Raw genomic sequence first — 40,960 nt, forward strand, 5'->3', positions numbered from 1 at the left:
GCGCAATCGCCCGCCCCGGCCCGGTCCCAGGCCCTGCGCTCGGGTCAGATACCGAGCCGGTCCAACAGCCGCTCGTGATACACGGCCGGCCCGCCGAAGAGCAGCTGCGAGGACTTGGCCCGCCGGAAGTACAGGTGGGCCGGATGCTCCCAGGTGAAGCCGATGCCGCCGTGGACCTGGATGTTCTCCATGGCCGCGAACATGTACGCCCGTGAGCAGCACGCGTGCGCCACGGCCGCCGCGACCGGGAAGTCCGCGGGGTCCTCGGCGGCCAGCCGGGCCGCCTCCCGGGAAGAGGCCTCGGCCAGTTCCACCTGGACGAGCATGTCCGCGCACTTGTGCTTGACGGCTTGGAAGGAGCCGATCGGCCGGCCGAACTGATGCCGGGTACGGGCGTATTCGGCGCTCATCTCCAGGCACCTGCGCGCCCCGCCCGCCTGCTCGGCGGCCAGCGCGACCGTGGCGATGTCCAGGACCTTGGCCATGATGCGGCCGCCCGCCCCGTCCGCGCCGATGCGCGTCGCGGGCATGGCGTCGAAGGTCAGCCGGGCCATCGACCGGGTGGCGTCCAGGGTCTCCATCGGCTCGACCGCCAACCCCGTCGCCTGCAGGTCGACGGCGAAGAGCGAGGGGCCGGCGACGGTACGGGCGACGACGAGCAGCAGATCGGCCGTCGTACCGTCGATGACGAAGCACTTGCGGCCGCTCAGCTTCCAGCCGCCGTCTCCGTCCGGCACGGCGCGCGCGGAGATCAGGGCGGCGTCCCAGAAGCCGCTGTCCTCGGCGACGGCGAGGGTGGCCGTGGTGCGACCGGCGGCGATGCCGGGGAGGTGGCGTGCACAGGCTTCCCGGTCCCCGGAGGCGAGCAGTGCCTGGGCCGCGAGTACGACCGTGGCGAAGAAGGGGGCGCACAGCAGGGCGCGGCCCATCTCCTCCAGTACGACGCCGAGTTCGACCATTCCGAAGCCGTCGCCGCCGTATTCCTCGGGGATGGCCAGGCCCGGCAGCCGTAGCTGGTCGACCGCCTGCGCCCATACCGCGGGATCGAAGCGCGGTTCGCTCTCCATGAGCTTGCGCACGGCTTCCTCAGGCGACTTGGCCTCCAGGAACTGCCGTACGGAGGCCCGCAGTTCCCGCAGTTCGCTCTCTTCGGCGGTCACGACCGCACCTCCTTGGCAGCGGTGGCCACCGGTTCCTTGGGCAGCCCGAGGACACGTTCCGCGAGGATGTTCTTCATGATCTCCTCGGTCCCGCCGAGGATGCGCAACGCCGGGGTGGCGAGGAGCAGTTCGGTCCAGGCGTACGTGCCCCACTGTCCGGTGTCGGCGATCGCGCGCGGGCCGAGGGCGTCCGCGATGAAGTGGGCGGCCCGGGTGAGGTTCTGACCGTACATCAGCTTCGAGACGGACATCTCGGGTCCCGGTGCGACCCCGCTGCGGAGCTTGCGCAGGGCCCGGGTGTTGAGGTGTTCGGTGGCCATCGTGTCCACCAGGAGTTCGGCGAGGCGGGCGCGCAGGGCGCGGTCGTCCCAGGTCCAGGTGGCGCGCATCAGCGCGGAGAGCCGGTCCGGGGACAGGGCTGCGGCCACCGGGCCGGCGCCCTCGCTGCCGACCGTCGCGCGCTCGTTCATCAGGGTGGTCAGGGCGACGGTCCAGCCGCCGTCGACCTCGCCGAGGCGGTGGTCGTCGGGGATGCGTACGTCGGTGAGGAAGACCTCGTTGAAGTCGGCGCCGCCGGTCATCTGCCGCAGCGGCCGTACCTCGACGCCGAGGGCGTCCATGGGGACCAGGAAGGCCGTGATGCCACGGTGCTTGGGGGCGTCCGGGTTCGTGCGGGTGAGGGCGAGGCCGATCTGGCTGTGCTGGGCGACCGAGGTCCACACTTTTTGCCCGTTCAGCACCCAGTCCCCGCCCGCGCGGACGGCTCGGGTCGCCACGCTCGCCAGGTCGGATCCCGCGCCGGGCTCGCTGAACAGCTGGCAGGCGATGGCGTCCCCGCGGTACATCGCGGGCAGCCAGCGGTCCTTGATGTGCGGTTGGGCGTGGGCGAGGATCGTCGGTCCGATCATGCCCAGGCCGATCACGCCGAGCACGCCGGTGTCGGCGACGTCGTACTCGGACTCGATGGCGTCGTAGAGCAGGTCGTGGACGGGCGTCAGGCCCCGGCCGCCGTACTCCACCGGTCCGGTGATCCAGCCGAAGCCGTTCTCGTGGCGGATCCGCTGCCACTCCCGCGCCCGCTGTACGTGCTCCCGATCCTCCTCGGGCGGGAGGCTGCTGAAGTACGCCATCGAGTCGTTGCCCTCGCCCCAGGTGAAGGCGGCGCGGTCGGGGGCCTTCGCCACATGCGCGTCGAGGAAGCGGCGCACATCGGCGGCGAAGTCCTGCATGTCCTGTTCCATCGCGTGTTCGCTCCGCTGTCAGGTGGAGAGGATCGTCACCGCCGACGCGCCGGGCGCGCCGTACAGGTGGGTGAAGCCGACGCGCGGCGTACCGGGGATCTGGCGCATGCCCGCCGTACCGCGCAGTTGGAGGACGATCTCGTGGATCTGGCGCAGCCCGGACGCCCCGATCGGTTCCCCGTTGCCGAGCAGTCCGCCGTCGGTGTTGACCGGGAGCCGGCCACCGATCTCGGTGGCGCCCTCGGCGATGAGGCGTTCCTGCTCGCCGTCCTTGCAGAGGCCGTTCTCCGCCATGTGGATGATCTCCGAGCCGGCGTCGGTGTCCTGGAGCTGGGCAACGTCCACGTCCTCGGGGCCGATGCCCGCGAGCTCGTACGCCGCCCGGGAGGCGTCCACGGTCGGGCTCTCGACGGACTCTCCGACGGGGAACGACGGGCTCTGCACCTCGAAGGCGCCGAGCCTGCGGCTGCGCAGGGCGGTGGCTCGGACCCGCACGGGGGTGGACGTGTACTTGTGGGCCTGGTCGGCCCGGCACATCACGACGGCCGCGGCGCCCTCGTTCGGGCCGCAGTACATGAACTGGCGCAGGGGGTAGTTGAGGACCGGAGAGGCGAGGACCTCCTCGGGCGACAGGGGCGTACGGCGCCAGGCCTTCTCGTTTCCGGCCGCGTTGCGGAAGTTCTTGGAGGCCACGCGCGCGAGCGTCTCGTGGGAGATGCCGTGCTCGTGCATATAGCGGTTGATCTTCATGCCGAAGAAGTGGGTGGTGAGGAAGAGCCCGGTCTGCCCGTACCAGGAGGGGATGCCGGCCACGGACGGGTCGGCGGCGAACGCGCCGCGCGGGTGCTTGTCGAGGCCGATCGCGATGGCCAGGTCGTGCTCGCCGGTCTCGATCGCGCGGGCGGCCAGCGCCACCGCCGTACCGGCCGTGGCGCAGCCGTTGAACACCCCGCGCAGCGGCACTCCGGTCAGGCCGAGCCGACCGACGATCGCGTCCGGGTTGGCGACCTCGTAGCTGCCGATGTACCCGCCCTGGATCTGCGGCCAGGTCACGCCCGCGTCGGCGAGCGCCAGCCGTACGGCGTGCGCGCCCATGTCCAGCGCGGGTTTTCCGGAGAACCGGCCGAAGGGGTGGAGCCCCACGCCGATGATGACGGCCTCGGTCACGGTGTCTCCTCCTCGGACGGGGCGGACTCTTCGGCGGGGGCGAACGCGAACGTCATGACCTCGGTGCCGTCGTCCTGCACGGTGTAGGGCACCAGCGTCAGCCGCATGTCCTGCCCGATCCGCAGCTTCTCCGGGTCGGGTTCGGTGAGGCGGGCCTCGACCAGCAGCTCGCCGGGGAGTTCGATGTACCCGACGGCGTAGGGCTCGAAGGCCTCCGGGCCGTCGTACGGCGGGGACGGCGGGCGGAAGTCCTGGGTCGTGTAAGTCCACAGCGTGCCGCGGTCCGCCAGCAGGCGTTCCTTCGACTCCGTGCTCGCGCACCGGACGCAGTCCGAGGCCGCCGGGAAACTCACCAGGCCGCACACCGTGCACTCGGAACCGATCAACCGAAGAGGTGCGGCGGCGGGCGGCCAGGTGAACAGGCCCTCGGCGACCGGCCGTTGTTGTGTCGTCGTCATCTCAGGCCCCGTTCCGGTTGCCGAGGGCGTCGGCGTTCGGAGCCGCCTTGGCCACCAGGTTGGGGACGACGGAGGACAGCTCTTCCGGCGTCCAGCGAGTGTCGGCGCTCGCGCCGGGGCCGTTGACCCAGCCCTCCAGGACTGTGATGCGGTTGCCGACGACGCCGAACACCCGGCCGGTGACCTCGCGCGACGCCGCCGAGCCCAGCCACACCACCAGCGGCGAGATCGCCTCAGGGGTCAGGTCCTGACTCTCGGCGGCCTGCTTCATCATCTCGATGTCCTCGGTCAGCCGGGTCAGCGCGGTGGGCGCGATGGCGTTCACCGTCACGCCGTAGCGGGCGAGTTCGGCGGCGGCGATGAGGGTGAGGCTGGCGATGCCGGCCTTGGCGGAGCCGTAGTTCGACTGGCCGGGGTTGCCGAAGATGCCGGACGGTGAGGTCGTGTTGATCAGGCGGGCGTCGTTGTCCTGGCCGGACTTGGCGCGCTCGCGCCAGTACGCGGCCGCGTGGTGCAGGGTGGCGAAGCTGCCCTTGAGATGGACGGCGAGCACGCTGTCCCAGTCCCGCTCGGTCATCGACACGATCATCCGATCGCGCAGGATGCCGGCGTTGTTGACCAGAACATCCAGACCGCCGTAGGTGTCCACTGCCTGCCGGACGAGGTGGCCCGCGCCCTCCCAGGTGGAGATGTCGTCCGTGTTGGCCACCGCTTCGCCGCCGGCCGCGACGATCTCGTCGACCACGGTCTGGGCGGGCCCGGCCGAGGAACCGGCCCCGTCACGTGAGCCGCCCAAGTCGTTGACCACGACCTTCGCGCCCTGCGCGGCGAACGCCAGGGCGTGCGCCCTGCCGATCCCGTTGCCGGCGCCGGTGACGACCACGACCCGGCCGTCGACCACTCCTTCAGACATGCTCAACTCCTCTATGGGGAAAGTCAGTTGGCCTCGGCGAGCAGGACCCGCGGGTTCTCGCTGCCGCAGCCGCACCGGCCGGTGACGACACGGCCCGCGATGCCGAGCGGTGTCTCGGGCAGCGGCGACGCGCGCCCCTCCCCCGCCGCCACGGTCAGCTGTCCGTCCCGCTCGCCGAACCGCCATTCGGCGGCGTTGACGTGCGCACCGCTCCGCTCCGGGCACTCCAGCGCGAGAGCCGGTCCCACGGCCGAGATCACGGAGGCGGTCACCCCCACTCCGCGCAGCAGCGGCACGGCGGCCGGCCGCGCCAGCACGACGGGCGTGGACCGGAACATCTCGCCGATGTCGGCCATGCCGGCGAGCCCCTCCAGGGTCTCCGCCGACAGGCCGATCACCGCGTGCGGGGTCAGCTCGCGGTGGAAGACCGCGGTGCGGCGGTGGTCCCAGCCCATCGCCTCGGCGATGCCGTACGGCACCTTCAATGTGCGCAGGGCGCCGATCACCGCGTGGCCCCAGAAGCCCTCGAAGCCGGAGGCGGTCAGCAGGGCCCGCTGCCCGGCGGCGAGGCCGTGTTCCCGCAGCCGTTCGGCGGCCCAGTCGGTGTCGCGGGCGAGTTCCGCCCAGGTCAGCCCCAAGTCCTGCATGCCGTCGGCGGTGGGGAAACGCATGAGGTAGGCGAGTTCGGGGCGGTCGAGTTTCCTGGCCCGGGCCAGGGTGTCGGCGCGGGCCATCAGTGCTTCACCACCCGGGGGAACTTGGCGACGCTGGTCATGGTCTTCAACAGGTCCTCCTCGGTGCGCATGTCGAGCACCGGCTTGACTCCGGTCCGCTCGCGCACGGCCTCGCTCAGGCGCCCGGCCAGGGCGTCGACGTCGCCGGTGAGATGGGGGTCGTAGCCGACGCGCAGCCGAAGTTCGTCGACCTCGCGCCGGTCCCGGACGATCTGGAAGACCCCCGCGACGGTCTCCGGCTGGTCCTCCACCGCCTGCCAGACATCCCGCAGGACCACGGAGCGCCCCTGTACCACCGTCTCGTCGCCGCGCCGCCCGGCCACCCACATGCGCGCGTGGGTGCGGCCGCAGCCGCAGGTGTCGCGGGAGAGGCGGACGAGGTCCTCGCTGCGGTAACGGATCAGCGGCGCGGCCCGGTTGTCCAGGTCGGTGGCGACCAGTTCGCCGAGATCGCTCTCCGCCACGTCGCGCCATCCTTGGCCCTCGACCTCGACGCACTCCGCGAAGACGGTGTCCTCCCAGAGGTGGAAGCCGTCGTGCTCGCCGCACTCCCAGGCGGTGCCTGTGTCGGCCGCGCTGGTGTACTCGTAGACGTCGATGCCCCAGTCGTCACGGATCCGCTCGCGCATCTTCCGGCTGAGGGGCTGCCCGGCGCAGGAGGCCCCCTTGAGGGAGGAGAAAGCCTCCTTCAGATCCGTCTTCTCGGCCAGGTGCTCCAGCTCCACCATCTGCGGATACATCATCTGCAGATAGGCGGGGCGGTAGGTGCGCAGGGCCTCGACGACCTCGGGCATGTTCCCCATCCAGGTGTCCACCTCGATGACCACCGCGCCCAGCGCCTGGAAGCCGGCGTCCATGAAGTTGCGGAAGGTGCCGGGCGGGCTCAGCACCCGGTCTCCGGGCCGAAGGCCCAGCTCCCACAGGTCACGTACCTGCGCGGTCACCAGGGGCGGCGCGTCCTGCCAGATCTCGGCGAAGAACTCCGGGTCACCGGTGGTGCCCGAACTGGAGGAGACCGAGGTCAGCTCCTCGACCGGGACGCAGAGCAGGCCGGCGAAGGGATCGCCGGTGCGGGTCCGGTAGGAGCGAATCATGTCCTTGGTGATGAACGGAATCCGTGCCCGGAAGTCCTCCAGGGACCGGATGTCGCGCGGGTGCACCCCGTGCTCGTCCCAGAGCTCGCGGTAGAAGTCCGAGTTGCCATAGGCGTACTGGACGAGCTCCAGAACCCGTTCCTCCTGCCCCGCGCGCAGCTCCTCGCGGGGCATGGTCTCCACCCGGGGCTCGAAGTACCTGTCAGCGGTGTCCCTGTCACCGACCATGGCGCCTCCTCGCGGCTAGTGCCCAGATCTTCCAGCTATCAGCGCAATCAGTCAACCAATTCGACGGATTCGAAGCGAGGCCTCGCATTCCGTCGATCGATATAGTTAACTATTAGCACTCATTCAACCTACAAGAGGGTCGCCGTGAAGATCGTTGTCTGCGTGAAGCACGTCCCCGACGCCAGGGCGGACCGCACCTTCACCGAGGCCGGCACCACCGACCGCGCGTCGGTCGACTCACTGCTGTCCGAACTCGACGAGTACGCCGTCGAGCAGGCCCTGCGGATCGCCGAGTCGGACGTCGAGGCCGAAATCAGCTATCTCACCGTCGGACCCGACGACGCGCGCGACGCCCTGCGCAAGGCGCTGGCCATGGGCGGCGACTCGGCTGTCCACGTGAGTGACGAGGACATCGAGGGCAGCGACGCCTTCGGTACGTCACTCGTCCTGGCCAGGGCGATCGAGCGGCACGGCTTCGATCTCGTCCTGTGCGGGATGGCCTCGACGGACGGCACCATGGGCGTCGTACCGGCGCTGCTGGCGGAGCGGCTCGGCGTTCCGGCCGTCACCCACCTCGAAGAACTGGCGGTCGAGGATGGCACGGTGACGGGCCGCCGCGACGGCGACGGCGCGACACTACGTATCCAGGGCACCCTGCCGGCCGTCGTCTCGGTGACCGACCACTCCGGCGACGCCCGCTACCCCTCCTTCAAGGGGATCATGGCCGCGAAGAAGAAGCCGCTGGAGACCCTCGACCTCGCCGACCTCGGGGTCGAGCCCGCGCAGGTCGGCCCGGTCGGCGCGCGATCGGCCGTGGACACCGCGACCAGGCGCCCGCCGCGCACCAAGGGGGAGATCGTCGCCGACGAGGGGACGGGCGGCGCCGGACTGGCCTCGTTCCTCACCACCAAGAAGTTCATCTGACCGCCGTGCCGAAGGAGTTGCATCACCGTGGCCGAGATCCTCGTCCTCGTCGACCACGTCGACGGTGTCGTACGCAAGCCGACCCTCGAACTGCTCACCCTGGCCCGCCGGTTGGGCGAGCCCTCGGCCGTCTTCCTTGGGCCGGGCGCGGACGCCGCGACCGAGGCCCTCGGCCGGTACGGCGCACAGAAGATCTACGTCGTGGACTCCCCCGAGATCGACGAGTACCTCGTCACCCCGGCCGTCGACGCCCTTACGCAGATCGCCGAGGGTGCCGGCCCGGCGGCGATCCTTCTGCCGTCCGGGGCGGACGGCAAGGAGACCGCCGCACGAGTCGCGCTCCGGCTCGGCTCCGGGCTCATCACCGATGCCGTCGACATCACCGCGGGGCCGGACGGCCCGGTCACCGAGCAGTCGGTGTTCGCGGCGACATACCAGGTCACGGCGCATGTCACCCAGGGCGTTCCGGTGATCACGGTCAAGCCGAACGCCACCGCACCCGAGCCCGCCCCCGCCGACCCCGTCATCGAGAAGCAGGACATCACCTTCGGCCCGGCTTCCGCCGCCGTCAGGGTCCTGTCCCGCACATCCCGGGAGCGCGGCGACCGGCCCGAGCTGACGGAGGCCGACATCGTGGTCTCCGGCGGTCGCGGCGTGAACGGTGCCGAGAACTTCACCCTCATCGAGCGGGTCGCCGACGCGCTCGGCGCGGCCGTCGGGGCGTCCCGTGCGGCCGTGGACGCGGGCTGGTACCCGCACAGTCATCAGGTCGGCCAGACAGGGACCCAGGTCTCCCCGCAGCTCTACCTCGCCGCCGGCATTTCCGGCGCGATCCAGCACCGGGCGGGCATGCAGACGTCGAAAACCATCGTCGCCGTCAACAAGGACGCCGACGCCCCGATCTTCGAGCTCGCCGACCACGGCGTCGTCGGGGATCTCTTCGAGGTGCTGCCGCAGCTGGTGGACGAGATCGAGCGGCGCCGGAGCTGATCTCGCACCGTCCGGCCTTCCCTTCCGTCGCCCAATACAACTAAAATCGCTAACTGATTACATCCATTGATCCGAAGGAGTGTCATGACGAAGATCTGGGTCAACTCCGGGGACTCCCATGTGATGGAACCCGCCGACGTGTGGACCGAGAGGCTGCCCGCGCGGCTCGGCGCCAGGGCGCCGCGCAGCGAGCGTGGCGACAAGTACGAGATGCTCTACATCGACGGCGAACGCATCGACCGCCAGCTCGGCGACTTCATGGACGCCATGCGCCCGCCGGGCGCCTGGGATCTGAAGGTCCGGCTCAAGGATCTCGACCAGGAAGGTGTGTGGGGCCAACTGGCCTTCCCCTCCATGGGGTTCTGGCTCGTTTCGATCACCGATCGCGAGCTCGCCCGGGAGACCGTACGGGCGTGGAACGACTGGGCACACGACGAGATCCTCCGCAAGAACAAGCGCGTCATCACCACCGCCTGCGTCTCGACGGCCGACATCGAGGACGCGGTCGCCGAGGTCGAGCGGGTGGCGGAGCTGGGCTTCCAGGCGGTCTTCCTGCCGTGCTCGACACGACCGGGTGAGGAGTACGCCCTCGAACGCTGGGAGCCGCTGTGGACGGCGGTCGAGCGGGCAGGTCTGGTGGTCGGCTTCCACATCGGCACGGGCGCGCAGAACGTCGTCTTCCGCGGGCCCGGCGGCGCGGTCGTCAACTACATGGAGACGACCTACCCGGGCATGCGGGTGGTGTCCCACATGGTCGCGGGCGGCGCCCTGGACCGCCATCCCGACCTGAAGATCCTCATCGCGGAGGGCGGCGCCGGCTGGGTGCCGATCATCGGCGACCGGATGGACGAGGCGTACCGCCAGCACGGCATATTCGTCCGGCCCAAGCTGAGCCGGCTGCCCAGCGAGATCGTCAGGCAGCAGGTGTACGCCTCTTTCCAGCACGACAGGAGCTCGGTGGAGATCGTCGAGTCGACCGGCTACCGCAATGTGATGTGGGGCGACGACTACCCCCACCTGGAAGGCACCTACGGTCACACCCAGTCCACGCTCCACGAGCTGTTCGACGGCGTGCCGGACGACGTCCGTGAGCGCGTCACGCGCGGCACCTTCAACGAGCTCTTCCGCCTGCCGGAGCAGACTCCCCAGGAGGCGGCCGTCTGAGCGGCGCCGACGGCGGAACACCGGTGACCACTCCCCCGTACCCCGAGGACCTGGAACGGCCCGGACTCGTCAGGACCGGGCGGTCGACCTTCGTCCGCCCCATCCGGCCACAGGACGCCGACCGTCTGGTCGCCTTCGTCGGCAGCCTGTCCCGGGCCACCCTGGCCTACCGCTCCCTCGGCCCGGTGGTCCGCGCCCGCGACGACGTCATCCGGCGCGGCGCCCACGTGGACTACCTCAACGAGCTGGCGCTCGTCGCCCTGGCCGGCGACGAGATCGCCGGCTTGGTGCGCTACGTCCGCGACCCCGAGGAACCGGAACACGCCGAGGTCACGTTCACCATCCGGGACGACCACCAGAGCGAGGGGTTCGGCAGGCTGCTCCTGGAGCACATCGCCGCCGCCGCACGCGCGCGGGGTATCCGGGTGCTGAAGGCCGACGTCCTCGCGGACAACACCCGGATGATCAACGTGTTCCTCGGCTCCGGCTACCGGATCGAGGCCGGTCCGCCGGGCCAGATCATCCACTTCGAGATCGCCATCGACCCGCAGGCCCAGGCCGTGGCCCGGGCCGAGCGCCGCGAGCACACGGCCGTACGACGCTCCCTGCGGCCGCTGCTAGAACCGCGGTCGGTCGCCGTCATCGGCGCCAATCGCACCCCCCTGACGATCGGTCACGAGATCGTCGCCAACCTGCTGCGAGGCGGCTTCGGCGGCAGCGTGTTCCCCATCAACCCGCGGGCCGAGCAGATCGCGGGGGCGCGGGCGTACCCCAGTGTCCGGGACCTTCCCGAGCCGCCGGATCTGGCGCTGGTCGCCGTGCGGGCCGAGGCTGTGCCCGATGTCGTACGGGAGTGTGCGGACGTCGGCGTCAAGGCGGTGGTCGTCGTCTCGACCGGTTTCGGTGAGACAGGAGTCGAAGGGCGTGCGGCCGAGCTGGAGCTGGCCCGTTTCGCCCGTGCCTCCGGCATGCGGCTGGTGGGCCCGAACTGCATGGGCGTGGTCAACACGACGCCCGCGGCGCGGCTGGCCGCGACCTTCTCGCCCGCTCTGCCGACGCCCGGCCGGGTGGCGATGTCCAGCCAGTCCGGGCCGCTCGGGCTGGCGGTGCTCGACTTCGCCCGGCGGCTGCGGCTCGGCTTCTCCGGCTTCGTGTCGGTGGGCCACGCCGTGGACGTGTCGACCAACGACCTGCTCCAGTGGTGGGAGGAGGACCCGGGGACCTCGGTGATCCTGCTGCACGTCGAGACCTTCGGCAATCCACGCCGGTTCGCCCGCGTCGCCCGCCGCATCGCGCCGCGCAAACCGATCGTCGCGGTCCACCCGGGTCATGCGGACTCGGCCGTGAGCTCGCTGTTCGCCCAGTCCGGCGTGATCCGCACCCGCAGTCTCCAAGAGCTGTTCGACGTCGCCCTGCTGCTCGCCCACCAGCCTCCCCCGCCCGGCAACCGGGTCGCCGTGATCACCAACGCGGGCGGCCCTGCGGCACTGACGGTCGGAGCGTGCGCGGCGAGCGGCCTGTGCGTGCCCGCGCTCGGTGAGCGCACCCGGCAGACGCTCCGTTCAGCCCTCGCGTCCCATGCGGACGTCTCCAACCCGATCGACCTGACGCCCACCGCCACGGCCGCCCACTACCGGCAGGCGCTGGACGCCGTCCTGGCGGACGATGACATCGACGCGGCCGTCGTCCTGTTCATGCCGCCGCTGGCGGACAAGCCCGACGAGGTGGCGTCGGCGATCCTCGACGCGGCCGCGACCCGACCCGACAAACCCGTGCTGGCCAGTTTCCTGGGCGGCGCGGGCGTCGCCGATCTCCTGCACCGAGGCGACCTGGTGGTACCGACGTACACGTTCCCCGAGGCGGCGGCCACCTCGCTCGGACACGCGGCGGCCTACCAGGCCTGGCGCAGCACCCCCGCGGGCGTCGTACCGGACCTCCCGGGAATCGACGCCGAGCGCGCCCGGTCGCTGATCGCCTCCTCCGCTGCCGGCCCGGTCCCCGCAGCGGTCGCCGCCGAGCTGCTCGCCTCGTACGGAATCGCCGTACGCGACAGCGAACCGGGCCCCGGGCTGGACGCGTTCGTCACCGTCCGCGCCGACCCGGTCTTCGGCCCGGTGGTCGCCTTCGGCCTCACCGGGGACTACGCCGACCTCATGGAGGATGTCGCACACCGCGTCACCCCCCTCAGCGACCGCGACGCCCGCGAGATGGTCCGCTCACTGAGGGCGGCCCCGCTGCTGGACGGCCGGGCGGGCGGCCCCGGCGTGGACCTGGCTGCGCTTGAGGAGACCGTCCTGCGGATCTCGGCGATGGTCGAGGACCTCCCCGAGATCGAGGCACTGGAACTGCGCCCGGTACGGCTGCTGCCGCCCGGGGACGGAGCGGCCGTCGCCCACGCGACGATGCGACTGGCCGACAACACAAAGGGAGGTGGCCGCTCATGAGAGTCGGCATCTACTTCGACCTGCGCAATCCCCCGCCCTGGCGGCAGAGTTGGTCCCGGGTCTACGGGTTCGCCCTGGAGATGTGCGAGGAGGCGGACCGCCTCGGCCTCGACTCGGTCTGGTTCTCCGAGCACCACGGCTTCGAGGACGGCTATCTCCCCCAGCCGCTCACCATGGCAGCAGCGGCCGCCGCCCGCACCCGCCGGGTCCGCCTGGGCACCGCGGTCATCCCCGCACCGCTGCACGCGGCCCCCGAGATCGCCGAACAGGCCGCGATCGTGGACATCATCAGCGACGGCCGCCTGGACCTCGGGCTCGGCACCGGCTACCGGGTGCCCGAGTACCGGCTGTACGGAGCCGACCTCGCCAAGCGGTATACCACGACCGACCAACGCGTACGGGAGATCCGCGGCCTGTGGGCCGAATCCCTGGTCACCCCCGGCCCGGTCCAGGATCCGCTGCCGATCTGGCTCGGCTACCAGGGCCCGCAGGGCGCCCGGCGGGCCGGCCGGCTCGGCACGGGGCTGCTGTCGCTCAACCCGGCACTGCTGACGCCGTACCGGGAAGGGCTCGCGGAGAGCGGGTACGACGTCTCGGCGGCCCGTATGCAGGGCTCGTTCACCACGTTCGTCACCGAGGACCCGGAGGCCGACTGGCCGGTCGTCGGGAAGCACCTCTCGTACCAGTGGGACAGCTACCGCCGGTACATGGTGGAGGGAACCGACCAGCCGGCCCCCCGCCCCATCGACCCCGAGAAGTGGCGGGAGACGGGGCTGAGCGCGACCGGTGTCGGACAGTTCCTGTACGGCACACCGCAGGAGACCGCTGATGCCGTCAAGGCGTACGTGGCAGGCTTGCCGGTCGAAGGCGTGTTCCTGTGGGCCTCGCTGGCCGGAATGCCCGAGGAGACGGTGGCCCGCCAGGTCCAGCTCATCGCCGGGAAGCTGCGCCCGCTGCTTGCCGATGTCTGACACTCCGATGCCCGACAAGAGGAGTCACACCATGTCCACGACGTCACCGACGGGGCCCTGGGCGGGTGCGGACTTCCAGGAGCCGCCCCGAACCCCTGGCGGGGTGGCCCTGTGCGGGGCGTGCCGCGCCGCTGGTTCCTGCCGACTGGGAGTGGAGCACGAGCGGCTCGACGAGGACGGGACGGCGTGGTTCGAGCTGTCCTGCCCGCGTGACCAGGAGGGTGGGCCCGATGTCGCGCACGGCGGCTGGACCGCGGCCGTCCTGGACGACTGTCTCGGCCATCTGCCGCTGCTCCACCGGGTGTTGAGCGTGACGGCGGAACTGACCGTGAGCTTCGTGAAGCCGGTGCCGGTTCAGCGGCCGCTGGAGGTCCGGGCCTGGGTGGAGAAGCGGGAGGGCAGGCGCTGGTACATCGCGGGCGAGATGGTGCTGCTGCCGACGCGGGCCGTGCTGGCCCGGGCCTCCGGGATCTGGGTGACCCGGGACCAGGGCCACTTCGCACGGCACAAGGAGTGGCTGGCTGATCAGGACGGCGGAGCTCACAAGGAATGACCGGCCGGGACGGCGAGGCTCAGTAGGACCGCAGCCCCATGCTGCGGGCGATGCCGTTGCGCTGGATCTGACTCGTGCCCCCGGAGATCGTGGCCACGATCGACTCCCGGTAGCGGAAGCTCATCACGCTCTCCGTCGAGAAGCCGTGCCCCGCGCAGACCTGCATCCCGAGCCGGGCGGCCGCCACGTACGTCTCCGAACCCTTCAGTTTCGCCATCGACCCTTCCCGAGTGCACGGCTTGCCCTGGGCGAGCAGCCAGGCGGCCCGGTAGGCGAGCAGCCGGGCGGAGTCGATCTCGGTCTGCAGGTCGGCCATGGCGTGGGCGAGCGCCTGGAAGGTGCCGACCGGGCGGCCGAAGGCGTGCCGGGTGCGGGCGTATTCGAGCATCTCGTCGAGAGTGGCCTGAGCAGCGCCCAGATAGCCCCCGCTGATGATCACCTTCTCCAGCTCGATGTTGGAGAGCATCACCTTCCAGCCCTCGTCGCGCGGGCCGACGAGGTTCTCCTTCGCCACCAGGGCGTCGTTGAAGAAGACCTCGTTGGTGCCCAGGATGTGCCGGGCCAGCGTCGGCGTCCGGCGCACCTCGACGCCCTCGGTCGCGGGATCGACGAGCAGCAGGCTGATGCCGCCGTGCTTGGGCTCGCGGGGCCCCGTCCGCACGTACGTGGCAATGGTCGTGTCTGGCAGGCCGCCACCCGTGCACCACGCCTTCTGGCCGCGGACCAGGAAGTTGTCCCCGTGGTCCTCGGCGGTGGTGCGCAGCGCCGCGGCGTCGGACCCGCTGTCCGGCTCACTGAGGCCGACGGCGAGCCGGTGGCGGCCCGTCATCACCTGCTCGCGGATGAAGTCGCGCTGCGCCTCGTTGCCCCACCGGAACACCGTGATTCCGGGGATGAGCACCCCGATGTAGCACATGGCGACGTCGAAACTGGCCCGCCCGAGCTCCTCGGCGATCAGGATGAGTTCGAGCGGCCCGCCGCCGTCACCGCCCTCGTCCTCGGCGAACGGGAGCGAGAACCACCCGAGGTCGGCCATCCCCCGAAACAGCTCGGGCGGTACGACGCCCTCCTCGTCCCACTGCTTGGCCTTCTCGGCCGGGCACACGTCGGCGACGAACTGCCGTGCCGTCGCGCGCAACAGGTCCTGTTCGTCGGTCAGCCCGAAGTCCACGGCCGCTCCTCGCCAGACTAGAGTATTCATCTATCTAATTATTCTATGTTAGCGGATAGGGCGGCAGTGGCAACGGCTTCTCGGCCTCGCCCGTGAGCGCCGGGCCGCGTGGGCCCTGGTCACGGTCTACCGGGCCCGCGCGAAGGCAGCAGAAGCACACCTCCGAGCAGCCGAAGCTGCCGACGAGTTCGCCCCGTTCGGTGCCCCCGAAGACCGCGCCGTGACGGTGCTCGGCCTCCTCATCATCGACGACACCGGCTTCGTCAAGAAGGGCACCACCTCCGCCGGTGTGCAGCGCCAGTACTCCGGCACCGCCGGGGCCTGTAATTGAATAACTGTCAGCGACGGGGTTCGGTAGGAGTCGCCCGGGTGTGTAACTGTTCCAACATGCGGGCTGCCGATCCGGGTAAAGGCGAGACGACGACCTGGTGCTCCCCGCACCCGCGGGGATGGTCTCCCGCCGGGATGTCGACGAGGGTGGCGGCCCGGATCTACTGCCTGCACCCGCGGGGATGACCACCGCCCGTCCCGGCTGATCCCGCGAGGCCCGACCGCGGCCGCTCAATCCAAGATCCGGACCATACACGGACCAAGGTAGGCCAGCGTCCCCTCACGTCTCGCATTTGCGCTGTTCAAGGCCACGTGCACCGTGTAACACCAGCAGACCAAGAACCTGCTGGTACTCAATGGTGGACAGCTCCCGGGGTGGGAGACTCCACTGTTCCCAAGCTGCCGCACTTGGCGCGCGGCCAAGGGAAACGCCCTGGTCGCGGCAGGCAGGGCGGGCGTGGTGGTCGCATGCGGTCGCACGAGACTGGAGGTGTCGGCCCTTCCCTCCGCGCCCTGGAGGCGATCTTCATGCGCACCACCACCGACCGCGGCCGCGTCTACCGCAGGTGCGGCTGCCGGGACACCCACCGCCGCCAGCTCGGGGCGCGCTGCCCGCGCCTGCGCACCGACAATCACCACGGGACGTGGACCTTCGCGGTCGACATCCCCGCTCCCGACCACCGCCGGACGACCGTCCGGCGCGGGGGGGTTCACCAGCCACAACGACGCCGAGGCCGCGCTCCGAACGTTCCTGGAGGGCGAAGCCGGCGGATTCAACGCCGACCCGAACCAGACCGTCGCCGACTACCTGCACACCTGGCTGGCGGCCAAGGCGCTGGTGCTCAAGCCGACCACCATGGCCCGCTACCGGGACTACGTGCACAACGATCTCGTCCCCGCCCTCGGCAGCCTGAAGCTGGACGAGCTCAGGCACCGGCACATCAGCGCCTTCGTCACCCGCGAGCTCGCCGCCGGCCGCGGCCGCACCACCCTCTACCGCTGCCTGGCCACCCTCTCCAGCGCCCTGGGCGACGCGGTCCGCCAGCACCGCCTCGCCCACAGCCCCGCAAGCCCACCGGCCCTGCGCCGACCACCCGCGCCGGAACGCCAGATCTGGACCGCCGACCAGGCGGTGCGCTTCCTGCGGCACTGCCACCGCACCGACCCGGACCTGGCCGACCTGTTCGAGTTCCTCATCGGAACCGGCCTGCGCAAGGGCGAGGCCCTCGGCCTGCACTGGGACGACGTCCACCTCACCGAACGGGTGCTGTACGTGCGCTGCACACTCTCCGCCAACGACAACAACCGGCTCGTCATCACTACGCCGAAGACCCGCTCCAGTAGGAACTGGGTCGCGATCTCGCCGCGCGTCGCCGCCGCCCTCCGCCACCGGGCCCGCGCCAGCACCCACACGTCCCCCGGCGGTCCGTTCGCCGGGCTGGTATTCTGCCGGCCCGACGGCCGGCCCCTGCGGCCCAGAACCGTCCTGGACCGGCTCCGGCAGCTCTCCGACGAGGCCGGTGTCCCCCGGGTGGTTGAACCAGGCGACCCGTTCCGCAGTGGCCAGCATGACCTCAGCGAGTTCCTTCCGTGCTCAGCGCGAAGCTGTTTGCCAAGGCGGTCACCGCGGCGAACCAGCTGATCGGACCTGTCGGCGCTCAGCACCATCGAGTGCGCGAGCGCCAGGCCACCTTCGATCTCGAACAGGCCGACGCCTGCAAGCCGACACGGCCCACGGCGACCGAGACCCATTGAAGACGGTTGCGCAGCAGGCGCGTTGGCGTCCGGAGCGCCCGCGAGGTCATCGAGTCCGGTCAACGACCGGGCCGCCGCGGGCGGGTGATCGAGCGGGCCATCCCCTGACTGTCCGGCTAGCGTCGGCTGAACTATCGCTACGAGCGCCATCCCCCTAACTACTTGGCCTTCTCGGACTGCCGCGGCCCCCTGCTGCTGCAAGCAGCCCATCCGCCTCGCCACACAGGAAATGGTCCAAGGAACCCCCGAGGATGGCACTGCGAGTAACCCGACGCGGGTTCAAAACGCCCAGCCCGCCACCATGCCCGAGCTGCACCGGAGGGTTGCAGATGTCGAGCAATTGCCTTCGCTCGCCGCCACTGCGTACGAGGAAGGCCAGCATCCCGGACTGCGCAAGAAAGTGCCACGCCACGTGACATCAGGAACCCGGTCGGAGTCATACGGATCGACCGGGACGATCACAGCGCTGAGGCGGCCCGCACCAATCGCGGTCGGCATCTGTCGCCGACTCTCCGGTCGGTGTCCGGACGGCATCTGACGAGCCGGCTTGGGGATCAGTCTGTGTTCAGCCCCCTGGCCGATCGGTGCCTTGTCCGCAGCCGCGTGACGACAGCAGCCCGGCTCGGCGGCACGCGCCTCAAGGGTTCGACCGAGTCGAGTTACCGCCCCCCGCCACTTCGATCAGTCCGGCGAACATCCCCACTCCTCCATGCGGTGCGTAGACACCCCCAAAAGGCCGGAGTTCGGAGCCGTTTTGGACAACCCGCTGGCAACTTCTTTCAGGCCACAAGCACGTTCACGGGCGGAACACGGACCATCTCCGGCTTCATTGAGCGAAACGGTTGCTAGAACCCCACCCAGGCGGCCGCATTCCTGAGGCAAGCCCAGTGGTCCGTACCCGCCGTCAACGACCCTGCCTGGCCCGAACCAGACCAAACCCCCGTCAGGTCCTCCCGGCGTCGGGCCGTCGCGATCGTTCTCGCCGCCGCAGCAATCGTCGGCGCGGGTATGGGCAGCCTGCTCGCCTTCCGTGGCGACGGCGCCGTGGGCAGCGCCGCAACTGCACTGCCCACGGCGCGCCGGTGCCGAGGCCTCCGGCATCGAGACCGATGGATCCGCCCGCGCCGTGCCGGACGGCGACGACGTCACGGGCGCAGGACATCGATCCTCGTGCGGGCGGGGGGCCGACGCGCTGGTCGGGTGCTCCCCGTCCCTACGGACCCACTGGCCGGGGTGGCCGATCCAGGCTTCACCCGAGCGGACGACGAAACAGCTGGCACAGGCCAGCGGCATGACCCCCCGAGGACAGGGTCATCGCCGCGCTAGTGACGCGCCCAAGTAGCTCGTTGGGAACCAGGACGGTTGTGTAGGTGATGATCACGGCGTTCCACAACGTTCCGATGAACGCGCAGGCAGCACCGATGGCAGCCATCTGCGCGGGACTCGATGTAAGTGCGAAGAGAGGCAGAAGCGCAACCCAGGTACAAGGACGTCTGCGGGGTCGGCCAGGCCGTCGCGCGACAGGCGGAATGCCGTCGACCAAGGCGAGAGTCTGGGTGACGTCAATGACGTTCGCCGCAGTGGTGATGACCTTGAGCGGGGTGCCGCGTCCGTCGCAGATCAGATGGTGTTTGCTGCCCGTCTTGCGCCGGTCGGCCGGCGACGGACCGGTGTTGAATCCGAACCGGGCCAGTTGCCGCAGGTGACAGCTGGTCGCGCCGCGGTCCTCACCGAACTCGGCGGCCAGGCCAGCAGAGGTGTTACGGGCTCTTACGGCCTCCGTGCGGGACGTATGTGCTCCTTGGTCGGCGCACAGGTTCAGACGAAGCCCGCTTCCGCATACGGCAACCACCGGACCGAGTGATCAAGTTCGACGCACATTCGACACCGGCCGCTAAAAGATTGAGTCAAGGCCCATCATCTGACGCTATCATTACATTGCTCCGCCGGCTTTTCTTCAGTATCCAGAATTACTAGCGAAACATCCGTATCCGGGAACTTCTTGCTGCGCTTCAGGAAGTCAAGCGTGCGCTTCCACTGCACCCCGTCTCGATCTAAAAATGCCATCGCCGGGATCGAGAATGTCTCCTTATTCGTATCCCCAATGGCACTCGCCTTCACCACAACTTCAGTGCACGGCGCCAGAGTCGACCACACAAGCCTGGAAGAATTACCCTTCTGACCCTTATCCGGAAGCACCAGCACCTTGACCTGAGAAACCGGGTCGGGTGAACGGTTCACAATGTGCAAACGCCATTCAAGCGGGACACCGACGTCGTCAACCCAGTAGGAAATACGCGATGCCTGCCCGCGGGCCTCACGCTCAGCATCCTGTCGCGATTGATCAAGCTGTTCCGCTGAAACCCTCGCCCCATAATAAGTAGCAATACCAGTGAACAGCAACGTCCCGATGCCCGCGACGACACCGACAACCGCGCCACCCGTTGCCCAGTCGATGCGACTCCACCTCGATGGCACACCACCAGCGCTATCACGTACCCGCGCCCGCACCCGATCTGGTGCTGGCCTACGTCGCGCCAACCGGAGCTGGACCTGCCGCTGCCCTCCCGTGCGCCGCACGTGACCTACCTCGCTCCCCTAACCAACGCCGCGGCCCGGACCGTCGGCACCGTGCGTCGCCCACACTAACCGCCCCGAGAATCGAGTAAATTGGCCGCCTGCCACAGCAAACGTTGGCCCGCCGCCGAGTCGGCCGCGGGAACCGGACCAGACACCCCCTCCAGAGCGCACCTCGCCATCGAGGCGCTTCTTCAAAGCCCTCACCTCGGTGCCGAAGTCGGCGAAGTCACCGGCGACGGACAAGGCTCGGTCGGCGACGAGGAACAGCCGCTCCGGGCTGGTGGCATTGGCGTCGGCCAGCCAGAACACCTGGCCCAGCGCGACGGTCGCCTCCAGCGCCGGGTTGGTGAACACGCCCAGGACCGCATTCCTGCGGCACAACCACACCCACTGCGGCGACCAGCTGTACGAGCTGCTGCTCGGCACCGGCATGCGCCGCGGCAAGGCCCTCGACGTCCGCCCGGCGTACCGCCTCGCCTGTCACCATGGCCGCAGCAGTTCGCGCAGCGCATCGATGTCGCCGAGCAGCGCGTCGATGTCGCCGTCTGTCAGGCACGGGTCCGCGACGGGTTGAAGGGCAGGGTCACGCAGCGCTGCGGCCAAGGCGGCGACCTTACGGTTGAGCACCTCGTTGACCCTTTCGTCGATGGTGTCCATGGCGAGCAGCACGGTGCAGGTGGGGTGGACGTCGGCGGGCAGGCCGAGGCGGTGGGTGCGGTCGATGGCCTGGAGCCAGGTGCCGGCGGCGTACCCGCGGTCCAGGTGGACCTGGTCGCTCGCCGCCAGGTGCAGGGAGACCCCCTCGCCCAGGGTCTGCGGGGTCGCGATCAGCGCCCAGCAGTCGTCGTCGTGACGGAAGCGTTCGAGCTGGGCACGACGGTTGGCTCGGCCCGCCGAGTCGTCGAGCGGTGTGGCTCCCGTGATGACGGCCGGACGGTGCCAGGCCAGCGCCGCGGTCAGCGCCTCGATATTGCCAAGGAAGCCCGACCAGACGACGGTCTTGCGGCCCCGGGCACGGTACTCGGCCACGAGCTGGGCGGCGCGGAGGACCTTGGCCGGGCGGATGTGCCTGACGGGGTCGGCCACCAGAGACGCCAGGTCCGCATGGCCGGGCCCCTCCAATGGCAGCGACCACGGGCGCCCCGGGGCGAAGACGGCGGCCGGGTTGGCCGCGGCGGCGATCAGATTCAGCAGGGCGCGGCCCGCCTGTGCCGCCACCGCCCCCGAGGCGGCTCGCTTGGGCCCGCCGACGTCCTGCGCCCACTGCCGCACCCGATTGGACATGGCGTCGTACAGGGCGCGGTGGGAAGCGTCGAGCGCGATGCGTTCCACCCGTAGCTGCAGCGGCGGGAGTTCGAGGTCGTCCTTGGTGGCGCGGACGTAGGCGCGGTCCCGAAGATGGGCGAGGTCGCCGTGGACGAGTCGATGCCCCTGCCCCGGCCACACCAGGTCGAAGACGGCCTCCAGGTCACGGGGCCGGTTGGGCATCGGAGTGCCGGTCAGGACCATGGCCGCGTCGGCATGGCGGGCGAGCTCCGCGGCCTCCGCACCGCGTCGGGAAGCCGTGCCGGCCTTCGCACGGTGTGCCTCGTCGAACACGGTGAGGACCTTCCGACCGCGGGACCATCCAGCCAGCCCGGCGCGCATCACCGGGTCGCCGAGACGCTCGTAGTTGAGCACCACGACGGTGTCGGTACGCGCGAGGACCTGGGGGCGTACGGCGACGGAGGGCGTCCGATCCGATGCGAAGCAAGCGCGGGCTTCCTCCACCCATGCCTCGAATGCGGACGGCGGCGCGACCACGAGCATGGCATGCGCCGCTCCTTGGGCCCGCAGCGCGGTGAACACGGCATACGCCACGGTGGTTTTGCCCGAGCCCGGCACGGAGAAGTTCGCTCCGCCGCTGGCCGCGACCAGCCGGGCCACGGCCGTGCGTTGGAAAGGACGCAGCAGCCGGACGAACCCCAGGGCCGGGAGGTCGAGTCCGGCCGGCCAGACGGACTGTTCGGCGACGCCTGTGGCGAGCAGCCGGGTCAGTCCGTCGGCCGTGTCGCCGCCAGTCACGCGCAGCCGCTCGGCGGCCGGGGTCCAGCTCCAGTTGGCGGACGCTGCGGGATAACGTCCGAGCAGCCGGGGCAGCGCGTGGGCCCGATCGCGGCGCACTGTGACCGAGGTCTCTGTCACCGCGGTGGCGGGCGTACCGTGCACAGTCGGCCGGAGCAGGGCGGCGACCTCTTGCCACCACCGGTCGGTGACGTGCTCGGGCCGGTGGACGACGGGCCGGCCGTCCTCGTCTACGGCGACTGTGCCCGTGGCGCGGTCGTTCTCGTTCGCTACGGCGGTCACCGGCGGGCCTGCTGCCTGAGGTAGGCCATCACGCCCTGCCGGAGGAAGCGGCGCAAATTCTCGATGGACTCGTCGGTGCTGCCTTCCGCCTCGGGGTCGATGCCGAATTCGTCGATCATGCGGGGCAGATCGGGGTCTTCGGGATCGTATTCCTCCTCTTCAACGCCTGCGCGAACGGCGTCCACCGGGACGTCCGAGAGCACGCTCGCGTGAGCTGCCAGGGCATCGATGTCGTCGACCAGGGCGATGATGGCCTTCGACCACTCTCCGGGGTCCGAGAGCGAGTTGGCTCCGCTCGGATCCCCCTCCGCCGGAGCGTCCGACCACAGCGGGACGGCCACACCGGAGGTAAGGGCAGGTCCACGGTCGGCACCGTCGGTGCGGGGTCCCGGGGCCAGGGCGGCGGAGCCCGTGTAGCCGTCCGCTGCCCGCTCGCCCCGTTCGACGGGCCGACCGTCGGTGCCGACGGCGTTCGCCCACCGCTGCCGCAGCCACTCCTCCAGCATCTCGTCGCCACTGGCCGGGTCGAGCGGGACGAAGGGGGCCTCGACATTGGCTGCGGCGATGATCGCCTCGAGCTGGTCGATGCCCTCGCGCGAGCGGGCCGCGTTCAGGACGACGACGTCCGCCTCCACCTTCATGACACCGCCACGGCCGCCACGGCCAGTCAGGGTCATGGAGGACGGGTAGCGGACCGTGCGAGGGCTGCCGTCGGCGCTCGTACCGACAGCCTTGCGGTAGTCACGCAGGGCGGGGTTCGCCGCGTGGGCGACGAGCGCGAGGATGGCGAGGGCTCGCTGGTGCGCGCCGAGCGGGGCCCGCTGCGCGTGCGCGGCCGCGTCGAGTTCCCGTCGGGCTCCCGCGGCGATCGCCTCGACGTCCCGCTCGATCAGCTCGGTCCAGTTGCCGTCGTGCTGACCGATGTCGCGCAGCTCCGGCTTGCGGAAGGAGCGCGCGATCACCGCAGTGAACTGGCCCATCTCGCCGTCCCCTTCGAGACCCGCGACCAAGCCGGCCAGGGAGGCGGTGGTGGTCGCCGCCTGCAGGGGCGAGTTGGGCACCCTCAGCCTCTTGAGCGTCTCGCGGACCACGCCGTACCGGGTGGCGACCGCCGGGTCGTCCACCACCGTGGAGACCATGACGTGGGTGGTGGCCACGACTCGGCTGCGATAGGGGGTGCGCGCCGGGTCGTCCGCCCAAGGCACCTCTGTGTCGCCGAAGAAGACGTCCCGCTGTTCCTCGGCGAGGTAGTCGCGGCGGACGAGGTCGTTGACGACCGTGCGGGCCTTGAAGGCCTCGTCGTCGGCCTTCCCCCACAGGGTCGGATTCTGTCCCTTGACGTGGAAGCGGGCCATGTCGGCGTAGACCACGTCGTGGTCGCTGTTGCTGCGGTACGGCCGGACGGCGATGCCGATATCCATCCGGGCCGTCATCATGCGCAGAGTGGCTTCCGCCTCCGGCGAGGCACCGTCGAGCCATGCCTGTACCGCGTTACTGGTCCGGCCGGCTGGCCACACGGCGAAGGAAGCGTCCTCGAAGCGCAGTTCCCGGAACGCCGCCTCGATAGTGTCGGGCGTGTGCGGGCGGACGGTCAGGGTGCCATCGCCGTTCTCCCAGTGCAGTGTGGACAGTTCGGCATTCAGGCCCATCAGCTGGCCCATGAAGGACTGAGCGACACTGACCCGCGTCCAGCCGTCGTCCGTCTCAACGAGGTGGCCTCGCTCGTCGTCGGACACGAACATGTCGTATGCGAATCCGCGGACCTCCTCACGGATCCCTTCGAGGGCGAGCGAGTCGGCGAACTCCTTCTCGGCCTCGCCCGCGTATGCGTGCGGGATGCGAACCGTCTTCTGCGCCTCGGTGATGTCGATCAGATGTTGAGCGGAGCGCGCCTGGACACGCAGGCCGGTACCGACCTCGTGGATCAGCGACCGCTGGTACTTCTCGCGCATGATCCTCTGGGCAGAGGCGGCCATGCGCGGCTGCACGGTGGCCGGGCGCACCATAGGGACGCACACCTGAAGCTGGGCAACCGACAGCAGCCCGGCGTGGTTGCGCCGCCACTGCGCCCGACGGACAGCCTCGGCGTTGTCCCGGCTGATCGACACCGCCTCGATGGCCCGGACGAGCCCGGCGGGGGTCTCCTCGGGCGCACGGCCGTGGACCTTGCCATACCACTCCATGACGGCCCTGCCGAGTGCGGTGGGCGGCTCCCCGTCGGAGAGGGCGGGCTCGCCACTCAAAGGCTCGAAGACCGGCGGCAGTAGGGGGAACACACCGTCGAGCGGGACAGCGTCGGAGATCAGGTTCTGATGGCTGAGATTGAGGAACTGGAAGGTGCTCTTACGGGCAACCATGGGTGGCAACCTCCACAGGGTCGACACCCGTCGAAACGCGACGCCTCTATGGCCGTCCCCAGTCGGCGAGCGAGGCGCTGGTGTGTGGCCGCGGGGTGCGGGTACGGGAGGACACGGTGGAGACGGGTGCGTCATCGGTGCACTACACAGGAGCGCGGTGCTCAACTGCATGACGACGCAAGCGCCGCCTCCACAGACCAGTCACCAGAGCTGTCCAGGCGCGTCGCCTACTGCGGCGTGCGAGGGCAGGTGGACTCCCAATGCCGTGGAGCGACCACCTGTCGGAGGTGGTTGCAGGGAGACAATAACGACCGGCGCCCCAACTTGTTTGCAAAATGGAGGAGTTCGAAGCTCTGCGCAATTCATTCCGGCCATGGGACCGAACGAGAACAAGGCGTCGGCAAGACCCGGTATCCGCCCGAGCCCGCACCACCGACACCCGCCTTCCGGCGCGTGGTCGACCGGCAGCTGCCAGCCCGCAGCGAGGCTGTGCCGCGCCAAGCGGGATCGGCCTGTTGCCACGCCCGGCTCTGCGACCGGCACAAGTTCAGCCCCCGCGCATGCTGCGCCCCGCCGTCGGAGAAGGAAACGGGAAACAGCATCGATCGCCTTGTCCGCCCGGGAGGGGCTACCGCACTCTTTCGTGCAGCACCAACCCGGTCTGGGTGGATGGGCTTTGGAGGTTTCCGTGCCACAGTCGTCCACCGAGTTCGGCGAGGAGCTGAGGAAGCGGCGTCTGGAGGCCGGACTGAGCCTCACGGCCTTGTCCGGTGCCGTGCATTACAGCAAGGCGCAGTTGAGCAAAGTCGAGCGGGGAATCAAAGCACCCAGCCGTGATCTCGCTCGGCTGTGCGACGCCGCCCTAGGTGCCGACGGAGCGCTGATTGCGCTGGCCGCGCAGGCCGCTCCTGACGTACCTGCTGAACCAGCACCCGGCCACATCGACGAGGAGGACTGGATCATGCAGTTGTCGCCAGACGGTCCGAACCGGTTCCAGTCCCTGGGGCGGCGAGAGGTCGTGGGCGCCGGCGTCGCATCATTGATGACATGGCGATCGGACGGATCCGGCCCGGTCTCCCCGGCATCGTGTGCGGGCATGCTGGAAGTCTCCAGCTCGCTGTTCACGCACTACCGGAGACTCGGCCAGACTGTGGACCCCGGCCTGCTCCTGCCCGTCCTGATCGCGCAGACGCACACTCTGCGGGAACTGTCCGCTCAGACCGACGCCGACACCCGCCAGCAGTTGCTGGCCCTCGGCTCCCGGTACGCCGAGTATGTCGGCTGGCTGGTGCAGGAAACCGGAGACGACCGTGCGGCACTGTGGTGGACGCAGCGCGCGGTCGACCTGGCAGCAGCCGGCGGTGACCAGGCACTGGCCGGCTACGCGCTGGTCCGAAGGGCCTTGGTCACCTTGTACCGGGACGACGCTGAGCACACCATCAGCCTGGCCCGCCGCGCGCAGAGCGGCCGACTGCCACCACGCATCCGGGGGCTGGCCGCACAACGCGAAGCCCAAGGGCACGCACTCGCGGGGAATCTCAATTCCTGTCTGCGTGCCCTGGAGCGCGCTCGTACGCTCCTCGCCCGCGAGGACGACAGCTCCGACGGGCCGGTGATTGGCACAATGCACCTTCCCGACCTGGTCGGCATGGTGACCGGCTGGTGCCTCGTCGATCTCGGCCGGCCTCGGGAAGCGAGCGAGGAACTCGATCGGCAACTCGCCGTGGTCAGCCAGGACGCAGTGCGTACGCAGGTGCGGTACGGCGTGCGCCGTGCGCTCGCCCATGCGTCCGCCGGCGAGATAGACCACGCGTGTGCGCTGACGACACAGCTGCTCGACGGCCTGGCGGCAGTACGGTCAGCGACCGTCACGACCGACCTACGGCGTCTCGCCCGGGTCCTGGCTCGCCATTCGAACCACCCTTCCGTACGAGAGCTCGGACCGCGGCTCGGCACGTTATCGCGCTCGTCCACTTCCTAAGGGGGACATCACCGTGAAAGAGGTCTTCATCAACTACCGCACAGGCGACGGGGAGAAGACCGCAGCCCTGATCGACCAGGAACTGTCGCGACGCTTCGGCCCGCAGCACATCTTCCGTGCATCGAGGTCCATCGCCCCCGGCGAGGCCTACCCTGAGTCCCTATTGGCCGCGCTGCGACGCAGTTGCCTCCTTCTGACCGTGATCGGGCCGGACTGGACGAACTTCCGAACGAGGCTGCACGACTCGAAGGACTGGGTGCGCAGGGAGATCGAGGAGGCGTTCAGCTGTGAGCTTCCGGTCGTACCCATTCTGGACGGACGGAAGACCAACCGGCTGAGCACGGCCGATCTGCCGCCCGAACTCGCGCGGCTCGCCGACCTCCAGTCCATTCCGTTCGACACCCATGACACCGAGAGCGGTATCAGACGCATCGGTGACCTGGTCGCCGAGATGGTTCCCGGGCTGGACGACCTGGCCCGAGCCGACGAGACGTCGCCCGCGTCGGACACCGTCACCAACTCGATCGGAGACGCGAGCGGAACGGCCGTACAGACCCGTGACTTCACCGGAGACGTCGGCGGCACCGTTGTTAAGGGCTCTCAAGGCCCTGTCCACACGGGCAACGGCAGCATCTACCAGAACTCCCGTCACGTATCGGGCGATCGGCACTTCTCGGGGAACGGGATGACGTACTTCGAGGGCGACAACCACGGCAACGTCCAGCATCGGTTCGGTGAGTCGGATCGGCGCGAGGACGATGGCCGGTGAACCAGCAGGGCAGTACACGAGTCGAGAACCCACAGGGCTTCATACACACCGGTGCCGGCAACATCTACGTCAACGGCGGCGCACACCTGCAGGACTCGGACAAGCCAGCCTTCCGACGCGTCGCCGAAGACCAACTCCGTCGGTTGCGACGCGTGTTGGTCGACCCGCCCGGCATGGGCAAGGCCCGCGCGATGCTCGCCGACACCGGCACCGTCATCCTGGACGGTGATCCTGGCAGCGGGCGTACTTCTGCGGCCCGCGTACTACTGCGGGAGTGCCGCCAGGACAGTGGCGTTTTCCACGAACTTCTGCCCGGCGAGGAGGGCGAACTGGCCCTCCATGACCCTGCGCTGGTCGGAAATGGTGACCAGTTGATGCTGGATCTGTCCGGCGCCGACGACCACCAGTGGTCCGCGGCACGGGCCGACCTTCCCGCGCTCCGCAAGTCCGTACACGAACAGCACGCACATCTTGTCGTCGTCATGCCGCACGACGGCATCCTCGATCCCGATCTCCAGTACTACCGGGTCGGTATCGGGCGGCCTCCAGGCCTGCAGGTTCTCAGACGGCACCTCCGTATACACGGCATGCCGTACGAGCAGTACATGCGGTCCGACGTCACCGTCGACGAGTTCGTGGGCGTGGAAAGACCGATGCGGGAGATCGCGGACTTCGCCGACCTGGTGCGCCGTGCCCGCGAGACCGCCCGGCCGGACGAAGAGTTCGCACAGTGGTGCGCGACCGCCAAGAGAGCACGCAATGACCGGCGGAAGGAAGTCGCCGCACGCGTCGCCGAATTGCGCGAGGCTCCTCAGCGGGCGCTGCTGATCACCGTCTCCATGCTCCACGGGGCACACGCCGATGTCATCCACCGCACCGCCCAGCTCTTACTGCACACTGTCGCTTCCCCATCGGATGGGGTCCCGCTCCTCCAGCACAAGGACCTCGCCGAGCGGCTCACGGAGATCTCAGCCGCTACCGGGCCGCGCGGGCACGTGCGCTTCACAGACTTGGACTACGACTCGGCCGTCCGCGCACATTTCTGGGACCACATGCCCGACCTGCGGCCCCACCTAGGCACATGGGCCGCAAGCATCGTGGACCTGAACGACGCGCACGTCACCCCTGCTGTTCGTGACGGTCTGGTGACGTGTCTGGCCGATCAGTACCTACGGACCGGGCGCGGAGACGGCCTGGCGTCTCTCGCTGAGCGTTGGAGCATCGAGGCGACGAGCAGAGCGCGGCTGGAAGCGGCTGTCCATGCGCTCACCTGTGGTCTTGAAGATCCGGCCCACGGCAGGGAGTTCCGCGAACGGATCTATCAGTGGTGTGCTTACCGTCGTCTCAGGGGCGAGTTCGCCCAGGTACTCGTCCGGATCTGCGCCGATGTCCTCGCGGCCAGCCATCCGGATCAGGCTCTGCTCAGGCTGTACTACCTGGCCCGGCGCGAGCGCGGCCCGGCGCCTGCGCTGCAGGCGTTGGACGACCTGCTGGCTGGCAGCCGCCGGCTGCGCCGAAGGCTCCTCGACCGCCTCGCGCGATACAGTCCCTCCCCGACCGACCTCGGCATCTTCCTGCGAATCTGCGATCCGGTGCCGCTGACGGATTCCTCCGAAACCTCACGCGCGCTGGTGGAGGAGAGAGAAGTGCAGCGCTCATTGACCACCTGCTGGCATGCGGTACTGGCCGGGCTGCCGCGGGCGACGTGGCAGCCGCACGCGGCACGTTGGCTCCACCGGGCGGCCGACGGCATCGGGCGCCGTGGTGAGCTTCTGCTCGACCTCCTCGTCAGCGCGGCCGAGCGGTGCGGGGAACGACGGGGTGAGGCCTTCGCCGCGCTGTACGCAAGCGCCCGAGATGCCGAGCGCACTGCCCCGGGAGGTCTCAAGCGCTCCGTCGAGACCACCGAATTGCTAATTCACAAGATCAGTGTGGCCCAGGGCCTCGGCCCAGCCACCCCGCCGCCGTCAGCCAGGGGGACTCAACCGTGACGACCGCACGAAAGACGACAACCCTCTTCCTCACCGTCTTATGCGGCCTGCTGCTGACCATCGTCGGTCTGACACAACGGTGGCCCGTGTGGACATGGCCGACGCTGGCCGTGCTCCTCCTCGTCCTCCCCGCAGCGGCCTTCCGCATCGCCTCACGACGCCGCGGCTCCATGCCGGTCAGCTTCGAAGAACAACGCACGGCGACCCCTGTAGAACGCACAGAGTGCCACGTCAGCCGAGTGGCACTGCCCAGCCACTGGGACGACTACAACTTCGTGTTCTCGGCGACCGTACGCTGGTATCTCCTCGACTCACCCGGAACCGGCCCCGTCCTCAATCCGGCAGGACTCGCCGTCGAAACGGTCCTGAACCGTGCCCGCGCCGTCACCGAGAGACGGGAACCGGGCCGAGCCTCACTCGTACAGCACGAACTCAGCGGTGTCCTCAGTCGTATGTGCCCGGACACCACCGGGCATTTGCAGGCGATGGCGGAAGACATCAGCCTCACCTTGCTCGAACAGGACCAGGAGCGCTTGGACAGACTCGCCGACGTGCGCAAGGACAAGGCAGTCTGGGAACACCAACGCAAGTACGAGCAGAGCAAGCGCCAGTACCTAGGCGAGGACGTGCTCAAGGACACCGGCAGCGCGGTGGTCTGGTGGCTCGCCAAGAACGACGAGCACGTGGAAAAGACGGTAGCGGACCTGGCCCTGCTCGCACAGCTCACATCCGCAGCCAATGACACGGACATCCCCGAGCGACTTCAGAACCTCCTCTCGCAGCGGCCCGGCGAGGGAATCGCTCCGGAAATCGTGGAGGCGGAACCGGCTCCCGCGTCGCAGGAACGGACGGCCACGGATCATCTCTCGGGCTTCTTCGACGCCATGGGCTTCACGGAGGGAGACGACCGGCGGGCGATGCTGGCCAAACAGGTCTCCGACATCATCACACAGCAGAACCGACACGAGACAGCCGAGGCCCTACGACGCCGGTTCGATCCGCCGACAGCCTTCACACCGAACAACGGTGATGAGCCGAATTCCTCCGCCGACGCACCCGATGAACCATCCCCATCCCCCATCTAGGAGAAGACGATGGACAGTGAGCTGGCCGCTCTAGCAGCGTCGGGAGCAACCACACTGGTTTCCCTCATGGTCACCGACTCCTGGACACACGCCCGTGAACTTGTCGCACGGTTCCTGGCACGTATCGGTTCGGACGCCACCGCAATCGCCGACATGGCCGACGCGAGGACCCGGCTGCTCACCGCCGACGATGCAGAGCACGAGCAGGCCATCAATGCCGTCAGAGCGCAATGGCAGGTCCGCCTACAACAGCTCGTCGAAACCGGGTCTGTCACCCGCGGCGAACTGCGCCTCCTACTGACCTCGTTGCAGCAGCTCGACGCTACCTCAGCGACGCAAGTTAGAACCGTGCACAACGACATCAACGGCGGCGTTCAGCACGGCCCCATCATCCAATCAGGCCGAATCGCAGGGCTTACCTTCCACGCCCACCAACCCCCAGCCCCCGAACAAGACTGAGCATTTTCAGTGTGGCCACGGTCGGGTGACTGGTCCCTCGGCCGCAACGCGCAGGGCTCCGGTGTCGTTGGAGGAGGTGTTCGAAGTCTCAATCCGTCGGCACAGGAGCCCTGTTGGTTCTCCATCCTGCCGTACTCGACCAAGGTCTTGGGCGGTTGGTGCGGCTCGGCTACCTGTCCCGAGTCGGCCGCCGTGCTGGTGGTGACAAGGGCGGAGCCGGGTCCTACGTCTACCAGCTCGGCCGCGCTGGGAGGGCTCCTCCTGGACGTTGACGGCCGCCTGATGCCCAACGTCAACAACCACGCCCTGGGGCGCAGCAGTAGCTACTACCTTGAAATTGATCTGGGGGCGGAACAGCCCGCCCGCACCGCCCCAACGGGGCCTTCCCGGATTCCAGTTCATCCGCACCCAACGACACCGTGCTGAAGCCTTCCTCGCGCAGCACGTCGGCGACGGTGTCGGCGGATATCCGGTGACCCTGGCGGGTGAGTTCGGCGGCCAGATGACGGGTGGACTTGGTCGTCCACCGCAACGGCGACATCGGATCACCCCGCACATCCGGCTCGACAAGGGCCAGCAGCGCCGGACGAAGTCCCAGGTCCAGATCGACCGTCCGCTTGCGGCCTCCGCCCACCCGGCGCAATGATCACCCACCCTGGCGGCAGCGAGGCCCGTGCGTTGCGCAGCTGGCGGGGGCCAGGGGAACGCCAAGACCATCGAAGGCCGGCAGCACCCCGACCGGGACGGCCAGTTGCCTCCCGCACCCCGGCGGCCCGGGCGACCAGCCTGATCCCGCCATGGCCGAGCGACCGGGCTTCCGCTCCTATCAGCAGACGCCGCTGCCGCTCGTCGAGATGCGGGAAGATCGCCTCAAACTTGGCTGCCAGAACTTCCCGTTGCCCCTCCGATGCGCCCATACCACGCCAACGAGTCGGCCAGCGGGAAGCTACGGGTTAATGCTCTGCGAGCCCTAAGGGCTTGCCGGGAAACAAGCCGTCGCTTCCGGCTCCGAGGCTCGTTGCCATGGTATGGGGAGTTCGGAGGGGATCGAGGCGGCCCTGGCCGCGAAGTTTGCGACGCTGTTCCCGCATCTTGACGAGCGGCAGCGGCGGCTGGCCATAGGAGCAGAAGCACGGTCGCTGGGCCATGGAGGCATCAGGCTCGTCGCGCGTGCGGCCGGAGTCCGGGAGGGAACCGTGTCGCGCGGGGTGACAGAACTGGAGTCCGGCGAGGCGCCGTTGGGACGGGTGCGCAGGTCCGGTGGGGGCCGCAAGCGTGCGGTGGACCTGGATCCGGGCCTTCGGCCCGCGTTGCTGGCCTTGGTGGAACCGGATGTACGCGGGGACCCGATGTCGCCGCTGCGCTGGACGACGAAGTCGACCCGGCAACTGGCTGCCGAGCTGACCCGGCAGGGGCACCGGGTCTCGGCGGACACCGTGGCGGCCGTGCTGCGCGAGGAGGGTTTCAGTCTCCAAGGCAACGCCAAGACCATCGAAGGTGCCCAACACCCGGACCGCGATGGCCAGTTCCGCTATATCAACGACCAGGCCAAGGACTTCCAGGCCGCCGGAGACCCGGTGATCAGCGTGGACACCAAGAAGAAGGAGCTGGTCGGCACCTACAAGAACGCCGGCCACGAGTGGCGTCGCGAAGGTGATCCGGTCCGGGTTCGCACCCACGACTTTCCCGATGCCGATCTGGGCAAGGCGGTCCCCTACGGGATCTACGACCTGACCGCGGACACGGGCTGGGTCAACGTCGGCACCGACCACGACACCGCGGCCTTCGCCGTCGCCTCCGTCCGCCGCTGGTGGCACGCGGTTGGGCGCGACACCTACCCGCGCTCGCACCGTCTGCTGATCACTGCGGACGCTGGCGGTTCCAACGGCTACCGCACCCGGGCCTGGAAGTTCGAGCTGGCCGCGCTGGCTGTCGAAACGGGCCTGGAGATCACCGTGTGTCACTTTCCTCCGGGCACATCTAAGTGGAACCGAATCGAGCACCGACTGTTCTCCCACATCACGATGAACTGGCGAGGCAGGCCGCTGACCAGCCATGAAGTCATCGTGAACAGCATCGCAGCGACCACCACCCGCACGGGACTGACAGTCCGCGCCGAACTCGACACCGCCCTCTACGAGACCGGCGTCCGCATCAGTGACGGGCAGCTGAACGCCCTGCCACTGAGCCGCCATGACTGGCACAGCGACTGGAACTACACCCTCCACCCCCAGGAACACAGCCGGGACGGCGTCCTTCCGATCCCGCCCCAGAACGAAGCCGGCCCCGGCCGCGCCTGGCTGACCCATCCCGCCCTCACCGGCATCCCGCACGAGCAGTGGGACTCGCTGGTCACCGAGTTGGCAGCGGCCCGCGCGGCTCAACGGGAAGCAGACCTCCATCAGCGACGCGGCGGCGACCGGCAGAAGACACCTGCCGCTGGCCTCTACACCGGCCGACGCCCCGGCCTCACCCTCGTCGACCGGCTCCTGGCCACCATCCTCTACCAGAGGTTCAAACTCCCCCAGGTCGTCATCGCCCCGCTCTTCACCGTGACACCCGTGACCCTCAACCGGGCCATCAGTCAAACCCGCCGGCTCCTCCACGACATCGGACACGCCATCAAACCCGCCGAGACCCAACTGGCCACCCTCGACGATCTCACCGACCTCACCACACACCTCGGCATCCCCAAACCGGAGATCAAAACGGCGAGTTAATGATCGGCAAGCCCTTAACTACCCGGCCTTGGGTCAAGGCCCCCGAGGCCGGCGGCCCTCTTGCAGGACCGCAGAAAACATATCGGGGGTGGCTCGGTAGCCGCTCATTGGGTGGGGCGGCTGTGGTGCTGGTCGCGCCAGGCCCGGGGGGAGATCCCGTAGGCCAGCTTGAACATCTTGCTGAAGTGGGTTGCGTTGACAAAGCCCCAGCTCCGCCCGATCGCCGCGATGGTCCGCTGTCTGCCGTTCGGACCGGCCAGCTCCCGTCGGCATTCGGCCAGCCGGTGGGACCTGATCCACTCCCCGAAACTGATCCCGGCCCGGCCCAGCACCGCGTACAGATGACGGACCGAGATGCCGTGCACGGCGGCGACCCGCGCGGCCGACAGATCGGGGTCGGCCAGGTGCGCCCGCAGGTACCCGGTGATCCGCAGACCGAGTGTGGCCTCCAGCGGAGCCCTGGCCCCGGTGGCGTCACCGAGCTGGGACACCGCGGCGGCGTGCAGGAGTTCGATGCTCGGTGCCACGATCGCTTCGGCGTACGGGGCCTCGGCCAGCTCCTCGCTGACGGCCAAGCGCAGGAAGTGGTGGGCGAAGGCGAGCTGCGCGATCGGGTTGCCGCGGCCGAGGGAGACCGCGGAGATGTCACGCAGCACCCGCTCGGGCAGGGCGAGCCCGTCGCGCGGGACGCGGATGAAGTGGTGATCGACTCCCCCGGCGAAGAGCAACGTGTAGGGAGCGGTCGATTCGTAGACGGCGAAGTCCCCCGGCCGCAGGACGCTCTGCCGCCCGTGCTGCACCACCAGGCTGGTGCCCGTCACCTGGAGGCCGACGAAGACCGCGGGCTCGTCGTCGTCCTCGGTCCCCTGGACAGCTTCTGGCCTCGCGTCAGGGGCCGGTTCCGGGCGGTCTTGTAGCCGGTGATCACCGCCGGGTCGGCGTTGGGGCCGCCGTCGTCGAGGCCGACGAATCCCAGGTCGGCGATGGCTCCGAGCCCGACTTCCCGCAGTTTCCGGGTGAGCTTGTCGTGCCGGCAGGCGGTGATCTCCGAGGTGCGCCCGGGGCGGGCCGCCGAGATCCACAGCAGTCGGCCCCGGTCGTCGGTGAGGGCGATCACGAGCAGGCCGTGGCATTTGTTCTTGCCGGAGTAGTTCTTCCGGTTCTCCTTCCCGGTTCTGCGCCGGGTACGGATCACTGATCCGTCCAGCAGTACGATGCCGCCACCCATTCGGGCGATCTTCTTCAGAGCCCGGTCCAGGCGTGGGGCGCGGGCGGCGAGCAGGCCGACGATCTCCCGGACCCATCGGGTCACCGTGGTGCGGTGTACTCCGTTGCCGCCGGCCAGGTCGCCGGGCCGCTGGTCACAGCGCAGCACCGCGAGCACGATGGTGGCGATCTTCCCCGCGGGCAGGGCCCGCCACCGCGAGCCGATCTTCTTCAGGTGGCCGCGTACCAGACTGGCGAGCCAGTTCAGGGTGGCACTCGACAGCGGCAGGCGTGCGGTGTAGACAAGGCCGTCAGGGCCCTCGGCGAGAGGGTTGTTTTTCTTCACACCAAACTCAACTGCTGTCGGGGGCGCGTCAGTTATGGGCGCGCCCCGCGCGACTACGGACATGCGGTGAACCGCCCGTCGCCCCGCTTGTGCAGCCAGCCGCGGTCGGCGAGCTTGGTCATCTTCGCACGCAAGGGTTCCAGCTTGCCGCGCACCGAGGCGTCCAGACCCAGCCACTCGCCGACTGCCCTGACCTGCACCGGGCCGTCGGCCTCCCGCACGATCGCCAGGATCTTGCGGTAGTCGCCGGGCAGCGCGCCCTCGTCGGCCGCGTCGCTGCGGTGCGGGATGAGCAGGACTGCCCGTCCGGCCACCTGCGCCGGTACCGGAGCGACAGCCCCGGCGTCGGCCCCGGGCCTGTTCGGCCAGGCGGTTCAACACCCGCTCCGCGACCGCCAGTTCATTCCGCTCGGCCTGGACCTCCTGGAGTTGCTTGGCCAACTCCTCGGCGAGGGCGTCCAGTTCGCTCCGGCGGGCCGTGATCCACTGCCGTTCCTGCATCTCCCGCGCCCTCCCGCGTTCTCACGGCGTGTCGACCTGCTGACGGACGTAGGCGGGGGTCGGTCGTGGGCGCAGCCGAACTCGGCATCCCGCCGGAGCCGGACCTGCCCGACGATCTACGCCATGGTCATCGGCCGCGGACCGGCACGAGTACCCAACTCGTCATTCACGCCAGACCTGTGACCTGCGACTTCACGATGCATATTGCCCAGTAACTGTGGTCCTGACACGGAGGCACCTCGCGGTAGAGGTAGGGATCGCACGGGTGGCCTTCGGGGCGGTCAGCCCCCGCCAGCCGCGGCTGACTCGTAGCCTGTGATGTCGTCGGGCTTCACCAAGCCGTCCTCGATCGCGCGGGCCAGCATGTCTGCCTTCGTCGGTGCGTTTCTGCCGACCTGTGCGTACTTGACTCTCGCCCGGCGGATGTACACGTCCACGGTGTGGACCGATACACCCATGCGCCGGGCGACCGAGGCCTTCGACATGGACTGGAACCACCACAGCAGAGCGGTACGTTCCTGCGAGGACAGCTGGGGCCTGTTCGCGCCGCGATCACCCACGAGGACACCCGCGGCCGTCGGGGTGACGTACGGCCTGTCTCCCGCCGCCGCCAGCACCGCGTTCACCAGGTGCGCCCGTCCCTCGTTCTTCGCGACGAACTCGCACGCTCCGGCCTCCAGCGATTCGAGCACCACTCGCTGCTCGGTGAACTGCGAGAAGGCGATGACCCGTTGGCCGGCCGCAGCCAGTGTGGCGACAGCGTCGATGGCGAGTCTGCCGTGCAGATTCAGATCGAGAATGAGGACATCCGCGACGCCGGGCGGCACATCGGCGGTTTCGCCTGTGTACACCACCGAGATGCGCGGCTCCTCGGACAACCAAGTCTGAATGCCTTCGATGACGACCGGGTGATCGTCGGTGATGGCAACGGTCAGCGAGCCGGTCGCACCGGATATCGGGTCTCCCACCACAACTGGTCCCCCTCCTGGTCGCACAGGAAGGACACGGCAAGCAGGCTCGGCGGTTCCACGACCGTCTCCGGCGGGGCGTCGGCCACCACACTCACCGCAACCTCCTCCGGCGTCGCCAGCAGAGTAACCCGCGCCTCGGTGGCTGCGGCGGCTAGGACCAGCAGGGCCCCTTCCGCCAGTTCCCGGCGGACGGATGTCGGCAGCGCGGGCAGGTCTCCGTAGCTCAGCAGGGTGACGCGTACCCCGCGCCGCTCGGCGATGTCGGCACACGCCCGCAGTTCGTGCAGGAGCGGGTGCGGGGTATCGTCCGTCTCCGCAAACAGCCTCCGCAAGCGTGCCGCCTCCACGGCGGCGCGTTGGCGTACGACGGCGTCCCCCGGGTCCAGTCGGCGTTCAGTCAGACCACGCAGTAGCGGTTCCACTCTGCCGCGCAGATGCTCGTATCGGCGCCGGCGCTCGGTGTGCACGGTCTCGTCGGCGGTGGCACGGGCGAGGTGCTCCGCGTGTGCCGCGGCGGCCTCGGTGGCTTCCCTGGCACCGCTATTGAGCTGCCGGGCCAGGTACGCGAAGGTCAGCTGGATACCGGCGGTGGTGTAGGTCGCGGCCAGCAGACGGGAGACGGTGACGTGGTCAAGCGCGCCGTCGGCGGCCAGGAAGCCCGCCGTGACGGCCGTGTTGGCGCCGAGCAGGGTGATCAGCTCCCACAGGGGACGCTGCAGCAGAAGCAGCACGCCGAACCAGCCCACGGTGTTCCACGCCCAGCTCACGTCGCCGATCGCTGCGCCCGGCGGGTACGTGGCGGTGGCGACGACGCCGCTGATCAGCGCCGCCCCGGCCAGCATTCGCGCGGTGTGCGCGCTGAGCGCGGAACGCAGCAGCAGGACGGAACCGGCCGTCTGGATGACCACGAGGGCCAGCCATGCGCCCGCGGCGGCGACCTGCGGCTCGTACATCGGCCAGCCCCTGAGTACCAGCAGGGTGTCCAGACCCAGGTGCCAGACGCCCACGATCGCCACCACCCCGATACTGACGGCCTTGGCGAAGCGGGTGGCGACCACGCCCTCGACGACGCCGGTGCTCATGGCTCCCACCTCAGCACGACCCGGGTGCCGGCCCCGACGGACGAAACCACTCGGGCGCTGCCGCCCACGGCACGCATCCGGCCGTAGACCGATTCCCGCAGGCCGCGCCGGTGGGGGGGAACAGCCGCCGGGTCGAACCCGGCTCCGCTGTCGCGGACTTCGACGGTGGCGCCCTGCCCGAGGCGTCGGCCCGAGACCCGGGCGGCGCGGGTGTTCGCGTGCTGGGCCACGTTGGCCAGGGCCTCGGCGATCCCCTGCGAGAGGGCTTCCACGACCTGGTGGGGGAGGTCCAGCGGTGGCACGTCGAACTCGATGTCCAGTGATGGAAGGCCGACGCGGCGCGTCAGTACGGCAGTGCGCAGCCCGACATCCAGCGGCGCGGGGTCGTGCGCCACATCGCGTGCCACGCCGGGGTGTGCCCGCAGGGCTTCGATGACGGCCAAGTCGGCCGCGGCCCGTTCCGGCAGCGCGGCGGAGTCACGGGTGATGCTGCCGGTACCCACCATGGTGAGCGTGGCGAGCACGGTGTCGTGCAGCAGCCGCTGCTGGTCCAGCTCATCAGTGCGGACAGCGGACCGGGCCCGCGCGGAGGCACGCGCCGACGCCTCCTCGGACAGTGCGAGATCCGCCCGGCGCGCTCCATGTCGCAGCAGGACGGCGACAACGGCGGCGAGCAGCCCCTGGAGCACCAGGACGACGGAGGCCTCTCGTACCCCGGCGCCCATCGCGTGGGCCGCCGCGATGGCGAGCGCCGCGGCCATCGCCCAGGGCTGCCGCAGCGTGAACTGTGCGATGAAGACACCGGTGCCGGCAACCATGTCGATCCATCCGGAGCCCGCTGACGCTTCCAGGACCTCGGCCGGGACGAGCCTGCCGTGCGCCAGACAGAGCACCACAACGACGGCGGTGTCACCGGCACAGAGCCAGGGATACGGTCCCGGCCTGAACATCACAACGGTGAACAGGCCGCTCCACACCAGCAGTCCGACGACAGCGACGGCCACCCAGACGGAGCGTGCGGGCGGTGCGAAGCCGACCACAGCGACCAGGGCCGCTCCGACCGCACTGGTCGCCCTCAGGACCGCGGACAGGCGTGCGGACTTGCGCTGAAGCTGGTGTTGGGCGGGCCCCTGCGTCGACCCACCGCCTCCATCTGGCGAATTCCCGCCTCCGCCTGGCGAATTGAGGGTTTTGGCCGTATTCCCCATGGTGCTCCCCCTGTTACCCCCCGGGTACCGACGGAACCCGCCGCTCAACCTAAGTTACCGAGCGCGGCCAACGGGAGGTGTGCGCGGCATCTCGCCGCGTTGTCACGCGTTCGCGTGACATGCCCATCGCGAGTCCCGCCGTCTAGCCTTCAGAACCGGGACGCCCGGGGAGGGATCCGGGGTGTCATTCGAGGTTCGGCGGCCCTGTCCGTACGGGCGGCCAGTGATCCAGCACGTTCACTCTGATCGGACACCCGATCTCTACGAGTTCAACCTGATTACCCGGAGGGGTAGGGCCATGCGAAGATCCCGAAGTTCAACCACGCTGTTCCTCAGCGCACTTCTCGCCATGGCGATCACATTCGTGGCGGCTGCCCCGGCAAACGCCGCGCCGAGCCGGGAGAACGGCCCCGGCAAGGTGATCTTTGTGCACGGATTCGATCCCAGCGGCGCGGCGGCGACCAACTGCCGGGAGTATTGGGCGAGCGCGATCGCTTACTTCAAGTCGAACGAGTATGCAGACAACCAGCTGATCACGTACAGCTACTACAAGAATGAGTCGGGATCAAACGGCTGCACCACCCGGTTCAAGGACTCGAACGGCGATTACGGCACACGTGAAACGAGCCTCACGACGATAGCCAGGCATTTCGCCAACCGCGTCTACAACGCCTACTCCAGCTCCCCGTACGGCGGCCAGAAGGTCGACGTGGTCGCCCATTCCATGGGCGGCCTCGTGGTCCGCGCCGCGCTGTACCACGTCAAGAAGGGCAGCCCTGGCTTCCCGCCGTACCTCTACATCGAGGACGTTGTCACACTCGGCACTCCGCACAATGGGGCGAGCATGGGTCAGCTCACCCTGTGCGGCGCGTTCATGAATACTCCGCGGCAGTGCAATCAAATGGCTCCGGGCAGCGACTTCCTCGACGACCTTCCCCAGACTCCCAGCAAGTCGGCCATGGGAACGGACTGGACGGCGGTCTCGTCTTACGATGACACAACGGTCTCTGCGAGTTCCGGAACTTGGATCAGCGCGAATCACAAGCTCCAGTACGACGACAGCGGAGACAAGGCGATCAGTCACACCGCCCTGAAGAGCCACAAGAACTTCAAGTATCGCGGCCGATTCAAGGACGGTGGCGCAGCATGGTCTTCCTACGCCGACAGGATAGCGCCGGTTGTGAGGGCGCATAAGGCCGTGGTCCGCGAAGCCTCGCACTGACTTTGCCGCCGCCACCGCCCGGACACCACCCTGTGGAGTCCGGGCGGTGCGGGGGCGGGCGGTGGTCGTGGCGCTGAGGCTTCCCAGCGATCGGGACCTCGATGGTGGTGCCGCGAGGGTGGCCCGGGCCTTGCTGGTCCTCACGAACCGTGAAGTCGCCCGATGAACCGATGATCTTCACCAAAGTCACCTGCCAGCGACCAGCACGAGCTCCCGATGCCCACGCACACCAGCCCCGTGACCAGCAACTTCAGCTTGCACACCTCTCACTGCACGTCCGGTGTCCGGTTCCCGGATAGACCCACCGGGAGAGTTCGAGCAGATCGCCGGTGCCAGACGGAACGAGGCCGGTGAGCTGGCTTCGAAAGGTATGTCGTGACCGGAAACCTGGATATTCAGCTGCTGGGTCCCTTGACCGTATCAAGTGGTCATCAATTACTGCCGATCTCCGCTGCCAAGCAGAGAGCCGTCCTCGCCGTCCTGCTGCTGCGGGGCAACAAGGTCGTAGCCACCGATGATCTCATCGCGGCACTGTGGGACGAGGTACCGCCGACCACCGCGAAAGTCACGTTGCAGAACTACATCAGCAGACTGAGGAAGTTGTTCGGCAGCGTCGGCGAGTCGCGAATCCACACGGTCGAACCCGGGTACCGGATCGAACTCGGTCCCCAGGAACTGGACGTCCACCGCTTCGAGATACTGCACCACAAGGCAGCTTGGCGTTTAACGTGGGCGGGCTTGGTGTTCCTTGATCGACTCGGCGCGTTTGACGGTCTTGCCGACGTCGTGGTGCCTGGCTCGGTGCTTGTTCTTCGAGCCGGGAGGCCGTCCCGGGCCCG

General features: G+C 69.2%; 33 protein-coding genes and 4 pseudogenes (1 of these 37 only partly in view). 17 read left to right on the forward strand and 20 right to left on the reverse strand.

What is annotated here, in order from left to right:
- On the forward strand, positions 1-78 hold the 3' portion of the coding sequence (locus ACTWQR_RS30750) for a class I SAM-dependent methyltransferase (protein ID WP_443230469.1). The gene continues 813 nt to the left of window position 1, outside the view; 78 of the gene's 891 nt are visible here — the last part of the coding sequence; its start codon lies beyond the left edge, outside the window; it ends in the stop codon at positions 76-78.
- On the opposite strand, the gene ACTWQR_RS30755 is transcribed toward ACTWQR_RS30750, so the two are convergent.
- The 7 genes from ACTWQR_RS30755 to ACTWQR_RS30785 are packed head-to-tail and all read right to left on the reverse strand — an operon-like array spanning position 45 to position 6,995.
- On the reverse strand, positions 45-1,160 hold the full coding sequence (locus tag ACTWQR_RS30755) for an acyl-CoA dehydrogenase family protein (RefSeq protein WP_443230470.1): 1,116 nt from the start codon (positions 1,158-1,160) through the stop codon (positions 45-47). The two genes, ACTWQR_RS30750 and ACTWQR_RS30755, sit on opposite strands and share 34 nt — an antisense overlap.
- Entirely contained in the window at positions 1,157-2,401 is a 1,245-nt protein-coding gene (locus tag ACTWQR_RS30760; protein WP_443230471.1) for an acyl-CoA dehydrogenase family protein, read from the reverse strand. The genes ACTWQR_RS30755 and ACTWQR_RS30760 overlap by 4 nt, the downstream gene beginning before the upstream one ends.
- A gap of 18 nt (positions 2,402-2,419) precedes the next feature.
- A complete protein-coding gene (locus tag ACTWQR_RS30765) occupies positions 2,420-3,568 on the reverse strand; it encodes a thiolase family protein (protein ID WP_443230472.1) in 1,149 nt (382 codons plus the stop codon).
- A complete protein-coding gene (locus ACTWQR_RS30770; RefSeq protein ID WP_443230473.1) occupies positions 3,565-4,026 on the reverse strand; it encodes a Zn-ribbon domain-containing OB-fold protein in 462 nt (153 codons plus the stop codon). The genes ACTWQR_RS30765 and ACTWQR_RS30770 overlap by 4 nt, the downstream gene beginning before the upstream one ends.
- Before the next feature lies 1 nt (position 4,027).
- On the reverse strand, positions 4,028-4,939 hold the full coding sequence (locus ACTWQR_RS30775; RefSeq protein ID WP_443230474.1) for an SDR family oxidoreductase: 912 nt from the start codon (positions 4,937-4,939) through the stop codon (positions 4,028-4,030).
- 23 nt (positions 4,940-4,962) lie between these two features.
- Complete coding sequence (locus tag ACTWQR_RS30780) at positions 4,963-5,673, reverse strand: hypothetical protein (RefSeq protein WP_443230475.1); 711 nt, start codon at positions 5,671-5,673, stop codon at positions 4,963-4,965.
- The gene (locus ACTWQR_RS30785) at positions 5,673-6,995 is read right to left on the reverse strand and encodes a phenylacetate--CoA ligase family protein (protein ID WP_443230476.1); all 1,323 of its coding nucleotides are present in this window, start codon (positions 6,993-6,995) and stop codon (positions 5,673-5,675) included. The genes ACTWQR_RS30780 and ACTWQR_RS30785 overlap by 1 nt, the downstream gene beginning before the upstream one ends.
- A 162-nt stretch (positions 6,996-7,157) precedes the next feature.
- On the opposite strand from ACTWQR_RS30785, the gene ACTWQR_RS30790 reads away from it, so the two are divergent.
- The 6 genes from ACTWQR_RS30790 (at position 7,158) to ACTWQR_RS30815 (ending at position 14,041) form a co-directional block, all read left to right on the forward strand.
- On the forward strand, positions 7,158-7,919 hold the full coding sequence (locus ACTWQR_RS30790; protein ID WP_443230503.1) for an electron transfer flavoprotein subunit beta/FixA family protein: 762 nt from the start codon (positions 7,158-7,160) through the stop codon (positions 7,917-7,919).
- A gap of 27 nt (positions 7,920-7,946) precedes the next feature.
- Positions 7,947-8,909 (forward strand): electron transfer flavoprotein subunit alpha/FixB family protein, encoded by a 963-nt coding sequence (locus ACTWQR_RS30795; protein WP_443230477.1) that lies wholly within the window; start codon positions 7,947-7,949, stop codon positions 8,907-8,909.
- An 84-nt stretch (positions 8,910-8,993) separates the two neighbouring features.
- Positions 8,994-10,073 (forward strand): amidohydrolase family protein, encoded by a 1,080-nt coding sequence (locus ACTWQR_RS30800; protein ID WP_443230478.1) that lies wholly within the window; start codon positions 8,994-8,996, stop codon positions 10,071-10,073.
- Positions 10,074-10,096: 23 nt separating this feature from the next.
- Positions 10,097-12,517: a bifunctional acetate--CoA ligase family protein/GNAT family N-acetyltransferase gene (locus ACTWQR_RS30805; RefSeq protein ID WP_443230479.1), complete on the forward strand. Its 2,421-nt coding sequence runs from the start codon at positions 10,097-10,099 to the stop codon at positions 12,515-12,517.
- The gene (locus ACTWQR_RS30810; RefSeq protein ID WP_443230480.1) at positions 12,514-13,488 is read left to right on the forward strand and encodes an LLM class flavin-dependent oxidoreductase; all 975 of its coding nucleotides are present in this window, start codon (positions 12,514-12,516) and stop codon (positions 13,486-13,488) included. Before ACTWQR_RS30805 ends, ACTWQR_RS30810 begins: the two co-directional genes overlap by 4 nt.
- Positions 13,489-13,519: 31 nt before the next feature.
- On the forward strand, positions 13,520-14,041 hold the full coding sequence (locus ACTWQR_RS30815; RefSeq protein WP_443230481.1) for a PaaI family thioesterase: 522 nt from the start codon (positions 13,520-13,522) through the stop codon (positions 14,039-14,041).
- A 19-nt stretch (positions 14,042-14,060) separates the two neighbouring features.
- Here the strand turns inward: ACTWQR_RS30815 and ACTWQR_RS30820 are convergent, their stop codons facing one another.
- Positions 14,061-15,242, reverse strand: a complete 1,182-nt coding sequence (locus ACTWQR_RS30820; RefSeq protein ID WP_443230482.1) for an acyl-CoA dehydrogenase family protein — start codon at positions 15,240-15,242, stop codon at positions 14,061-14,063.
- A 202-nt stretch (positions 15,243-15,444) separates the two neighbouring features.
- Here ACTWQR_RS30820 and ACTWQR_RS30825 point away from each other — a divergent pair.
- Positions 15,445-15,531 (forward strand): annotated as a pseudogene (locus tag ACTWQR_RS30825) (transposase); the annotation flags it as partial.
- Between the two features lie 501 nt (positions 15,532-16,032).
- Positions 16,033-17,184, forward strand: coding sequence for a site-specific integrase (locus ACTWQR_RS30830; protein ID WP_443230483.1), 1,152 nt, complete (start codon positions 16,033-16,035; stop codon positions 17,182-17,184).
- Between the two features lie 1,362 nt (positions 17,185-18,546).
- Here ACTWQR_RS30830 and ACTWQR_RS30835 read toward each other — a convergent pair.
- The 5 genes from ACTWQR_RS30835 to ACTWQR_RS30855 all read right to left on the reverse strand — a co-directional run bounded on the left by ACTWQR_RS30835 (position 18,547) and on the right by ACTWQR_RS30855 (position 24,580).
- Entirely contained in the window at positions 18,547-19,149 is a 603-nt protein-coding gene (locus tag ACTWQR_RS30835) for a transposase (protein ID WP_443230484.1), read from the reverse strand.
- Between the two features lie 65 nt (positions 19,150-19,214).
- Positions 19,215-19,775: a hypothetical protein gene (locus ACTWQR_RS30840; protein WP_443230485.1), complete on the reverse strand. Its 561-nt coding sequence runs from the start codon at positions 19,773-19,775 to the stop codon at positions 19,215-19,217.
- Between the two features lie 120 nt (positions 19,776-19,895).
- Positions 19,896-20,231: a hypothetical protein gene (locus ACTWQR_RS30845; RefSeq protein ID WP_443230486.1), complete on the reverse strand. Its 336-nt coding sequence runs from the start codon at positions 20,229-20,231 to the stop codon at positions 19,896-19,898.
- A gap of 126 nt (positions 20,232-20,357) precedes the next feature.
- Complete coding sequence (locus ACTWQR_RS30850; protein WP_443230487.1) at positions 20,358-22,223, reverse strand: SNF2-related protein; 1,866 nt, start codon at positions 22,221-22,223, stop codon at positions 20,358-20,360.
- Positions 22,220-24,580, reverse strand: a complete 2,361-nt coding sequence (locus tag ACTWQR_RS30855; RefSeq protein WP_443230488.1) for a hypothetical protein — start codon at positions 24,578-24,580, stop codon at positions 22,220-22,222. Before ACTWQR_RS30855 ends, ACTWQR_RS30850 begins: the two co-directional genes overlap by 4 nt.
- Positions 24,581-25,268: 688 nt before the next feature.
- On the opposite strand from ACTWQR_RS30855, the gene ACTWQR_RS30860 reads away from it, so the two are divergent.
- The 5 genes from ACTWQR_RS30860 to ACTWQR_RS30880 are packed head-to-tail and all read left to right on the forward strand — an operon-like array spanning position 25,269 to position 30,865.
- Positions 25,269-26,561, forward strand: a complete 1,293-nt coding sequence (locus ACTWQR_RS30860; protein WP_443230489.1) for a helix-turn-helix domain-containing protein — start codon at positions 25,269-25,271, stop codon at positions 26,559-26,561.
- Between the two features lie 13 nt (positions 26,562-26,574).
- Positions 26,575-27,330, forward strand: coding sequence for a toll/interleukin-1 receptor domain-containing protein (locus ACTWQR_RS30865; RefSeq protein ID WP_443230490.1), 756 nt, complete (start codon positions 26,575-26,577; stop codon positions 27,328-27,330).
- Positions 27,327-29,321, forward strand: a complete 1,995-nt coding sequence (locus ACTWQR_RS30870; protein WP_443230491.1) for a hypothetical protein — start codon at positions 27,327-27,329, stop codon at positions 29,319-29,321. Before ACTWQR_RS30865 ends, ACTWQR_RS30870 begins: the two co-directional genes overlap by 4 nt.
- Entirely contained in the window at positions 29,318-30,406 is a 1,089-nt protein-coding gene (locus tag ACTWQR_RS30875) for a hypothetical protein (protein WP_443230492.1), read from the forward strand. The genes ACTWQR_RS30870 and ACTWQR_RS30875 overlap by 4 nt, the downstream gene beginning before the upstream one ends.
- Positions 30,407-30,415: 9 nt before the next feature.
- On the forward strand, positions 30,416-30,865 hold the full coding sequence (locus ACTWQR_RS30880) for a hypothetical protein (RefSeq protein ID WP_443230493.1): 450 nt from the start codon (positions 30,416-30,418) through the stop codon (positions 30,863-30,865).
- A 421-nt stretch (positions 30,866-31,286) separates the two neighbouring features.
- Here the strand turns inward: ACTWQR_RS30880 and ACTWQR_RS30885 are convergent.
- Positions 31,287-31,782 (reverse strand): annotated as a pseudogene (locus ACTWQR_RS30885) (ISAzo13-like element transposase-related protein); the annotation flags it as partial.
- Between the two features lie 111 nt (positions 31,783-31,893).
- Between ACTWQR_RS30885 and ACTWQR_RS30890 the strand changes: the two are divergent.
- Positions 31,894-33,585 (forward strand): ISAzo13 family transposase, encoded by a 1,692-nt coding sequence (locus ACTWQR_RS30890; protein ID WP_443230494.1) that lies wholly within the window; start codon positions 31,894-31,896, stop codon positions 33,583-33,585.
- 104 nt (positions 33,586-33,689) lie between these two features.
- Here ACTWQR_RS30890 and ACTWQR_RS30895 read toward each other — a convergent pair.
- The 6 genes and pseudogenes from ACTWQR_RS30895 to ACTWQR_RS30920 form a co-directional block, all read right to left on the reverse strand.
- Positions 33,690-34,442, reverse strand: a pseudogene (locus tag ACTWQR_RS30895) (helix-turn-helix domain-containing protein); the annotation flags it as partial.
- Positions 34,403-35,137: a transposase family protein gene (locus tag ACTWQR_RS30900; protein WP_443230495.1), complete on the reverse strand. Its 735-nt coding sequence runs from the start codon at positions 35,135-35,137 to the stop codon at positions 34,403-34,405. The gene ACTWQR_RS30900 and the pseudogene ACTWQR_RS30895, both read right to left, overlap by 40 nt.
- Positions 35,138-35,190: 53 nt before the next feature.
- Entirely contained in the window at positions 35,191-35,451 is a 261-nt protein-coding gene (locus ACTWQR_RS30905) for a hypothetical protein (RefSeq protein WP_443230496.1), read from the reverse strand.
- 468 nt (positions 35,452-35,919) lie between these two features.
- A complete protein-coding gene (locus ACTWQR_RS30910) occupies positions 35,920-36,606 on the reverse strand; it encodes a response regulator transcription factor (protein ID WP_443230497.1) in 687 nt (228 codons plus the stop codon).
- The gene (locus ACTWQR_RS30915; RefSeq protein ID WP_443230498.1) at positions 36,570-37,691 is read right to left on the reverse strand and encodes a hypothetical protein; all 1,122 of its coding nucleotides are present in this window, start codon (positions 37,689-37,691) and stop codon (positions 36,570-36,572) included. The genes ACTWQR_RS30910 and ACTWQR_RS30915 overlap by 37 nt, the downstream gene beginning before the upstream one ends.
- On the reverse strand, positions 37,688-38,695 hold the full coding sequence (locus ACTWQR_RS30920) for a sensor histidine kinase (protein WP_443230499.1): 1,008 nt from the start codon (positions 38,693-38,695) through the stop codon (positions 37,688-37,690). Before ACTWQR_RS30920 ends, ACTWQR_RS30915 begins: the two co-directional genes overlap by 4 nt.
- Positions 38,696-39,248: 553 nt before the next feature.
- Between ACTWQR_RS30920 and ACTWQR_RS30925 the strand changes: the two genes are divergently transcribed.
- Both ACTWQR_RS30925 and ACTWQR_RS30930 read left to right on the forward strand, forming a co-directional pair.
- Positions 39,249-40,121, forward strand: coding sequence for an esterase/lipase family protein (locus ACTWQR_RS30925; protein ID WP_443230500.1), 873 nt, complete (start codon positions 39,249-39,251; stop codon positions 40,119-40,121).
- Positions 40,122-40,496: 375 nt separating this feature from the next.
- Positions 40,497-40,715 (forward strand): annotated as a pseudogene (locus tag ACTWQR_RS30930) (AfsR/SARP family transcriptional regulator); the annotation flags it as partial.
- Between the last annotated feature and the right edge of the window lie 245 nt (positions 40,716-40,960).

This window comes from Streptomyces sp. 2A115, from assembly GCF_052245575.1.
Taxonomy (GTDB): domain Bacteria; phylum Actinomycetota; class Actinomycetes; order Streptomycetales; family Streptomycetaceae; genus Streptomyces.

What these genes read in the sequence shown, in the direction of transcription:
- ACTWQR_RS30810 (WP_443230480.1), top strand. Translation starts at nt 12,514, where the DNA reads ATGAGAGTCGGCATCTACTTCGACCTGCGCAATCCCCCGCCCTGGCGG.
- ACTWQR_RS30760 (WP_443230471.1), bottom strand. Translation starts at nt 2,401, where the DNA reads ATGGAACAGGACATGCAGGACTTCGCCGCCGATGTGCGCCGCTTCCTC.
- ACTWQR_RS30890 (WP_443230494.1), top strand. Translation starts at nt 31,894, where the DNA reads ATGGGGAGTTCGGAGGGGATCGAGGCGGCCCTGGCCGCGAAGTTTGCG.
- ACTWQR_RS30800 (WP_443230478.1), top strand. Translation starts at nt 8,994, where the DNA reads ATGACGAAGATCTGGGTCAACTCCGGGGACTCCCATGTGATGGAACCC.
- ACTWQR_RS30815 (WP_443230481.1), top strand. Translation starts at nt 13,520, where the DNA reads ATGTCCACGACGTCACCGACGGGGCCCTGGGCGGGTGCGGACTTCCAG.
- ACTWQR_RS30780 (WP_443230475.1), bottom strand. Translation starts at nt 5,673, where the DNA reads ATGGCCCGCGCCGACACCCTGGCCCGGGCCAGGAAACTCGACCGCCCC.
- ACTWQR_RS30880 (WP_443230493.1), top strand. Translation starts at nt 30,416, where the DNA reads ATGGACAGTGAGCTGGCCGCTCTAGCAGCGTCGGGAGCAACCACACTG.
- ACTWQR_RS30785 (WP_443230476.1), bottom strand. Translation starts at nt 6,995, where the DNA reads ATGGTCGGTGACAGGGACACCGCTGACAGGTACTTCGAGCCCCGGGTG.
- ACTWQR_RS30915 (WP_443230498.1), bottom strand. Translation starts at nt 37,691, where the DNA reads ATGAGCACCGGCGTCGTCGAGGGCGTGGTCGCCACCCGCTTCGCCAAG.
- ACTWQR_RS30925 (WP_443230500.1), top strand. Translation starts at nt 39,249, where the DNA reads ATGGCGATCACATTCGTGGCGGCTGCCCCGGCAAACGCCGCGCCGAGC.
- ACTWQR_RS30770 (WP_443230473.1), bottom strand. Translation starts at nt 4,026, where the DNA reads ATGACGACGACACAACAACGGCCGGTCGCCGAGGGCCTGTTCACCTGG.
- ACTWQR_RS30820 (WP_443230482.1), bottom strand. Translation starts at nt 15,242, where the DNA reads ATGAATACTCTAGTCTGGCGAGGAGCGGCCGTGGACTTCGGGCTGACC.
- ACTWQR_RS30775 (WP_443230474.1), bottom strand. Translation starts at nt 4,939, where the DNA reads ATGTCTGAAGGAGTGGTCGACGGCCGGGTCGTGGTCGTCACCGGCGCC.
- ACTWQR_RS30855 (WP_443230488.1), bottom strand. Translation starts at nt 24,580, where the DNA reads ATGGTTGCCCGTAAGAGCACCTTCCAGTTCCTCAATCTCAGCCATCAG.